Consider the following 56,757-nt stretch of genomic DNA (forward strand, 5'->3'; position numbering starts at 1 on the left):
AAGTAGGTATCGTTCGGCATTACGCCGAGTGCCAGCGAACGCTGCAACAGGCCGATCGCGCCCTTGAGGTCGCCATCGTTGTATTTCATGTTGGCCAGGCCTTGCAGCGCGAGCGCCTGGGCGTATTTGCTCTTGCTGCCATCGATGATCGCCTGCAGCAACGGCTCGGCTTTCGCCTTGTTGCCCTCGTTAAGGGCATCCAGACCTTCATTGAGGTTCTTCTGATCCTTCTCGCTGGTCAGGTCGAGCTTCGGCTCGGCACGGGTCGCGTTGGGATACTGCACTTCCTGCTTGGGCTTGGCGGGATCGCGCGCCAACACCGGGCTGCTGGCCACGGTGAGCAGCAAGGCTGCGCTCGCCAGCATGGTTAACCCTCGGGAATGCTTCATGGTGATCCTCTGTCTGTCTGCGCGTGGGAAGCCACGCGGGGGAACGCGGAGCGTAACCCGAGCCGGCAGGCGATAACAAGTCGCACCGCCGCATCAAAGATTGTTAAAAATCAATTACTTGGCGGTTTTCATTGATACGTGGCGCGATTATTCACGCCACTCCGTTTGGTCCTTCACGCGACGTTTGCGACCGGCAGTCCCGCAACCGCCTGAATTGCCAATACGTATCCAGTCGTTGCAGGCAACTCAGATGTCCAGATTGGCGACCTTCAGCGCGTTCGCCTCGATGAAATCGCGGCGCGGTTCGACTGCCTCGCCCATCAACATGGAGAACATCTGGTCGGCCGCGATCGCATCTTCGATGCCCACTTGAAGCATGCGGCGGGTTTCCGGATTCACCGTGGTATCCCACAACTGTTCCGGGTTCATTTCGCCGAGGCCCTTGAAGCGCTGGATGCTACGGCCCTTCTTGGCTTCCTCCAGCAACCAGTTGCGCGCCTCGACAAAACTGAGGACACCGCGCGAGGCATTGCCCCGGCGCGCCACCGCATCGGGCTGGATCATGCCGGCGATCTGCTGGCTGATCGCCAGGATCGGACGGTACTCGTTGCTGCTGAAGAACGGCTGCGGCAGGAACCAGGTGTGGCTGAGCCCGTGTTGTTCCTTCACCACTTCGATCGCGGCCGGCTGCTCGCCACTCGCCGGGCGCAGCAGCATCTTGTAGTGCGGCTTGCCCAGACCGCTGGCGGCCAGCCGCTGAGTGGCTGCATCCAGCCACGCCTGCATGACCGCTGAGTCCGCCCAGACCGCCGGCTCCAGCGGGGTGTGTTCGAGCAGCGAGTTCAACACCGCGGCATCGAAGCGATGCGACAGCTTGGCGATCTGATCCAGCGCGTGCTGATAGCTGCGCAGCAGCTTTTCGAGAGCCTCGCCGGTGATCGGCGGGGCATCTGGGCTATAGGTCAGCGCTGCGTTGTCGACGGCACTGGAAATCAGGTAATCGTTCAGCGCGGTATCGTCCTTGATGTACAGCTCCTGTTTGCCCTGCTTCACCTTGTACAGCGGCGGCAGGCCGATGTAGATGTGACCGCGCTCGATCAGCTCGGGCATCTGGCGATAGAAGAACGTCAGCAGCAAGGTGCGGATATGCGAGCCGTCGACGTCCGCGTCAGTCATCAGGATGATGCGGTGGTAGCGCAGCTTGTCCGGGTTGTACTCATCCTTGCCGATGCCTGTGCCCAGCGCGGTGATCAGCGTGCCGACCTCGGCCGAGGCCAGCATGCGGTCGAAACGCGCCTTCTCCACGTTGAGTATCTTGCCCTTCAGCGGCAGCACGGCCTGGGTCTTGCGGTTGCGGCCTTGCTTGGCCGAACCGCCGGCGGAATCACCCTCGACCAGAAACAGTTCGCACAGCGCCGGATCCTTCTCTTGGCAATCGGCCAGCTTGCCGGGTAGACCGGCGATATCCAGCGCGCCTTTGCGGCGAGTCATTTCGCGCGCCTTGCGCGCGGCCTCGCGCGCACGTGCGGCGTCGACCACCTTGGAGGCGATCGCCTTGGCCTCGTTCGGATGTTCCAGCAGGAACTCGCCGAGCTTCTCGTTGACGACCTGCTCGACCACCGTCTTGACCTCGGACGAGACCAGCTTGTCCTTGGTCTGCGAGGAGAACTTCGGATCGGGCACCTTGACCGACAACACAGCGATCATGCCTTCGCGCATGTCGTCGCCGGACAGTGCGACCTTGGCGGTCTTGGCCAAGCCGGACTTCTCGATATAGCTCTGCAACGAACGGGTCAATGCCGCGCGGAAACCGGTGAGATGGGTGCCGCCGTCGCGCTGCGGGATGTTGTTGGTGAAGCAGTACATCGATTCCTGGTAGGAGTCGGTCCACTGCATCGCCACCTCCACCGTGATGCCATCCTGCTCCGCGGTCAGGCTGATCACGTTCGGATGCAGGGCGGTCTTCAGCTGGGCCAGGTGCTGCACGAACGAGCGAATGCCGCCTTCGTAGGCGAACGTGTCGTGCCGGCCTTCACCACGTTCGTCGTACAGATCGATGGTGACGCCCGAATTGAGGAAGGCCAGTTCACGCAGGCGCTTGGCCAGGATGTCGTAATGGAATTCGATATTGCTGGTGAACGTTGCCGGGCTCGGCAGGAAGCGCACCAGGGTCCCGCGTTTACTCGACGGGCCCACCACTTTCAGCGGATACAGCGGCTCACCGAGCGCGTATTCCTGCTGGTGTTCCTGGCCGCCGCTGTAGATCGTCAGCCACAAATGGTCGCTGAGCGCGTTCACCACCGACACGCCCACACCGTGCAGGCCGCCGGAAACCTTGTACGAGTTGGCGTCGAACTTGCCGCCGGCGTGCAGCACGGTCATCACCACTTCGGCGGCAGAGCGGCCCTCTTCCGGATGGATGTCCACCGGGATGCCGCGGCCGTTATCGCTGACACTGACCGAGCCATCGTCGAGGATGGTGACCACCACCGTGTCGCAATAACCGGCCAGCGCCTCATCGATCGCGTTGTCGACAACTTCAAACACCATGTGATGCAGGCCGGTGCCGTCATCGGTATCGCCGATGTACATGCCGGGGCGCTTGCGTACCGCCTCCAGGCCTTTCAGGACCTTGATGTTGCTGGAGTCGTAGTGCGATTCGTTCGTGGATTCGTTCATGCGTTGACCGTTTCCTGGCGCCAGCGACCCCGCCCGACACGGCGCCGTGAAAGGCCGGACAAGGGTTATGCAATCTTGGGGTGAAACAACCCTTCGATTATAGCAGGCGCGCGAGCCGGCCCTGTTCCACGTGGAACACGAGGGAATTGATCGACCGCAGCGCCTCCGGCAGTTCGGTGCCGGTCAGCAGTACCTGCGCGTTCGCCACAGTCAATTGCGCGACCACGGCAGCTTGATGGGGTTGATCCAATTCGGACGCGAGGTCGTCCAGGCATACGATCGGCCACTCGCCCCGGTGCTCGGCATACAGTTCGGCCTGCGCCAACATGCATGCCAGCGCGGTGAGCTTCTCCTGGCCACGCGAAAGGTGTTCGCGCAAAGGCGCCCGTTCAAACGCAATCGACCAGTCAGCACGATGCGCGCCCAAGGTCGTGTGGCCCCGAGCCAAGTCCCTGCCCCGTTGCTCGCGCAGCTGTTCGGCTAGATCCTGCTCTTCAGACCAACCGCGGCGGTAACGCAGATCCAGCACGCCGAGTTCTGGCAGTAGGCCGGCCACGCTGGCCAGCAGCTTCGGCCGCAATAGATCCAGATACGCGCGACGTTGCCGGTCGATCTGATGCGCCGATTGCGCCAGCTCCGACTCCCACGGGGCGAACTCGGCGTCGGTGGCTGTCGATGCGGAGCGCAACAAGCTGTTTCGTTGTTTCAACGCGCGTTGATAGCGGCGCCAGCACGACAGAAAGTCATGTTCCACGTGAAACACACCCCAATCGAGATAGCGTCGGCGCTCTTCGGCTGCGCCCGCGATCAGCGCATGCGAACCCGGCTCGAAGCAGACCACGGCGCATTCGCGCACCAGCTGTCCGATCGCGACGTTCGCGCCATCCACTTTCGCTTCCCAGCGCACGCCTTCCCGGCCCAGACCTAGCCGACATACCCGTTCGTCGGCATGACGCAACTCGGCGAATACCGACAATTGCGATGCGCCCCGCTGCAATAGCGCCTCTTTCGCGCCGCTGCGAAACGAACGCGCATGCGATAGCAGGAAAACCGCTTCCAGCACGCTGGTCTTGCCGGCGCCGTTCGCGCCCACGAAAACATTGATACCGGGATCCGGCGCAATGCTCACGTCGGTGAGGCAGCGCAGGCCACGCATCCGCAATTGCTCGAGTTTCATCGGTCGACCGCCCACAAACAGGAACGCCGGAGTCCCTGAAGAGAACTCCGGCGTTGCCGGTTGCCGCCGTATATGGGCGAGACCATGCGGTGTGCGTCAGAGCCGCAACGGCATGATCACATGGCGGGCATGCTCGTTATCGTGTTCCTGCACCAGGCAGCTGGACTGGGCGTCGCGCAGGCTGAGTCGCGCCTTGTCGCCCCGCAGAGCCGCCAGCGCATCGAGCAGATAGCCTACGTTGAAGCCCACCGCCAGATCGGACACATGCGTTTCGGCTTCGACTTCCTCGACCGCTTCTTCCTGCTCCGGGTTATGCGCCACGATGCGTAGCTTGCCCGGTGATAGTTCCAGCCGCACACCGCGGTATTTCTCGTTCGAGAGGATCGCAGCGCGCTGCAATGCCCCGCGCAACACTTCGCGATCCAGCGTGGCGCTCTTGTCCGCGCCCAGTGGAATGACCGCCTCGTAATCCGGGAAACGGCCGTCAATCAGTTTTGACGTGAACACTACGTCGCCGCGGCGTACACGCAAGTGGTTGCGGCCAAACTCCAGCTCGACCTGGCCATCGCCGGTTTCCAACAGTCCGATCAGTTCGTTGACACCTTTGCGCGGAATGATGATCTGGCGGCGCGTGCTGACCGAACTCTGCAGCTCGGTTTCCTTCATCGCCAGCCGATGGCCGTCGGTGGCTACGCAGCGCAACGTGTGCTCCTGCAGATCCAGCAGCATGCCGTTCAAGTAGTAGCGCACGTCCTGGTTCGCCATCGCGAACGCAGTGCGTTCCATCAGATCACGCAGTGCTTCTTCGGGCAGGCTGACTTTTTCCACCAGTTCGATTTCGTCGACGGTGGGAAATTCGCTGGCCGGCAGCGTGGTCAGCGTGAAGCGGCTACGGCCCGCAGCGAGTGCCACACGGTCGCCGTTGAGCTTGAGATCAATCCGCGCGCCGTCAGGCAACGCCCGCACGATGTCGAACAGCTTGCGTGCCGGAATGGTGATTTCGCCATCAGAGAGCTTTTCGGCCTCGGTGGTGGCAACCATCTCCACTTCCAGGTCAGTACCGGTGAAAGAGAGTTTGCCGTCAGCCACCTTGACCAGCAGGTTGGCCAGTACGGGCAGCGTCTGGCGACGTTCAACCACGCCAACCACCTGCTGTAACGGCTTGAGCAGAGCTTCTCGTTGGATGCTGAATTGCATGGCTTTGCTTCCCCTATACCTGCTGTTCTGTCTTTAAAAGAAGTTTAGTGGTTGTTGTAGGCATTGTGGACAACTTTTATATCTCAATTATTTCTTAAAAATCAAAAACTTGAAACTTTATTTGGCTGTGCTCGCAGAGGCTGGCTGACTGTGCACCATTTGTGGATAACTTCAAACGTCAATCCATCCACCCATTATCCACAGCTTGGCTCTGCGCTTATCCATAATCTTTTGCGCATTTGCCGTTTCTGGGGACTCAACCCGTCAATGTGCGTATCAGTTGCTCCCAGTCCTGGCGCATCCGGGCGTCGGTTTCGACAAACTTCCGGATGGTCTTGCAAGCGTGCATCACGGTGGTGTGGTCGCGCCCGCCAAACGCCTCGCCGATCTCCGGCAGGCTGTGCTCGGTGAGCTCTTTCGACAGCGTCATCGCGATCTGACGGGGCCGCGCCAGTGAACGCACGCGGCGCTTGGACAGCAGATCCTGCAACCGCACGTTGAAATACTCAGCGGTGATCTTCTGGATGTTTGGAATGGTGATCGCCTGGGCATGCGTGGCCAGCAGGTCGCGCAGGGTTTCCTCGGCGAAATCAGTGGTGATCGGCTTGCCGTAGAAGTTCGCGCGGGCTGCCAGCGTATTCAATGCACCTTCGAGATCACGCACGTTGGAACGGATGCGCTTGGCCAGCAGCATCGCCACATTCTCATCGACCGCCACACCTTTCTCGTGTGCCTTGGCCAGCAGGATCGCCGCCCGCGTTTCGAAATCCGGCGGCTCGATCGCCACCGAGAGACCCCAGCCCAGGCGCGACTTCAGCCGTGGCTCGAGCTTGTCCACTTCCTTCGGATAGCGGTCGCAGGTAAGGATGATCTGCTGCTTGGATTCGAACAAGGCATTGAAAGTATGGAAGAATTCTTCCTGCGTCGTGTCCTTGCCGGCAAAGAACTGGATGTCGTCGATCAGCAGCGCATCGACCGAGCGGAAGCGCTGCTTGAACTGATCCATGCTCTTGGCGCGCAGCGCCTCGATCATCGAGCCGACGAACTGTTCCGAGCGCAGATACATCACCTTGAAGTCCGGATTGCGCTCAAGCATCAAGTTGCCGGCGGCATGCATCAGATGGGTCTTGCCCAGTCCGGTGCCGCCGTACAGCAGCAAGGGGTTGTAGGCCCGGCCCGGGTTCGTCGCCACCTGCATGGCCGCGGCCTTGCCCAACTGGTTCGACTTGCCCTCGACGAAAGTCTCGAAGGTGTAGTGCGGATCCAGGTTATGGTGGAAGACTGCTGCCGTTGGGGCGGCAGCCGTGGCTTTCGGCGCGGCCGCCGCTGGTTTGGCCGTGGCCGCTGCCCGGGTCGAGTTGGCCCGCGTCGAATTGGAGCCGACCTCCAGCCGTACCGGCCAGGGTTTTCCGATCAACAGCAGCAAAACCGCTTCGATCCGCGGCAAATAACGCTCGCGCACGGTATCCAAGGTGTAGGAATTGGGTGCGAACAGCTGCAGGCCGTCGGCATCGTCGCGCGCCTGCAGCGGCATCAGCCAAGTATGCAGGTCTTCGGCGCTCAAATCGCCTTCGAGGCGCTCAAGGCAGCGCCGCCACAGATCACTCATGAATAATTTCAGCCACAGCTTTGAAGCGCTAGCGCGCATGGAATGGACTAGTCTAGCAGCAGCCTCCGCGCCATCGCCGCCCACATATCCACACGGGTATCCACAGGTCGACGTCAGACGCCATTTGACAGCTGTGCCGAATACCCGACATACTTTCCAACCTTTTTATCCACATTCCCTTCGGAGTAAGCCATGAAGCGGACCTTCCAGCCCAGCAAGCTCAAGCGCGCCCGCACGCACGGTTTCCGTGCCCGTATGGCCACCGCCGACGGTCGCAAGATCCTCAATGCCCGTCGCGCCAAGGGCCGCAAGCGCCTGATCCCGTAAACACCGATCGAGCATCGGGGGCAGGAGTCATGTCTACCGCCGGGCTGCCGCGCGATGCGCGGCTACGTCGGCCAAGTGACTTCGCCGCCTTGCGGACAAGCAGCGGACGCGCAGGCGGCCGCTGTTTTCATATGCGTTATCGCGACAACGATCTAGGCCATGCGCGGCTCGGCCTGGCGATCTCCAAGCGCGTTTCCAAGCGCGCGGTCGAGCGAAACCGGATCAAACGGCTGCTGCGCGAATCGTTCCGCCGCGTTCGTCATCAATTGCCGCCGGTGGACTTGATGGTGATGGCGCGCGAACAGGCGGCTGGTGTGCCCGGTTCGCAATTGCTGGTCGAGATCGACGGGTTGTGGAAAAAGCTGCTCGCAAACCGCCCTGTAACGTCCGAACCATTGAAGCGGACTGACGACACCTCCACAATCGAGCGTTGACCCTTTCTTTTCTCTGTCTCCGCGGCGTTCAAAGTGTCGTGGCGTTACCTGGATTTGCTACGCGATGAATCAAACGCGCACCTTCCTCCTGTTCGCCCTGATGGCTGTGGCCTACCTGCTGTTCACCGCCTGGGAGAAGGACTACGCACCGCCCCCGCAGGTGACGACGACCAGTACCTCCAGCGCGTCCGCCTCGTCAGCCGATGGCAGTGTGCCGGGAGCGATCCCAGCCACCGCGAACTCGACAGCAACGCCCGCCGCGGCTGGGGCGATCGCCACCGACGTCACCCACGCGGGGCAGCCGCCGTCTCAGCTGATCAGCATTGACACCGACGTGCTGCACCTGAGTATCGATACTCGCGGCGGCAGCGTAGTGCATGCGGATCTGCTGGCTTATCCCAACGCACCGCGCACGCACAAGGCGCCGAATCCGCCGCCCACCGTGCTGCTGGCCAACGATGACGCGCACTACTTCGTGGCGCAGAGCGGCCTGGTCAGCAGCAGCGATACCGCGCCGCAGGACCAGCCCAATCATCTGGCTCAGTTCCAGAGCGCACAGACGGCTTACACGCTGGCCAATGGCCAGAACGAACTGAATGTCGAGCTGACCTGGCAGGATGCCGCAGGCCTCAAGGTCACCAAGACTTACAGTTTCAAGCGCGGCAGCTATGTGATCGGCGTGAGCCAGCGCATCGACAACGGCGCGGCGCAGGCCTGGCAGGGCAATGCCTACCAGCAGCTGCTGCGGGTCGAGCCGCCGCATACCGGCAACTGGCTGACCAACATGTCCAACCCGGAGTCGCGCAGCTTCCAGGGCGCCGCCTGGTACACCGGCGAGAAGTTCGAGAAGCTGTCGTTCGCGGATATCAAGAAAGACAAGAACCGGCTCGACAGCCAGATCAAGGGCGGCTGGGCCGCGATGCTGCGTCTGTACTTCGTCACCGCGTGGATTCCGCCGGCTGGCGAGACCGATCAATACACCACCCAGACGATCAACCCCGACAGCGCGCACCCACGTTACCTGATCCGTGCGGTCGGCCCCGCCTTGAGCGTGGCACCGGGCCAGAGCTTCACCAGCCAGTCGCACCTGTATCTCGGCCCGAACGTGCAGGGCACGCTGGACGCGGTCGCGCCGGGCCTCGACCTGACCATCGACTACGGCATGTTCAAGGTCATCGCCGTGCCGATGCACTGGGTGCTGTCGCAGTTCCACGCGATCAGCAAGAACTGGGGCCTCGCGATCATCCTGCTGGTGCTGCTGATCAAGGGTCTGACCTGGAAGCTGACGGCGGTGCAATACAAGTCCAGCGCGAAGATGCGCAAGCTGGCACCGCGGATCCAGGCGCTGAAGGAGCGTTACGGCGACGACAAGGTCAAAATGCAGCAGGCCACCATGGAGCTGTACAAGAAGGAGAAGGTCAACCCGATGGGCGGCTGCCTGCCGGTGCTGATCACCATGCCGGTGTTCTATGGCCTGTTCTACGTGCTGCAGTACAGCCTGGAACTGCGCCACGCCGCGTTCATGTGGATTCCCGACCTGAGCGCGCCCGACCCGTTCTACATCCTGCCGATTATCTATGCGGCGGTGATGCTGGGTACGCAGTGGCTCAACCCGGTCGCCGCCGGCATGGACCCGGCCCAGGCGAAGATGATGAAGGTGATGCCGCTGCTGTTCACGGTGATGTTTGCGTTCTTCCCCGCTGGCCTGTGTCTGTACTACGCGGTCAACGGACTGGTCGGTCTGGGCCAGCAGTGGTGGGTCACCCATCACGTCGATCGCGAGGAAGTGCTCAAGGCCGCTTGAGCGAGATCAGCTCGAATACAGAGCAACAGCCGCGATCGGGCAACCATCGCGGCTGTTTCGTTTAGAGTCCATGCTCATGACAGATCACCCCACCGACACGATTGCCGCGATTGCCAGTGCACCCGGTGCAGCCGGCGTTGGTGTGGTGCGTGTGTCCGGGCCAGCCGTACCGGCGATTGCGCAGAACCTGCTCGGCCGCAAGCCGAAAGCGCGCCACGCCCACTTCGCCGCGTTTCGCGATGCTGCCGGCGAGCTGATCGATCGCGGCCTGCTGCTGCATTTTCCGGCTCCCGCTTCGTATACGGGTGAACACGTGCTGGAGCTGCAAGGTCACGGCAGTGTGGTGCTGCTCGATCTGTTGCTGCGTCGCGTGTGCGAACTCGGTGCGCGGCTGGCGCGGCCCGGCGAATTTACCGAACGCGCCTTCCTCAACGGCAAGCTCGACCTCGCCCAGGCCGAAGCCGTCGCCGACCTGATCGCGGCGCGCTCGCAGGCCGGTGCCCGTGCGGCGCTGCAATCGATGGAAGGCGTGTTCTCGCGCAAGGTCGAAGCTTTGCTGCAGGCACTGATCGCGTTGCGCGTGCATATCGAGGCGGCCATCGATTTTCCCGAGGAGGAAATCGACTTCCTCGCCGACCCCGCGATCGGCCAGCAACTGCAAGCCGTGCGCACCGAACTGGCCGAGCTGCTGCGTGAGGCGCAGCGCGGGCTGCGCCTCAACGACGGCTTGCGTGTGGCGATCATCGGCCGTCCCAACGCCGGCAAGTCCAGCTTGTTGAATGCGCTGGCCGGCAGCGACCGCGCCATCGTCAATGCCGCCGCCGGCACCACCCGCGACGTATTGCGCGAAAGCCTCAGCCTCGATGGCATCGCACTGGAACTCGCGGACACCGCCGGCCTGCGCGAGACCGACGACGAGGTCGAACGCGAAGGCGTGCGCCGTGCCCATGGCGAACTGGCGCGCGCCGACGTAGCGCTGCTGGTGACCGATGCGCAGCACGTGCAAGACGACTTGTCGCTGCTCGCCGGACTGTCGACGAATGTCGAACGGCTGGTGCTGATCAACAAGATCGATCTCGATCACGCGAGCGCTCGTCACGAATCGCGTGACGGCATGATCTGGCTATGGGCATCCGTGAAAACCGGCGCCGGCCTGGACGCTTTGCGCGAACATCTCAAGCAGCTGGCAGGCGCCGGCGGCGGCGAGGGGAGCTTCAGTGCGCGCCGCCGCCACGTCATCGCGCTACAGCAAGTCGCCGCGCATCTCGATCGCACCGCTGCCGTACTCGCGACCAGCCGCGCCGGTGAACTCGCCGCCGAGGAACTTCGTCATGCCCAGCATGCACTCGGCGAAATCACCGGCAGCTACAGCAGCGACGATCTGCTCGGCGCCATCTTCGGCTCGTTCTGCATCGGCAAGTAGAAGTTCGTCCATCAAGCGCGATAGGCGTTCATGAAAATTATAAAATATAAGTAAATCAATATTTTAATATATCTCTTAGTCCATGATCGTCCATCGATGTGCGGAGGCTTCTCTAGTCTTTTGGGCTCACTATGGGGCACACTTGAGAGATTGGGCCCACAGCGAACGAGACGATCATGGCGTCGAAGAATATTTTCAGGGAAGAGAAGGATCGGGACGATGAGAATGCAGAAGGCCAAGAAAAGTCCAAGAGGCTCAACGTTGCGAGCTTAAGGAATGCCTACGGCAAGAAACGCGACAAGCGTGAAATCCTATGGGGTACCGATGGGCTCTACGCCGAAGTCCTTACTTCTGGAAGGATCACGTTCCGCTATAGGTACCGTCTACCTGGTACTGGCAAACGCGACAAGATCACTCTGGGCAGCTATCCCGCCTTGCCGCTTAAGGAGGCCTATAGGCTTCACGCAGAGAAACGGTCGGAGGTAGCGCTAGGCAAGTCGCCAGCTGAGGTGAAACGTGGTGTGAGGCTAGGATCTGCCCGCACATTCTCGGATCTGGCAGCGGATTGGGTCGAGAATGACCTTAAACCAGCGAACAAGAACTCCCTGCAGGACGAAACCTATCTTCGTAGAGACATTCTCCCCGTCATTGGGTCAATGGAGCTTACGGCCATCGACAAGGCGAGCCTTTGGCGGTGCATCGACCCCGTTCGATCAAGAGGGCATGGACAAGCGGCACGACGAGTGCAGAGCGTTCTCAAGAGAGTGTTCGACTACTGCGTGCGCCGGGGCAACGTCTCCAAGAATCCTGTTACCGGTATTGACCCTAGACACGTAGCACCAGCGCAAACGCGTGATCGCGTCCTTAGCCGAGAAGAAATTCCCGTCTGGCTACAAGCTGTCGAAACGAGCAGCTTGCCCCGTCCAATGAAGCTTGCTCTCAGGCTCTTGTTGCTCATCCCAGTAAGAAAGGGAGAGCTACTGGCCGCTCGTTGGACAGACATCAGCAATGGGGTGTGGGATATCCCCAAGGACAACAGCAAGAACGGAGCTCCGATCAGACACAAGTTGTCGGCGCAGGCCGTGGGCATTTTTAACGAACTTCATGAGCTCGCTGCAGGAAGTTGCTGGGTGCTTCCATCAAGCAGGGGATACGGCAAAATTCCTTTGTCGAAGTCTGGCATCAATACAGCGCTACGTAACATTACAGGGCTACCCAGCGGAGTGGTGATCCACGATCTAAGACGTACCGTCCGCACGCACTTGTCAGATCTTGGTGTGGCCACGAATGTTGCGGAGCTCTGTTTGAATCACAGACCGACAGGGATAAAAAAGGTCTATGACCGATCAGAGTTGCTTGATCAACGCTTCGCCGCGCTACTTAAGTGGGAAAGCTATCTACAAAGCTTGTCGACGAAACCCGCCTCGCCGGACAACGCAAGGGTAGTTCGTGAACTGGATACCCTACTTGAGAGAATTCGTGATGATGAATCTCTGCGTGCTTACGTGATCAAGAGATTGATGGCGACACCATAGGTGACAACCACTTACCACCCTGGAGGCATCCCAAGGCACGTAAACTGGGTGTGCATGAGACCGACAGCGCCCAGAAGTGGGAACGCTACCTCCAGACTCTGCTGCATGGAGGAGACGCTGACACCCATGCTCCCAAGATTCCGGCACAGTTTGGTGCGGTGCTCCAGCAGGTTCAGGCAGATCCTGCACTCAGACGATATCTGCTGAGCGCGTTGCTTGGGCAGTCTTAAGCTTAGATTTCCTTGAAAATGTCTCCAACAATCAGCGTTGATCGCGTCCATTGAGACTGACACGGTACAAATTTAGGGTTAGCTAGAAAGTCAGCCCGCACGTACCATAGTTAAGGCCAACAACTAAGCTGGCTGCTCCCAAAGAAGAACCAGACGGAAGATCGAAGACTATGGCATTTCATGCTAAGCAAATTGTCATAACTTCGGCGCAAGCAGACGCTGCCGAAGCCGAGATCGTAGAACAGTCTAAGAGAATAGACTTCTATATGACCGAGTACTCCGTCGAGATCTTGGCTCAAAAAATGCGTGACGGCGAGTTCGTGGTACCAGGTTACCAGCGGGCGTTTACGTGGGAACCAGAGCGAAAATCTCGATTCATTGAGTCAGTTCTCATGGGCCTTCCTATTCCCTTTCTGTTCTTTTGGGAGATGGAAAACGGCAAGTTAGAGATCGTCGACGGCTCGCAGCGCCTTCGTACACTCGAAGAATTCGTCCTTGGCGACTTGAGGCTCACCGAACTTGAATCTCTCGCTTCGCTATCGGGATTCCGCTTTGCTGATCTGCCGGAGTCGCGGCAGCGAAAGATCCGAAACAGGTCGATCAGAGGCATCGTTCTGAACGAACATGCGGATGAGCAAGCTCGATTCGACATGTTTGAACGCATCAATACTGGAAGCAAAGTTGCCAACAAAGCAGAGGTGCGCCGAGGCGCATTGACCGGACCGTTTATGCGGATGGTCATAGCACTCGCGGAGACATCCGAGATGAAGGACTTGGCACCAGTTTCGCCCAAGCAAGCAAAGGAGCGAGAACTCGAAGAACTCGTAACGCGCTTTTTTGCTTACGGTGATGGACTCGATGGATATCGAGATCGACCATCCGAGTTCATATTTCAGTACGTCAAGCGAATGAACCAAGAGTTCGATGCCAATCCTGAGAAGGAGGAAGGGTATCGGCAACGCTTCAATGATGTCATGGGCTTCGTGAAGGAAATTTTCCCGCACGGTTTCCGCCGAGCCGCTACGGGCAAGGCCACGCCACGAGCAAGGTTCGAAGCGATTTCCATTGGCTCTCTTCTGGCTCTCCAACAACAGCCGCAACTGAGAAACAATCATCCAGACGTTGAACGATGGCTTGGTAGTCAAGAATTTGCAGCCATCACTGGTTCTGACGGTGCTAACGCAGTGGCTCGTCTGAAAGCACGGACAGGTTACGTACGTGATCGATTGCTCGAGGGTTGATCATGGAAGATGTAAAGCAAGCATTTGAAGAGCGACGAAAAGAGATAGAGGCCTATCTTGAATTCTTGGAGTCGGTAGAAAAAGATGCTCAATCTGGCCCTCCCCGACTTAGTGGCGGAAACTTGATCACGGTCCAGCAGCAGAGAATTCTCTACTCAGGCGTTTACCTTCATCTCTATAACCTTGTGGAAGCGACCGTAGTCCGTTGTGTAAATGCGGTCACCGAAGCTGCACTTCTGGTAGGAAAATGGAATCCAGCCGACCTGACAATTGACTTGCGACGGGAATGGGTGCGGGTCATGGCTAGAACGCACGTGGATCTGAACTATGAACATCGCCTAGTAAGCGCGCTTGCTCTGTGTGAACACATGGTTGGTTCTCTGCCAGTCGAAGGCTTCAAGATGGAGGCCGGCGGTGGCGGCAACTGGGATGATTTTGCTATAGAGGGCATTGCTGTGAGGCTGGGATTCCAGCTGAAAGTCAGTAATCCGGTCTACCAAGCGATCAAGAGGAAGTTTCGCGACGACAAAGGACCGCTGGCTCTCGTTAAAGATCTTCGCAACTCTTTGGCACATGGAGGAATCTCCTTTGCCGAGTGTGGTGAAAACGTGACAGTAAGCGAGCTCAGAGATCTTGCGAATCGCACGGCGGCGTACCTAAGAGAGGTCGTTGATGCCTTTGACACATTCATCCAAGGACACGGGTTCTTACTCGAAGAAAAAAGGCCGGCACACGCTTGAAGACTAAAGAATCAAAGAAGAAGCGAACTGAAATTCAGGCTGTGGATTTGTTCTGTGGGGTTGGCGGGCTTACCCATGGGTTAATCCTAGGCGGGGTTAAGGTTGTTGCTGGTGTCGATTTGGATAGCATTTGCCGCTTCCCGTACGAAGCCAACAATGCCGCCGCATTCATTGAGCAGGACGTCAAGACTCTCTCCGGCAAGACTGTCCGCAAGTTGTTTAGCGAACGCGGACTCAAGCTTCTGGCCGGATGTGCTCCTTGCCAGCCGTTCTCCACCTATAGCCGTGGTGGCCGAAAGAGTGGGATCAACGAAGACTGGGAACTCGTCGCCAGTTTTGGACGGCTAGTCCGAGAGGTGCAGCCTGATCTTGTGACGATGGAAAATGTGCCTCAAGTCGAGCAGCATCCAGTTTTTCAAGAATTTCTGAGTGACTTGCATGGTTACCACGTCTCTTGGAGCGTAGTTGAGTGTTCGAGCATAGGTGTGCCGCAAACTCGTAAACGCTTGGTGTTGTTTGCTTCCAAGTTTGGGCCAGAAGGGTTGTCCATTTCGGAATCGAATCGGCGCAAAGTGACGGTTAAGGACGCTATTGCTCATCTACGACCCGTGGTAGCCGGGCAGGCTGATAAAAAAGATCCGCTACATATTGCTCCTCGTCTTAGCGACCTCAACATGAAGAGAATCAAAGCCTCGCGTCCGGGTGGAACATGGCGTGATTGGCATCCATCTATGCGTGCTGCGTGCCATAGGAAAGTCAGTGGAGACACCTATCCAAGTGTGTACGGCCGCATGGAGTGGAACCAGCCCGGTCCGACTATGACAACCCAGTGCTTTGGCTATGGCAACGGTAGGTTCGGCCACCCTGAGCAGGATCGAGCCATTACATTACGTGAAGCCGCAATGCTGCAGACTTTTCCCGTTGGCTACCGTTTCCTCAAGAAAGACGAGAAAGCAAAATTTAGCTTGCTTGGTCGATTGATTGGAAACGCAGTACCCGTTCGCCTTGGCGAAGTGATAGCGGAAACATTGAAAAGTCACGTGGCCTTCTACGCATCTGCTGAAAAGCGCGAATGTGCCTAGGCATTAAAGCTTAGCCACCTTGCTGCTGAAGCATGCGGTAGTAGTAGCGATATAGCTTTGTAAGCTTTACCTCAACATCAGAGTCACAAACGACTGTTAGGGAAGCGTACGAGTGATATTTCTTCCATGAGCCCGGGTTCATAGAGTCTGCCATGTAGCCGTGGACGCATGCCCCTGTGCTGCATTCCAGAATAGCTATCACGTCATGCTTTGATGGTGTATTGAAGTCGTCCAAATCAAATTCCAAGTACGACTGCGCTCCATTATTTTCGTAGATTCGGAAGGATGATCCTTCGCGCTGCACGTCAGTGACATCGGCACACGACTCATAGAAGGACGCAATCATTTGTAGGGTTTGACCTACATCTGGGTCTTGTGCGCGAATTGTAGTGGTTGTTAGCAAGCTGACAACGAAGAGCAAAACGCGACGTGATCGCATGGCCATTCTCCTAATGAGCGCCGCGTTGTCCGCCTCCAATGGTTATTGGATCAGACTGTCTCGCCTTAGGGAGTTGACTCTTGCCACTGTATCTCGGGCGGGAGTGCTCGCCGGGAAAATTTATTGTCACGGCACCGCCAACCACGGAGTTACTACTTGAACCCCAATTACCTGTTGGATACACCCCCGTAATTGCAGTCCCTCCCGTTACCGTCGTGGAGGAATAGGCACCCAGTGAAAATCCCTTTTGCTCATAGAGGTTCAGTGTTGTTGTCTGATTGACAACTTCGGAGCCTGAGGGGCCAGTAGCTCCTTGGTTCGTCGTTGTCGTCCTTGCATTAAGTAAGTCGGAGAGGCCTTGTTGGGCGCTGCAAATGGCCGGGACGATCGTGATCGCGGCTAAAGCGAAAACCATCTTAGTCATAATGCACCTCATCACTGATTGGAGGTGGTTAGATGCTCGGGCAACCAAGTGAGCCGGGTGCGGGCAATCTCCTAGACCCTTCCGCCACATCTGGTTTGGGCAATTGCGTGGGCCGAACTGCGTCAGACGATACACCCAATCGAAAGGTATACCTTTCGATACCGTGACTTAGGCCTATCAAAACTCATATCAAAATACTACAATCTCAACCTATAGGAGATTTGATATGGGTGAGATCGTCGGATATGCACGTGTTTCCAGTGCTGGTCAGTCTCTGGATTTGCAGCAGGACAAGCTGACGGAGTTTGGTTGCAAACGAGTCTTCGCGGAGAAGCGATCCGGCAGACAGGCGGAAGGTCGAGCAGAGCTGCAGGCATGCCTTCAGTTCCTACGTGATGGTGATGTTCTAGTGATCACCCGGCTTGATCGCATGGCACGGTCTGTTCTCGATCTTGCAAAGATTGCTGATCAGCTCAAGAGCAAGGGTGTAGTACTCAAGGTGCTCGATCAGGCTATCGACACAGCTACATCCGAGGGCAAGCTGATGTTCTCCCTGCTGGGAGCCTTTGCAGAATTCGAGTGCGATATCAGGGCGGAACGCCAAAACGATGGCATCCTGAAGGCCAAAAAGAAGGGCGTTGTCTTTGGCCGCAAGCGTGCTCTGACGCTTGAACAGTGTCAGCGGATTCGCACGCTGCGCGAGGAGGAGAACTTTTCCATGCCTCAGATTGCGGAGCGATTCAATGTGGGTGTCGCAACTGCCTACCGTGCGCTTAAGCATGAAAGCAGCGCGCCGGATAGTTTGATCTAACCGATAGCTAAAAGAGTGGATGCAACCTTGAAGCAAAAATACAAGACAATCTCACTTTTTTCGGGCGCGATGGGTCTAGACATTGGCATGCACCAGACCGGGAGGTTTGAGCTACTTGCGGCGGTGGAAAAGGTGCCCGCCTTTTGCGAAACCATAAGGAAGAACGTCGGATTGGGCCATCTCGGAGGAGAAACCATGGTCTTCGAGGGCGACATCGCGGACATTGATCCGTTCGAAGTGATGCGGGCAGTTGGCTTGAAACCCGGTCAACTCGACGTTCTTGTTGGTGGGCCGCCGTGCCAATCCTTCAGTACTGCCGGAAAGCGTGGCACTACCCAAGATTTGCGAGGCACGATGTTGTGGCAATTCCTGCGATTCGTCGAAGCAATGCGCCCGAAGGTCTTTGTGATGGAAAACGTTCGTGGATTGATTTCGGCAGCGCTCAAACACCGCCCGATTGATCAACGCCATCTGAGACCGCTCGATGCAGATGAGGAACCTGGATCCGTGGTTCAGAAATTTGCTAGCGACCTCCAGGAGCTACCAGGCGCTAGCTATCACATGGACGTGTTTGAAGTTAACTCGGTGAACTATGGCGCGCCTCAGATTCGTGAGCGCCTTCTATTCATAGGCAATCGCTACAACGCGCAGGTAGATTTTCCGCAACCTACTCACCGAAATCCCGCTGACCTCACATCATCCGAGGAACCGGAACAATCGACTCTTTTCGCAGCGGAGCCCAATGGCTTTCAGCCATGGCGAACCCTTGCCGATGCACTTTCAGGGTTGCGTGATCGCACTCCCGAAGTACTCGACTTCAGCGAACGCAAGAAGACTTTTCTTGCACATGTTCCGCCAGGCTCGAACTGGCGGAGTCTGCCCGTGGACATGCAAAAGGAGTCCATGGGGAAAGCCTGGGTCGCTAAAGGTGGTCGATCTGGATGGTGGCGACGCCTTACTATGAATCTTCCATGCCCTACGCTAGTGACACTGCCAAATCACGCAAGCACATCGCTTTGTCATCCGACTCAAACACGTGCCCTGAGCGTACGCGAATACGCTCGGATCCAGGAGTTTCCCGATGATTGGGTGTTTTGCGGCAAGCTTGCCGACAAATATACGCAGATCGGCAACGCCGTTCCCACGCGTTTAGGAAGCATTGCCGGGCTCGTAGTTGCTGAAACCCTCGACACTCTCAAAGCGCGAAGCTGGCACCGATTTACGACGGTGCGAGAGGGTTACAGACTGGTGTACCTCCAGTCTCATATACGCACCAGGAAATGGTTTAAGGATGGTAAGGCGGTTGTTTGGGATGACATAGGCGACGAAGACTCTCGTTACAGCGAGCCTAAAACCAAGCAGCGAGTTCGCACGCTACGCAACGCGGTAACTCTCTAGGAATATTGATGGCTCCCAGGAATCCCCATTTACCGGCGAACGTCCCAGCTACCGTCTTCTCGAAGGTGAGCATCCTTAAAGCTTTGGCGACTGTTGACCATGATCCTCTCAGTCGTGGCCGAATTTTAGCGCTGGAAAGCGGGTTTCGCCGGCGGGTTACTAACCATATCGAATCTCTTCCGTTTGCGAACGCTCCGCTTAGGACTTTCAGCACGAATCCATTTGTACTGATGGTATACGCACAGGCCAAGGGCTATACGCGACTCAGTCAGATTGAGGGTGACATTCTCCCAGCGAAGCTCTTTTCTTCCATGGAAACGTCCGCCGGACGCATGATTGAGGATGTAGCTCTTCCAATATATGGATGGAGCGCAGTGCCAAGTGGGATGCATACGGCCAACTCTGCGCTAGATGGCCTACAGCTCGCCTTACCTGTGCTTAGAGCTGCGACTCTAAAGAGTGGACCACGCTGCCTTAACGACGAAATGAGCGAAAATTTCGCCGACAATGTTCTGAGCTACGGTCCTTCATGGCTGAGTACCAATGGCGCAACGGTGCTCGATTTCAGCTATGGCGTACTCTACGGAACACGGGCGCAGTCCAACAAAAAAGACTGGCACATTCTTCGTAAGATCGTTGAGAAGCTGCCGCCTGAGAAAGTTCTATCTCCACCTTGGCAACGTTGGGAGTGCGAATTTCTTCTGGGGAATGCCAGAGCTAGAGCTTCTGTTCGTATCGGAGCAGATTGGTGGAGTTATCTAGGCGGCCCACCATGCCTTATGGAGGTATGTGTCGCGCTCATTCGAGCATGTGTAATGCCTGGGTACGCTGACCCGGCTGATACGAACTATGTGATCGGCGACCTTTACGAAATCGTGTCCTTGCCGCTTGGGTATTCTTCGCCATCCTTCAATGTCGGGATTTTGCAAGCTAGCCAGATACCTTGGCTTCTGTTCCTTATGAGACACTTTTGCGATGCCTATGAAAATTGACTGTGCCCGAAGGCGTTAGATGTTGTAGAAAATGCTGCAAAAAGCAGTAGCCGAAATTCTCAAGCAAGGATTTGGGATGCGGGAATCGCAGGTCGCTATCCTAGATGGCGAGCCGCTTACAGGAAAATGCTATGTCCGATGAATGGAGTGACCAAGAGCTATCGGCATCTGTCATGGCCTACAAAAAGATGATGCTGCTTGAAGCCGAGTCGAAGTCATACTCGAAACGTCAGGTCTATCAGGATCTATCGAAACAATTCGGTCGATCAGCGAAAGCGTTTGAGTACCGGATGCAAAACATTTCTGCCGTCTTGGATGAGATGGGTAGACGCTGGCTTCCCGGCCTGAAGCCTGCCGCGAATGTTGGTGAAAACGTCAAGCGCCGACTCATGGTATTGCTGGAAAAGCCCTCGAAGAGTAAACCTTCAAGTCAAAAGGACGATGCCGCTTACAAGCTAAAATTACCCGCTATCCGGGATTGGCTGATCGAGGTAGCACGTGGCTATGGCAAGGTTACTTACGGGCAAATCATGGATGCCTTTAGCATCGACCGATTCAGCCTGCGACACGCCATGGATTTCCTTGGACATCAAGCAGACAACCGTGATGAGCCAATCATTACAGCCTTGATCGTTGGCAAAACGACACAGCGCTGTTCATCGGGCATAGTCAAGGAGTTCGGTGTTAACGACGATGAGGCAGAACGCCAACGCTTGTATGAGTTTTGGAAGTCCAAAGATAACGATAGCGTAGAGGCGCAACAGACATCCTCCAGCCTTGAAGTGAGAGCTGCTAGGTTTGTCAGCGTAGAGGCGCGACCGGATCAAGCAGCATTCCGAAATCTCGTTTTTCGAGCCTTCAACGGACGCTGCATTATCAGCGGCTGCGATGTTGTCAAAGCCTTGGACGCGGCACATCTGAAAGGCCGTGATTGGCGCCTTGGCCACAACCGCGCCGAGGATGGATACCTACTAAGAAAAGACCTGCATGCTCTATACGATGGTGGGTTGCTTCACATCAACACTGAAGGTGTCGTGGAGCTTGATCTCACCGTTGTAGCGCATTATCAGCATTTCGCAGGTGTCAAAGTCGCCCAAAGATGATGATCCATGTGATGTAGCTGTACCGGTCACATCTGTACTGCCATTCTGAGACGTTCGTATCCGGCGATGGCGTGCCAGCTTGCAATCCAACTCGTACCTTCAAACCCTTGCAAGGTGTGCCAGAGGCCTGCCAAAGTCATCTTGGATGGCCGAGTAGCACCCGCGCAGAGAATGGCTTTAGACGCTGTCCTACGAACTTTAAAAATGTAGTCGATAAAAAGACCAAACTTGTAACGCGATTTCACAGATCGCGCTCAAGATATCATTCCACTGAGGCGCAGTGAGCGTACGTGCGCCGGCAACGCCATGAACTCTGCATGATCGATGAGAAGGCGTGTGAGGATCAGATCCTCCGCTACGTGAACTTCGAACGCGCGCTTAAGCTGAGCTTCCGTTAGCGGCCGATCTACAGACTCTCCAGCAGCTATCGCAAGGCTTACAGCAGTCTCAACGACTCGTGCGGATAGAGCCATCGCATGGACACGAAACGTCAGCGATTCATCGGTAAGTTCTGACATGCGAATCTCGTTCTGGTTGTGGTAGAGGCATCGCCAAAGCTTTCGGGTGCTCCACGGCGCTCGATCAGTAACCGTGCCGCGTTGCTCTGACCTTCTCTTTCTTCTCGCGAACCTCAGGCTCCAGCGGCTTGTTACCGTAGTACGGCGAATTCTTGTTGATCCAGTTCGCGATGGCCCTAATGAGGCATTCGAAGAGGATCCACCACACGACAAGGTAGACACCCAGAGCTATCCACCCGTAGTTGCCTTGGACGTACCAGCAAGACCCAGCGAAGAAGATAACCAGCAAACCTGCACCGTTCAGGGTGTAGAACGCGTAGGCAGTCAGCAACTTTCCGAAGATCGATCCCATGAGTCAGATCCTTAAAATTGTGAGGAACACGTCCTGCGGAGCAAGGAGTCCTGTGGTGAGTTCAATCTGACTTCGGACGGATGGTGCAGACGTAATTTTGGGCGGCAGCAAATACCTGCGTGCTCACGTAGTAGCCATGGAAATCCACTAGCCCGTAGGACATTGGCGCGGTTTGCATGTCGCTTACAGCCTGCCTCACGACGGCTACGGCATCGTCCAGCGGGATTCCCAGCGATGCTTCCGTGGTCTGGACACATAGCGAGGCAAACATGTCTTGGTTGTGCGTCGTGAGCGTAAAGGTCTGGTCGTACTGGAGGATTGTTCCACCCAGAAAGTCGCCGGCGTTATAGCCCAGACGGGTCTTGTGGAAGTCACTAATTCGATACGCGGCTTCAACTTCGCTGTTCCAGCGCTCCATAAAGATGCCAGTCGAGCTGGCCCAACCTGAGGTGTTTGCTTCGGATGCTATAGCTGTACCGTCGCTTGTCGTACTTGCCTCACCTTGCTGCTGAGTAAAACTGGAGAAGGCTACGAAACCGACTATGCCGATGATGAAAACCCACATAACTTTGAACGGTGTACGCACGTGATGTCCTCCCCCTAGGATGCCTTGAGCCCTGATCGACGTTTTTCCGAGCGAATTTTTTGGCAGCTCAATAAGCAAATTGTACCGTGTAGTGCCGCCAGAGGGAATGCCGCCAGAGGTAGAAAACACCGCCATTGCCTAGTGTTTGGGCATGGCAACCAAGCACGCTCCCAAGGGTACTAATCCCCCTTCCAAGAACAGATCTGGACCACCTTCTGAACTGCTTTGCGCAGTGGGAGCGCGAGTCCGCGAGATACGGCAAGCCAAAGGATTCAGCCAAGACAAGCTGGCTTACAGCATTCCTCTCGACCGCGCCCACATTGGAATGATCGAGAATGGTAAGCGTGCAGCAACCATCCCAACACTGGTCAAGCTTGCCGTTGCTCTTCAATGTGAGGTCGGCGAGTTCTTTCCGCCCGCAAAGGAACTTGCCAGGCTGAGCAAATTGGATGATGTAGATGCGTGACAGACGAACGCTGTCCAAGTTCGCATATGGATTGCAGCACTATCGGCACGCCATCACGGCGAGAAATTTCGCTCTAGCAACATGCGCAAGGTATGCCCCAGCTGACCGTAACCTATAGAAATGATCGCCAGCAGAACGGTCCGGAACCCTTGCTGTGTAAGGGTTGCCGAAACTTGGGAATTTCTACGTTACAGGGTACGGATTCCCATTGAGCTCCTTTAGATCACCGATGCATCTATGTAGAGCAGTCCCTTCCCATCCACATAGAAAAGACGTTCCTGACGTTCCCAGCCGGGTGTCTTAGCCTCTTTCAAAATGTATCCGTAGACACCTGTGGTCTCGAACAGCTGCACATTCGTTCCACGCGCGCTGACAAGCTTTCTGGTGACTTTATAATTTAGTGATCGAGCCGATGCTTGCCATGCTTTGGTTAGCTGATGCAAGGCGACATCTGGATTCTTGTCGAAGCAGGGATGGTCGTGCAGCAAGAAGTGGAAATGGCACGATCCCCTGTCCTTGATCACATGGTCATCATGGCTACGCTTAAGAATGCTTGCGTGCTCAAGCGTGGCTGCACCGGTCAAGCATTGAAGGCCTTGCTTCGACCAAGAACGGCCCAGCAATCTCCTGTTCAATCGCTTGATGTGTTCGGATGCAAACGCTATTCCTTGGGTGTCCGTAAGCTTGTATTGAAATGTCAGAGTGGCGAAAAATCTGTAGGGCCAATTTTGATCTATAAAGTCTATATATTTCTGTACCTTAGCATATTGATGCTCAAATATTTCGTAATTTTTATACATGTTGATTCCTATAATTTAGATAAATATTTTCCAATCTGATCCGACATTTCTGTCGTCAGTGAGGTGTTGATAAGCGTTGGTTGTAGGTTGCTAGGTCGACCAGCGTGAAGCGTTGTTGACCCGTAGCAACCGTATTTAGAGATTTTTGCGAATCGTGTCGAAAATTTGTTCCAGCTCATCGACCGGGCATGGATAGCACCGGTCGACAACCACGAGTCAGTCGAGGTTAGGAGAGCAAGTTCGTCTTTCCAGCGTATTCACCATCCGACAAGAACCTTTCGAAATTCTTGATCATGTTTCTGGTGATTTGCTTTTTAGCCCAAACCACAAACCTTTGCGCTGACAGCAACTCTTTTTCGTAAGGCGAGATGTAAATGAGCTCGGATAACGTTTCCGCTACCATGTAGCGTGAACCACCGACATCAAGATCAAGGCATCGGTGATCCTTCCACAAAACTATGGCGGTGGCGATTCCGGATTCCGGGTTGGTCTGAAAAAGTGCCGAACCACGAAAACTACCGAACTCCGTGTCACTGCCTTGTTGAAGCCACTGCTGTATATCCACCATCGTTTGACACACTAGGTATTCGGCAAAGTCTGGTTCCATGTCAGCATCGAACTTGAAGCCAACCGCGGCACGATATTTTCCGGGCGGGATGGATGTATCAGTCGGTGCGTTTGTGATGATTGATGTCTTCTTCAGTAAAGCTCTTTCATATGTTGCATTCATTTTTAAGTCCTCATTTGGTAATTTTTGGCGATAGTTGTCCCTGCTGAAGAAATCTCAGCTGCAGATGTTCTGATCGGAAGGTAAGCGCTCTCAGGAGCCTGAGCAGCGGTGTTGCTTAGTAAGTTGCTGGCGTCAATGAGCGGTTCTGACCCTCTCAGCCATCCACGTCGCCACCTCAGACTCGAGCCATGCCACTGTTCTGCCGTGTAGGCGGAAGGATCGTGGGAAGTGGCCACTCTTCATGAGTGTGTAGATGTGCGTTTGAGAGATCCCCACACGATGCATCACGTGTGGAAGTCGAAGGAATCGTGGTTCAGGGCAGTTTTCGTAGTTCATAGATCACCTTTTCTGTTTATCGAATTTTTCCTCCTTGGCGTTATTGCCTGCGGCTGGTCGTGTTCGATGGCCGCACTATACGTGTTACTTTTACCTTTGCAAGCATTTGATTAATATAATAAAAAGTATTTTTCAACCTCATAAAAATCCCTGCGCGCTTATAAATTTCAGCCGCCAAATCACAGCTGGGTACCCTGCTTGAAGGGCACCGAAGAGCGTAAACATGAAGATGAGCCGTCATCGCTACCTATGTTTTATTAGAGCGATTGAGGGTCAGACAGCGACAAAAAAAGACCACCGTGTAGGGGTGGTCTTCGATGCTTACTATTACGATGCTTCGGTCCTGCAAGCCATCCATTGTCGAACTTCCCGATCGGACCACGCGACGGCTCTCCTTGAAAGCGCGATCGAGCGAGGAAAGGTTCCCTCTCCTTGCATCTTGTAGATCTGTGAACGCGATAGGCCGATGAGGCACATCACTTCAGGGAGACGGAGGAAGCGGGTCGTAAGGGCGTGTTCGAAAGACATGGATCACCTAGTGGGTTCCAGAAAGGCGGGTGCCAATCTGAGCTGTTGGTCAGCTCAACCATCGTAGGAGACGAACGGAACTAGTCCAGAAGTCCGTCAAGACGCACCCAACAATATTTAGCAATTCAGAATCATTTTTATAGTGAGTTGGTAGGCAGCGTGTCGCTGCCATGGCAGATGGCTCGCGACAAATATAAGAATTGTTGTGGACGGCCCAATGGGTAGTTCGTCGCGCGGTCTAGGTCAGATTTTCAATCTGAATAGAAGCCAAATGAGATAAGTGACGTCGGGCCTGAACGGTGAGGTTCACGCCATGGGATCTCGTGATCGACGCATGCACGTCGCTTCGGGAAGATCGCCTGTATGACCGCCCAGAAAGCTGGAAAAGGCTACGTCGCCTGAGTGAGCTTGATGTGGGCCCACCAGTGGGGCCACCAACTGTACACTACTCAGAACAATGGCTAAATTTAAGCATCATTGTGCATGTAGCAACGTTCTGCATCGGCAAGTAATCAGCTGGCTTGCAGGGCAAGCAGCGTTTCTACTTCATGCAAGGTAGGCATGCCGCCTTGTGCGCCAAGTTTGGCTACCGATAGTGCGGCGGCGGCGCATGCCTTGCGCACGGCCTGCGGCAGGCCTTCATGCAGGAAAACGGCGAGTGCGGCGTTGAAGGTGTCGCCGGCCCCGGTGCTGTCGATGACATCGACCTTGAAGCCAGCCTGATGCTGCGGTTCGCCACTTTCGCGATACCACGCGCCTTCGGCGCCACGGGTGAGTACCACGGGGCAAGGCGTGCGCTGCATCAGGTCGCGGAAGTCTTTAGTGGAATCGGTCTCGGTAGGATCGGCATCGAGCAGGATCGCGAGTTCATGCTGGTTCGGGGTAACGTAGCGGGCGAGTTTCAGCCAGTCGGTGGGCAGCTTCTGTGCGGGCGCGGGGTTGAGAATCACCGGCACGCCGAGCCGTTGGCCGAGTCGCAATGTCGCTGCCACGGTTTCCAGCGGAATTTCCATTTGCACCAGGACCGCGTCGGCGAGGGCCACCATCGCCTGTGCCTGCTCGACTTGGGCCGGAGTGACACGAGCATTGGCGGCAGGTATCACGATGATCTGGTTTTCGCCGCCGGCGACGGTGATCGAAGCTGTGCCGCTGGCGCAGCCGTCGAGCTGGACGGTATGCGTGAGGTCGATCCCTTCGGCGGCAAGACCTTGGCGCAGTTGCCGGCCGAACGCGTCAGCGCCGATGGCGCCGACCAGTGCCACCTCGGCGCCTAGCCGTGCCGCAGCTACCGCCTGGTTCGCGCCCTTGCCGCCCGGCACTGTCAGAAAGCGTTCGCCCAGGATGGTTTCGCCGGGGCCGGCGAAACGCGGCGCCTGGGTCACCAGATCCATGTTGATGCTGCCGACGACGACGATGCGTGTCATGTCTTGCTCCCGGGTGCTGGGCCGCTGATTTCGCGGCTATCGGGGAGCTTAGCTGTTGCGGCGATGAGGCTGAAACCACGCACCCCCGCTCTACATCCGCGGCGCGATCAATGCGCGCGACCGATCCCGGAGTCGTCGCCCTGCTCCAGCGCCGGTGCGGCGCCGGCCACCGCCAGCAGCGATTGCGCGTAGCTGTCCTCGATGCTGACGGTGGATACCTCGTCCCACGAGAAGAACGAGGCCTCGCGCATCCACTCCGCATCGGGGCTGAGTTCCTGCATGTGGAAGCCGTCTTCCTCGACGCTGACCAGCCGGCCGATGTAGCAGACCTCGGCTTCGTCCTCGCTGTCCACATGCACGCCGATCACCGGTGCCTGCGCGCCGGCGGCCTGGATCACTTCGCGGATGTTGTCCAGCGGAAAGCCGCGTGGCGGCCGCGGCAGGATGTGCTTAAGCGCCAGCGCCTTCTCGAAAAACACATGGTGCTTGTCCGGCGCTTCCAGTTCGGAGATGTCGCGATGGCGCATCACGTACATGCCGTCGTAGGTGATGCCGTCGCCGACCACCCAGAGCAGGAAGAATTCCCGCCCGACGCCGCCCACGTATCCGCAGAAGCTGCCGTGCTCGAGATCCTCGCGCCACAACCGTACCAGCGTCTGCTTCTGCTGCGCTTCGCGCAACTGGGCGCGCTGGCCGGTATTTTTCAGTTCAATGATGTTGCTCACGGCTTCCATTTTAACAGGTCGAGGTAATTGGCTTGTTAGCATCCTGGAAAGCTAGAGGATGTAGCGGCTGAGATCTTCGTCCTGAACCAGACTGCCAAGCGTTTTATCCACATGTTCGCCGTCGATCTTGTAGTTTTCGCCGGATTTGTCTGCGGCTTCGTAGGAGATTTTCTCCAGCAGCCGTTCCATCACCGTATGTAGTCGGCGCGCGCCTATATTCTCAGTGCGCTCATTCACCTGGAACGCCACCTCAGCCAGCCGGTCGATGCCGCTGTCGACGAACTCCAGGCCCACGCCTTCGGTGGCGAGCAGCGCTGTGTACTGCTTGGTCAGCGCGTTGTGCGGTTCGCGCAGGATGCGCTTGAAGTCGTCCACGCTGAGCGCGGACAGCTCCACGCGGATCGGCAGGCGGCCTTGCAGTTCCGGGATCAGGTCGGACGGTTTCGCCAGCGAAAACGCGCCGGAGGCGATGAACAACATGTGGTCGGTCTTGATCGGACCGTACTTGGTCGACACCGTGGAACCTTCGACCAGCGGCAGCAGGTCGCGCTGCACGCCTTCGCGGCTGACGCCGGCGTGGCCGTGGTCGCCCCGCTGAGCCACCTTGTCGATCTCGTCGATGAAGACGATGCCGTTCTGTTCGGCCGCCTCCATCGCTTGCGCGCGGATCTCCTCGTCATTGAGCAGTTTGCCGGCCTCCTCGTCGATCAGCAGCGGTCGCGCCAGCTTGATCGCCAGCTTCCGCTGCTGTGTCTTGGCGCCACCGAGGTTCTGGAACATCTGGCGCAATTGCTGGCCCATTTCTTCCATGCCCGGCGGCGACATGATTTCCACGCCCACGTTCATGGCGAAATCCAGTTCGATCTCACGCTCATCCAGCGCGCCCTCGCGCAGCTGCTTGCGCAATTTCTGGCGGGTGTCGTTGTGCTCGGTGCCGGCCGGCGCCGCATCGTGGGTCCAGTCGGTCGGTGTCTGCCGGCGCGGCAGCAAGGCATCGAGGATGCGATCCTCCGCGCGATCCTCGGCCTGCGTGCGCACGCGCTTGATCGCCTGCTCGCGGGTCAGCTTGTAGGCCACATCGGCGAGGTCGCGGATGATCGACTCCACATCTTTGCCGACATAGCCGACCTCGGTGAACTTGGTCGCCTCCACCTTCACGAACGGCGCGTTCGCCAGCGTGGCGAGTCGGCGGGCGATCTCGGTCTTGCCCACGCCGGTGGGGCCTATCATCAAGATATTCTTCGGAGTCACTTCCTCGCGCATGCCCGGTTCCAGCTGCATGCGACGCCAGCGGCTGCGCAGAGCCACCGCCACAGCGCGCTTGGCGTCATGCTGGCCGATGATGTAGCGGTCGAGTTCGTTGACGATTTCGCGGGGAGTCAGTTCGGACATGAAGTCACCGAGGATGTTCGTGCGTGGGGAAGCGCAGCGGAGTGCGCGAACCGTGTGCGATCAAGCCGTAGCGCGCCGCGCCTACAGCTCTTCGATCGACACGTTGTGATTGGTGTAGATGCAGATGTCGCCGGCGATCTTCAGCGCCTTCTCGACGACGGTTCGCGCATCCAGCTCGGTGTTTTCGAGCAGCGCCATCGCCGCGGACTGGGCGAATGGACCGCCGGAACCGATGGCGATCAGGCCGTGTTCGGGTTCGACCACATCGCCGTTGCCGGAGATCAGTAGCGACACTTCTTTGTCGGCCACCGCGAGCATCGCCTCGAGCCGACCGAAGCGGCGGTCGGTGCGCCATTCCTTGGCCATTTCCACAGCGGCGCGGGTCAGGTTGCTGTTGTGCTTCTCGAGCTTCTGCTCGAACAATTCGAACAGCGTGAACGCATCGGCAGTGGCACCGGCGAAACCGGCCACGACGTCGCCGCTCTTGCCCAGCCGGCGCACCTTGCGCGCATTGCCCTTCATGACCGTATTGCCAAGCGTGACCTGGCCGTCGCTGCCGATCACGACGCGGCCTTCGCGGCGCACGCAGACGATGGTGGTGGCGTGGAAGGATTCCATGATGGTGCCTAGCTCCGGGAGGGAGCTGACTAGATATGGATCGGCCAGGCCGATTGCAAGCGATGCCCGCTAGCCTCAGCCTCAGCGCGGCAAGGCGTGCAGGAACGGTGCAGCTGCAGCAGCCACCTCGGCCGGCGCGCAATCCGCCACGCACAGGGCTTCGTCATGCGGGCCACGGGGGCGATAGCGGGTCAGGTTGTCCCGCGTGAACAGTCCCAGCGTAGGTACGCCGGCGGCGCAGGCCAGATGCATCACGCCGCAGTCGGCGCTGATGTAGCCATGGCACTGCGCGAGCACGGCCGCCATCCGACGCACGTTGCTGGAGTAGAAGGCGGGAAAGCGGAGCTGCAGCTGCGACTGGCCATGCGCAGGAAGCATCTCGATGAAGCTCAAGCGCGGATTCGCCGCCTTCAGTGCGTCGGCCAACGCCAGCCACCACTCACCGCCAAGGCGTTTGTTGCCGGTGGCATTGGGGAATAGCGCGATGACCTGGTGATCACCGTCGGGTGCATGCCCGAGCAGGTCGGTCAGTAGTGCGCGGCCGCACACCTGTTCTTCCGCACGCAGGTGAATGCGCATGGGTGGCCAGATGGCGTCCTGAGCCATGAAAGGCAGCCCCATCGCGCAACGCAATGCGTATACGCCATCCAGCGAAAAGTGGCTGGGCGCGTGAGCCAGGGCGGTTTGCCAGGCCGAGCCGCCTTCGCGCAGTTCGCGCTTGCTGGAAGGCAGCCCCAGCAGATGGCGGGCGCCACTGAGGAACAGCAGCAGCCGGCCCGAACGCGAGCCGCGGGTGCTGTCGATGGCCAGGTCATAACGGTTCCGCCGCAGCAGCAGCAGCGTGCGCAACAGGTGCACGGGATGGTGACCGGGCCGCCGGGTCAGTTGATGGATATGGCGAACTTGGCGAAATCCGGCGAACACGTCATCGGCTGCTTCGCAGCCGGTGACCAGATCGATCTCGGCACCGGGATAGCGCCGTTCCAGCTCGGTCAGCAGCGGGGTCAGCAGCAGCGTATTGCCAAGCCGATGATTGGGACGCAGCAACAGGATGCGGAAAATGTCGCGAGGTGGCAGCTCACCCACGCCCAGCAGGTGCCGATGCGTCGGCCGCACGTCGTGATCGATCACGATGGGAACTGTGACCGAGAGTGGAATTTCCGAGCGGGTCACGGTGGCTGATGCCTGGAGGGTTGTCGGATGGCATTGTCGCGGGAGGAGTCTTTCCGCAGGCTTATGGCGGCTTCGTCCGAGGCTTGTCGTTCAGCGCAGAGTAGCAGTTTCGTATTTATTTGCGACGCGCGCGCGGGTGCGCGGCATCGTAGACCTTGGCCAGATGCTGGAAATCCAGATGCGTATAGATCTGCGTGGTGGCGATGTCGGCGTGGCCGAGCAGCTCCTGCACGGCGCGCAGGTCGCCGGAGGACTCCAGCATGTGACTGGCGAAGGTGTGCCGCAGCAGGTGCGGATGAATGTTCTTGGGGAGGCCTTGTTGCAGCGCCAGGGTTTTCAGGCGCAGCTGGATCGTGCGCGGGCTGATCAGCGCGCCACCACGACCGCGGAAGATGGGGCTGTCGGCCTGCATACCCTCTTCGGTGCCGAGTGCGCGCAGCGCGACGATAGCGTGGCGCCCGACCGGCACGATGCGGGTTTTGCTGCCCTTGCCGAGCACACGCACTTCGCCGCCGTCGAGATCCAGATCGATCCAACGCAGGCCCACCAGTTCGGACAGACGAAGGCCGCTGGAATAGAACAGCTCCAGCATCGCACGGTCGCGCACGGCAAGCTTGCCGCCGCTGTCGGTTTCGACCAGCGCGCTGGCCTCGTCGACATCGAGTACCTGCGGCAGCTTGCGACGCACCTTGGGGCCGCGCACGCCGAGCAGCGGATCGACGGCCAGCAGGCCTTCGCGGTTGAGCTGGCGGAACAGGCTGCGGCAGGACGACAACAGGCGCTGCAGGCTTTTCGGCGCCAGGCCGGCGCGATGTTCGCCAGCGACAAACGTCCGCATCCGGTTCGCATCCAGTGCGTCGAACGAGGTCAGCTGTTGCGTTTGCATGAAACGCAACAACTTGGCCAGGTCGCGGCGATAACCGGCCACCGTGTGCGGCGAAGCGTGCCGCTCCCCGGCGAGGCGGGCGAGCCAGCCGTCGACTTCTTGTTCAGGCGTCATCGCCGGACCATGGGCAGGCCCTCAGGACACGTCTCGCGAACGCGCCAAAGCGGCGGTGATGGTGGCCGAGATCATCTTCAGGAACAGCGTGCCCATGCCGGGCTGGAAACGGTCGGGATCATGGCTGCCGATCGCCAGCATGCCGGAGTCGCCCAGCCGCATCATCGCGACTGAGCGGATCTCGGTGGCGACCACGCCAAACAGCCGGCCGAGCTTCTCGGCCGACAGTCGCCCGGAGACGGGTTCGTTCTGATCCAGGAACTCGGCGAACTCCGGCAGGGCTTCGGGTCCGGCTACCTGCTGCAGCCAGGTGGCGCGCGGCAGGTGCGCCTCGTTGCCGAACAGCACCAGACGCACGTGCTCGGTGTGGAAATCCGCGCTGAGCTTGGCGACCACGCTGCGTGCGGTCACCTCCATCGTGTTCGCGCGCAGCAGCGCCACGGTGAGCGCGTGCACGCGCTCCATCAGCTTCTCGTTCTCGGCGGCGATCTCGATTAGCTCGGCCAGCCGGCGTTCCAGCTCGGCGTTCTTGTCGCGCAGGCTCTGCAGCTGATAGACCGCCAGTGAGGATACGGCGCCCTGCTCGCGCGGCATCGTCAGTTTCGCGGCCAAGTCGGGATATTCGCTGAGGAACTCCGGGTGGCGTTTCAGATAGGCGGCGACCACGCGGGCCTGGGTGGCGTCGTCGAGCAGGGTTGCGCTCATGCGGAGGTATCCTCGAACCGTTACGGGGCGTGCGGAAAGAGCGCGCCGTCTGGCTGGAGTGTGCGATGGACGCGGTCGCGCTTCAACCGCCGTGTCAGGCTTTGTGCGCCGGAACCGTCCATTCGCCCTCGAACGCGAACGCCGCCGGCCCAGTCATCCACAGCGGGTGGCCAGGGCCGGCCCAGTCGATCCGCAGCGTGCCGCCGGGCAGTTCCACCTGCACGCGGTCATCGACCTCGCCTCGCTGATGCAGCACGGCCATGGCCGCGCAGGCCCCGGTGCCGCAGGCCAGCGTCCAGCCAACGCCGCGCTCGTGCACGCGCAGGCGCAGGCGGCCGCGATCGAGTTGCTGCACGAAGCCGGTGTTGGCGCTCTGCGCAAAGCGCTCATGGCCCGACAGCAGCGGGCCCAGCTGCTCCAGAGCCGGATCGGTCAGATCACCCACGACCACCACCGCATGAGGATTGCCCATCGACACCGCGCCGATCTGCAGCGTGTCGGCGCCCACGCGGATTTCATAGCGATCCGCCGCCTGTTCAGCTGCGAACGGAATGCGCGCCGGCTCGAAGATCGGTTCGCCCATGTCCACGGTGACTTCGTTCGTGCCCAGCAGGCGTACCGTCACCGGCCCGGACGGGCTCTCGATCCTGATGTTGTCGCCAAGCGCCAGCTCGCCGGCTCGATGCAGCCACGCCGCCACACAGCGCACACCATTGCCGCACTGGCCCGACGGCGATCCATCGGCGTTCCATATGCCGTAGTAGAACGCACATGTCGGATCGCGCGCGGGCTCCACGCTCAGCAGCTGGTCGAAGCCCACGCCGGTGTGACGATCGGCTAGCGCGCGGATCTGCGCCGCATTCAGCGGCATGCCATCGAGCCGACCATCCAGCACGACGAAGTCATTGCCGATGCCGTGCATCTTGGAAAAGCGCAGCTGCATGATCGCGCCGTCGCTCAGGGCTGCTGGGCCGCCGGCATGGCGCTGCTGGCGGCAGGGGCCGGCGCTGCCGGTGCCGGAGCGGTTGCCGCCGGCTTGGTCGGCGGCAACGTCAGCGGGCCCTTGTTGCCGCAACCGGCAAGCGTGGCGACAACGAGACAGAACGGCAGCAGCAGAAGGGATCGGCGCATGGTGAGGGTTCCTTGAGACGACCGCAGTATAACGATGCCTGCGGCGTCGACCGTTATGATGCCGGTACTAATCGCCCACCAAGGCGATGAGGGATTCACGATGGACTGGAGCAAACTGCTACGCCTGCCGGCAACCGTGCTGCTGTTGCTGGCAACGGTCTTCGCGCTGATCACGCTGGTACAGCTGGTGGTATTGCGCCGGCACCTGCATCACCGCCGCCGGCTGGCGGCCAGCGGACGTGCGCTGCTGTGTCTGGGTGCTTTTGCGCTCACCTTGCTGCTGGCCGGTGCCGGTTTCGCGCTGCGCGGCTACCGGCTGCTCGGCGAGGAGGCGCCGATAGTCGATATCGACGCCCGCATCCTGTCGCCGCAACGCTGGGCGCTGGTTCTGACCTGGCCCGACGGCAGCTTTCGGCAAGTCCAGCTGGCCGGCGATGACTGGCGTGTGGAAGCTGTGGTGCTGAAGTGGAAACTGCCTGCACTGCTGGCCGGCATGCCGCCGCTGTACCGGCTAGATCGTTTGTCCGGCCGCTACGACGATGCCGCACAGGAAGCCAGCGCGGCACGCACCGTGATCGATTTCGGCGAAGCCGGAGCGTTCGATCTGCGCACCCTCAGCAAGCAATATCCGCAATGGCTACCCGAGGTCGATACGGTCTACGGCAGCGGGGCCTTCCTGCCCCTGGTCGATCAAGGCCACTACAGCGTCAGCCTGATGCGTACCGGTGCATTGGTGGCGCGGCCGGACGAGGCGACCGCACGGCGGATCGGGCAACCGCTGGGCGATTGAGCCGCTGGGCCGACGCCTGTCTCCGGCCGCGACGGGTTCATGCAAGCAGTTTCTCGTAGCGCCAACCATCTGCGCCGTCCTGGTAGTAGCCCGCCAGTGCGCCGATACGTCGATAGCCGAGGCGTTCGTAGAGTTTGATCGCACTGTGGTTGTCGGTGCGCACTTCCAACCGCAGCGCGCGGCAGCGACGCTGCCGGGCGGCGGCTTCGGTGGCTTCGAGCAGTGCGGAGCCAACACCTTTGCCGCGTGCCTCGGGCTGGGTGGCCAGCGAGTACAGCCGCGCCACGCCGCTGCCTTTGCGGAAGAACAGCACGGCGGTGCCGAGAAAGTTGCGGTGATTCGCGCTGGCCACCAGTACCAGCGCGGAGTCGCTGTCGAGATGGCGACGGTACTGCTCGCGGCTCATGCGGTCGCTGTCGAAGGTGCGGTCCTCCAGAGTCACCAGGTCATCGAGGTCGGATGTTTCAGCGCGGCGGACGCGCACGCTGGCGGTAGCGGGAAGTGGGTGCATGCCGGACTTGGGAATCCTGCGCTGCGCATCGCGCGGCGTCGTGGGGCAGAGGGGTGGGGTGATCGACACGCGCGGACTCTAGCAGCCGTTGCCGGCAAGAGCCCGTAGTTTTTGATACGGTCGGATGTCGTTTAGTCGAGCTTCAGCGCTTTCGCTTGTGCAACGGCGGCCCTGTGCCAAACTGCGCGACTCGTGTATTCCGCTCTGCCGCCGCAGGGCCTTCCCGCCGCAGCTGCATCGCCTGAGTGGTGTCATGACCCGTCTGGTCATCGTTGTCGAAAAAGCCTCCGACTGGAGTTCGTACTACCCGTCCGTCGACGTGATGAGCGCGATGGATTACCTGCGCGAGCCGGTTGGCGGCGACGACGAACGCACCCACGTCATCAATCTGTGCCGCAGCTACAAGTATCTGGGCACCGGTTACTACGTGTCGTTGCTGGCCGAAGCGCGCGGGCACAAGGTGATGCCGTCGGTACGCACGGTGAACGACCTGCGCCGGCGCTCGCTGTACGGCGTCGACATCGATGACCTCAACCAGAAGCTGACTCATTTCCTGCCGGCCGGCGGCCGTGACACCACCGACTTCGGCATCCTTGTCTACTTCGGCGAGACCGCCTACCCGGCGCTGCAGGATCTGGCGCGGCAGGTGTTCGAATCTTTCCCTTGCCCGCTGCTGCGCATCGAGTTCGAGCGCGACCGCGTGTGGCAGGTCAGCGCGATCAAGCCGGTCGGCCTGCAGACGCTGGACGACGCACAGGAAGATGCGTTCGCAGAGGAGCTCGACCGCTTTTCCAAGAAGCTGTGGCGCAAGCCGCGCGCGCGCAAGCTATACCGCTACGACATCGCCATGCTGGTCGATCCGGCCGAGCAGATGCCGCCGTCGAACAAGAAAGCGCTGAAGGCGTTCGTCGCGGCCGGCAAGGAGCTCGGCATCGAGGTCGATCCGATCGGCAAGAACGACTACCAGCGCCTGGCCGAGTACGACGGCCTGTTCATCCGCGAGACCACCGCCAGCGACAACCACACCTACCGCTTCGCGCATCGCGCGGAGAAGGAAGGCATGGTGGTGATCGACGATCCGACTTCGATCCTGCGCTGTACCAACAAGATCTTCCTCAACGATTTGATGGTGTCGCGCAAGCTCGCGGTGCCGCGTACGGAGATCCTCTACCGCGACGACAGCAAGGGTATGAAGGACGTTGTTGCCAAGCTTGGCTTTCCGCTAGTGCTGAAGATCCCCGACGGCTCGTTCTCGCGCGGCGTTGTCAAGGTGGAAGACGAAGAAGCGCTGGCGCAGGCGGCCAGCAGCCTGTTCCAGCACAGCGCGCTGCTATTGGCACAGGAATACGTCTACACCGAATTCGACTGGCGCATCGGTGTGCTCAATCGCGAACCGTTGTATGCGTGCAAGTACTACATGTCGCGCGGCCACTGGCAGATCTACAACCACGGCGCCAAAGGCACCGCGAAATCCGGTGGTTTCGAAACGATCGCGGTGAACGATGCGCCAGCTGAAGTGGTCAAGCTGGCACTGAAGGCGACCCAGCCGATTGGCGATGGGCTGTACGGTGTCGACCTGAAGCAGGTCGGCAATAAGCCGCCGGTGGTGATCGAGGTGAACGACAACCCGTCGATCGATGCCGGCGTCGAGGACGCTCATCTGGGCAATGAACTGTATCTGCGCGTCATGCAGGAGTTCCTGCGGCGGATGGAGCGCAAGCGGCAAGGCGTCGCGGGCTGATCGCCCCGTTCCCCTTCTCGCCGGCAAGTGACGGGGGCTCGCTTTGCCGAAAGCTCAATGCCAGATCGCGGAATGCGGTGCACGTCGCCGCAACCGGCACAACGCCAGCAGTCGGCGCGGCAGCGCCGGCTCCAGCACCAGCAATACGGCCAGCGGTGCGCCTATCAGCCAGAAGGCCGGCGTCCAACCGAGCAGTTCGGTGCGTGGCGGAACCACGGTGGTCAACAGCAACGCACCGCCACCCAGCAGCCACAGCATGGCAGCGCCGAGCAAGCGTTGGTGATGCGGGGAAGATAGGGTTGGTGTGTGCATGGCAGTGTCCTTGCGATGGCGATGGCCGTAAATTGCGCGGTTGTCATCTCACAGGCTGCGACTTGTTTGCTGTTGTCTGTGTGGGAGCGACTCAGTCGCGACGCCCCTGCTGTTCTCGCGGCGAGAACTGTCGCGGCTGAAGCCGCTCCCACAGAGAGCCGGCTTTCCTTGTGCGACGAATCTCGCAAAAGCTTCGGCCTGTAGAATGCATGCCAGCACGCCCGTCGCGGCGCCAGTCATCCTGCAGGGAATCCCGCATGCAACCCGCCCAGTTCGCCGTATTCGGCCATCCGATCGGCCACAGCTTGTCGCCGCAAATCCACCGCGCCTTCGCGCAGCAGTTTGGTATCGAGCTCGACTACCGCACGATCGATGCGATGCCGGCCGACTTTGCCGCGGCGGTACAGCGCTTCTTCGTGGAGGGTGGCCGCGGCGCGAATGTGACGTTGCCGCACAAGGCCGCTGCTTTTGCATTGGCGGATACGCGCAGCGAAGCGGCCACTCGTGCCGGCAGCGCAAACGTACTGACGCGGCTGACCGATGGTCGGCTGGCTGCGCACAACACCGATGGTGCAGGCATGGTGCGCGATCTGACCGAGCGTCACGACATGGACCTGCGCGGTCACACCGCATTGCTGCTCGGTGCCGGCGGTGCCGCGCATGGCGTGGCGTGGAACCTGCTGGATGCCGGCGTGGAGACGCTGACCATCGTCAACCGCTCGCCGGAAGCAGCCGATGCGCTGGCCGACGCAATCGGCGAACCGGCGCGCGCGCATACCCGCTACTGGGAAGATCTGGCCAACATCGGCAGCTACGACCTGATCGTCAACGCGACCTCGGCCGGCGTGCTGGGCGTGTCGCTGCAACTGCCGTTCTCGCTGATCGGCGCCCGCGCGCTGTGCTACGACCTGTCCTACGGCGCAGCGGCCGGCAGTTTCCTGGCGTGGGCGAAAACGGCCGGCGCGCGCTACGCGTTCGACGGCCTGGGCATGCTGGTGGAAACCGCCGCCGATGCGTTCGAGCTCTGGCATGGCCGGCGGCCGGATACCGAGCCGGTCTATCAATCGCTGCGACGCCAGCCCGCTTGAGCGGGCTGGCCTGCCGGGCCGGCTGCGGCGCCTGCTGCATCGCGCCGTCGATCAGTTCGCCGATCCCGGGCATGCCGAACGGCAAGCCCGCCGGCGTGCGTTGTGTACAGCTGACCGAGGACAACCGCTGCGCGATCTTCGGCGATCCGCGCCGGCCGGCAGTATGCGCGAGCTTGCAGCCCGAACCGGCAATGTGCGGCACCGATCGAGTGCATGCGCTGGCATGGCTCGCGCGGCTGGAGACGGCGACTTCCGGCGCCTGAATCGGGGCCCCGTGCCGAAGGTGCGCATTTGGACGGCTGTTTACCCCACGCGAAACGGAGGCGTGCTAGCGTCGAACGACAGGGGGCACCATCACTTGGGGATTTGCGTATGTTGCCGAAAAGGTTCACTCGTCGTGGCCTGGTTTTCGCCGGGCTGTCTTTCGTGTTTGCCGGCAGCGCGTTCAACGCAGCTGCGGTAACTGATCCGATAGGTTCCACCAACGTCACCGTGGCCGACCCCACCGTGCCGCGGCCGCCAGGCACACCTTGCGTGGTGCAATTGTTCAGCGGTCTGACCTTCACCGATTTCAACACGCGCCCGTATACCTATACGCCGCCCACCGGCTGTGGCACGCATTGGGCCAAGGTGGTGCTGGAGGCGGATTTCTCGGTCACTGCCGGACGCCAGTTCGACCGTACCGCCACGTTGTGGCTGGGCGGGGTCAACCTGTATTTCGGCACCACCCAGGAGCCCTCGGCAGCAGTCGCGCCGAGCTGGCACGTCGAACGCGATCTTACCGACTACAGCGCCTTGCTGCGGCAGGCCGGCAACGGTCAGGCGGTCATAGGCAATATCGTCAACGGCACCTATACCGGCGTGATCGGTGGCAGCGCGCGGTTGCTGTTCTATCCCGCTTCGCCCAGCGCACCCGCGGCGAAAGCGCCCGATGCGATCTATCCGCTGGGCAGCGATGCGGTGGGCAATACCGTCGCGCTGGGCAACTCCGACAGCCAGCTGGTGAAGGCGCTCAGCTTGCCGCGCAATGTCGAGCGCGCCTATCTCGACGTGTTCGTGCAGAGCCAGAACGCCGATGAGTTCTGGTACACCTGCGTGCCCGATCAATATGCCGCCCAGGTACAGGAATGCGGCGGCGGCAATTTCCGCGAGGCCGAGGTCAGCATCGACGGTCAGCCGGCCGGCGTGGCACCGGTGTATCCGTGGATCTACACCGGCGGCATCGATCCTTATCTGTGGCGGCCGACCCCCGGCGTGCAGACGCTGAATTTCATGCCGTACCGGGTCGATCTCTCGCCGTTCGCGGGAGTGCTCAGCGACGGTGCGCCGCATCAGGTCGCGGTGAACGTCGCGGGCGCCAACAACTACTTCTCCGCCACGGCCAGTCTGCTGGTGTATCTGGATCCGCACGTGAAGCAGGTCAGCGGACAGATCGAGCGCAATACGCTGGTCGATCAACCGCCGACACCGACGATCAGCGATACCTTGGTTACCGATGCCTCCGGCAATATCACCGGCGACATCAACACCAACCTCAGCCGCCATTTCATCATCCAGGGCTATGCCAACACGTCGCACGGCCGCGTGCACAACAAGGTCGAACAGACGGTGGGCTTTGCCGATACTCAGGGCTTCACCATCAATGCCACCACCTACCGGCAGGTGAGCGATCAGCTCACCTCGGTCAGCAGCAGCAGCCAGAGCAGCGTCGGTGCTTTCGTCATCAGCAAATATAGCGAGCAGCTGAGCTACCCGCTGCACGTGGACTTCACCCAGCAGGTGGCTGCCGACGGCAGCTTCGCGCTGGCCACCGTGGTGCACCAGAATTACGCGAAGCACGGTGAGCATCAGTTGTTCGGCATCACGCTGTACTCGGCCAATGTGAACGACACGGTGGACAGTGGCGATACGCTGAACTTCGATGCCAGCGGACACCTGACCAGCCATACCGGCCAGCACAGCACGCAGGCGTTCGCATTCGGCGATTCGCTGGGTGGTTGCTACCGCCGCAACGTAGGCACGCTGAGCGGCGTGGTGACCAGCTACGACAGCGGCAACGGTTGCCCCAACAACCAGAACAGCGTGCTCTGGTTCAGCCATCCGGACGGCTCGCCCGACGGCGGCAATGCCGTGCTGGGTTGGTGAGTTGAGTGGATGAATGTCGCCGTCGTCACCTTGGCCGGTGGCGACGTCGACGTCGTGCAACATGATTGACACATGGCGTGGCTACCGTGGCGGCATCCGCTGGGGGCGTGCCGAGGGCGGCAACTTCCGCGCGCGGCCGAACGCCATGCAGCAGGTGCCATGTTTCGTTTTCTCTCCGTTGCGCCGCGTCGCAGCGCGCTTGTTCTCGTTTCGCTGCTGATACTGGTCGCCGCCGGCGGCATCTTCTGGTACAGCCACGCCACCGCAACCGCATCGTCGAACGACTCCCTGTCATCACTCGATCACGCGGCAGGTGGGTCCGCTGACGACGCGCAGAGCGGCACCCACATTCTGCTGGGACTGGCACGCGACGCGATGCACGACAACCGCCTGATCGCACCGGCTGGCAGCAATGCGTGGGAGTTCTACCTCAGCGTGCTGCAGCTGGAACCGAACGACCCGACGGCCCGGGATGCGCTGCGCGAATCCTTTCCGCGTGCCGCAGTGGAAATCGAGCGCAGCATCAATCAGAACGAGCTGGACGAAGCGCGTCGCGAAATCGACCTGCTGCGCGAGTTCGACCGCGACAACTTCACGCTGGCCCTGCTTGGCGGCAAACTTTCCGCCGCACGCAACATCGAAACGAAGCGGCATGAAGCGGAAGCCGAGCGCATCCAGCAAGAGGCCATCGCGGGTGCGTCGGGCAAATGATGGCGCGAAGGTAGCAGCAGCGCGCGGAGCGCGGAGCTACGCCATCAGACGGCTGCCAGGTACTCATCCTTCAAGCGCACGTAGTGATCGGCCGAGTAGTGCAGCTGCTCGATCTGGCGGTCGCTGAGCAGGCGCACGAACTTCGCCGGGTTGCCCAGCCACAGCTCGCGCTCGCCGACCACCTTGCCCGGCGGGATCAGCGCACCGGCGCCCACGAAGCCGTACTTCCGCACCACCGCGCCGTCCAGCACGCTGGCGTGCATGCCGATCAGGCAGTAATCGCCGATGCTGCACGCGTGCACCACCGCGGCGTGGCCAATGGTGACGCCTTCGCCGATCAGGCAGGGGAAGCCCGGGCCATAGGGGCCGGCATGGGCTACGTGCACGATGCTGCCATCCTGGATGCTGGTGCGGGCGCCGACGCGAATGTGGTTGACGTCACCACGCAGCACCGTGCCGGGCCAGATCGACACGTCGTCGCCAAGTACCACATCGCCGATCACGCTGGCGGCGGGGTCGATATAGACGCGTTCGCCGAGAGTGGGCGCAATGCCCTTGTAGCTGCGCAGGGGATTCATCCGCGCATGGTAGCGGCCGCCGCGCCGCCTGTGGGGGCGGCTCTGAGCGAAGGGTCGAAATGAAGCCCGTCATCGCCATCACATGGTGGTGCTTGATTTCGTCCCGCGCGGTCGCCACGCTGGCAGCCTGAAAAGGAGCGTTCATGAGTCACGACAACCCCCTGCTGGCCGACGACACCTTGCCGGCATTCACGCAAATCCGTCCCGAACATGTCGAACCGGCGGTCGACACGATTCTTGCGGACTACCGCGCCAGCATCGATGCGCTCACGGCGCCTGATGCGCCGCGCGATTTCGCCACGGTGATGCTGACGCAGGAACGGCTGGAACAGCGGCTTGCGCGGGCTTGGGCACCGGTCAGCCACCTGCATTCGGTGGCTGACAACGAAGCGCTGCGCAAGGCCTACGGCCCGGCCGAGGAAAAACTGACCGATCATGCGATCGAGCTGGGCCAGAACCGTGCGCTGTACGCCGCGGTGCAGGCGCTGGCCGATGCGCCGGAATTCGCCGCATTGCCACGCCCCGAACGCGCGCTGGTCGAGCATGCGCTGCGCGACTTCAGACTGTCCGGCGTGGCACTGGAAGAGCCGGCGCGTTCGCGCTTTCGCGAAATCGGGGTGGAGCTGTCGAAACTCTCCACCGAGTTTTCCAATGCCGTGCTCGATGCCAGCGAGGCCTGGCACGAGCACATCAGCGACGAACGCGATCTCGCCGGCATCCCTGAATCCGGTCGCGCAGTGCTGCGCCAGTACGCCGAGGATCAGGGTCTGGACGGCTATCTGGTGACCCTGAAACAACCCAGCGTGCAAGCCGTGCTCAGCTATGCCGACAACCGTGGTCTGCGCGAGCGGGTGTACTGGGCATACCAGACCCGCGCCTCCGACCAGGGCCCGAACGCCGGCAAGTTCGACAATAGCGCGCGTATCGAGAAAATCATGGCGCTGCGCCACGAGGCCGCGCAGCTGCTCGGCTTCGCCAACGCGGCGGAGGAATCGCTGGCGACCAAGATGGCTACCTCGCCGACCGAGGTGATGGAGTTCCTGCACGACCTGGCCAAGCGGGCGAAGCCGGTGGCGCAGCGGGAGCTGGCCACTCTGCGCGAATTCGCCAGCACCGAGTTGAAGCTCGACAACCTGGAATCGTGGGACGTCGGTTACGCCTCGGAAAAGCTGCGCCAGCAGCAGTACGCGCTGGACGAGGAACAGCTCAAGCCGTACTTCCCGCTGCCTGCGGTGATCGACGGCCTGTTCGGACTCACCGAAAAACTCTATGGCATCACGCTGGCCGAGCGCGACGGCGTCGATGTGTGGCATCCGGACGTGCGCTACTACGACGTGCGCGATGCAAATGGCCGCGTGTTCGCCGGTGCCTATGTCGATCTGTATGCGCGCAACGGCAAGCGCGGCGGCGCGTGGATGGATGTCTGCCGTGCCCGTTTCGACGACGGCGAGCATCGGCAGCTGCCGGTGGCCTTCCTCACCTGCAACTTCGCGCCACCGACCGAGGGCAAGCCCGCCTTGCTCACCCACGACGACGTGCTGACCTTGTTTCATGAGTTCGGTCACGGCCTGCATCACCTGCTTACCGAGATCGCGCTGCCCTCGATCGGCGGCATCGACGGCGTCGAATGGGACGCCGTGGAACTGCCCAGCCAGTTCATGGAAAATTTCGGCTGGAACCGCCAGGCGCTGGATCTGTTTGCCCGCCACTACGAAACCGGCGAGCGGCTGCCGGACGAGCTGTTCGAACGCATGCTCGCCGCGCGCCATTTCCACGCCGGTTTGTTCCTGGTGCGCCAGCTGGAATTCGCGCTGTTCGATTTCCTGCTGCACCTCGACTACGACCCCGCGCAGGGTGCCCGCGCGCTGGCCGTGCTGGAGAATGTGCGCAAACAGGTCGCGGTGCTGCATCCTCCGGCATGGCAGCGTTTTCCGCACGGATTCAGCCATATTTTCGCCGGTGGCTACGCGGCCGGTTATTACAGCTACCTGTGGGCCGAACTGCTCAGTGCCGATGCGTTCGGCGAGTTCGAGGAACGCGCCGGAGAAAACGGGAGTGTGATCGATCGCGCTACGGGCGACCGCTTCCGCCGCGAGTTCCTCGCGGTCGGTGCCAGCCGCCCCGCGCTGGAAAGCTTCACCGCGTTCCGCGGGAGGAAGCCGGAACCGGAAGCGCTGCTGCGCAGTCACGGCTTGGCCTGATGCGATCGACCGTGTCACGCCGTCCCGTTCGACGGCGCGACACGGCAAGTCCCCCCGCGCAAAAGAAAATCGGGGCAAAAGAAAAGCCCGCCGAAGCGGGCTTTTCAAGATCGCTCAAATCCCGAAGGATTTAGGCAACCTGGACTTCCTCAGCCTGCAGGCCCTTCTGGCCCTTGGTGACGACGAACGTGACGCGCTGGCCTTCCTGCAGGGACTTGAAGCCCGTGCCCTGGATCGCGCGGAAATGCACGAACAGGTCGTCACCGCTTTCCGGGGTGATGAAGCCAAAACCTTTGGCGTCGTTGAACCACTTGACTGTACCGCTCTGACGATCCGACATGTAACATTACCTTTGAAGCATGGATGATTTGCGGCTTGGAGCGTGATGCACTTGACCGCAATAGAAGCAGGAAATCGGAGTTGCCTCGGACTCTTGCTTTCCCAGCATACACCGGAATGCAAGGTTTCGGTGGGTTTTCCACGCAAATTCCTGTATATCGGCCCTCCCCGCCCTCCCAACCCGGCTTTCTGCCGAGGCAAACGGCACCGCAGCGCCGTTTCAGCCGGTACGACTCGCAGTTACTCTTCGCTTGAAGCAACCCGCCTGGACGCTTCCCTTACAATGGCGTCATGAAAATTGCCTCATGGAACGTCAATTCGCTGAAGGTGCGCCTGCCGCATCTTGCCCAGTGGCTGGCCGACGCACAGCCGGACATCGTGGCGCTGCAGGAAACCAAGCTGGAAGATGCGAAATTCCCGGTCGACGAGCTGGCCGCGGCCGGCTACCGCGCGGTGTATTCGGGACAAAAGACCTACAACGGCGTGGCGATCCTGGCTCGCGACGAACCGCGCGACGTCGTCACCGACATTCCCGGGCTGGCTGACCCGCAGCGGCGGATTCTCGCCGCCAGCATCGGCGACCTGCGCGTGGTGGACCTGTACGTGGTCAACGGCAAGGCTATCGGCGACGAGAAATATGCCTACAAGCTGGACTGGCTGGCCAAGGTGCGCGAATTCCTGGCCCGCGAGCTGGAGCGTTACCCCAACCTGGTGGTGCTGGGTGATTTCAACATCTGCCCGGACGATCGTGATGTGTATGACCCGGTCGCCTGGGGCGAGGACATTCTGTGTTCGCCGCCGGAACGCGCCGGGCTCAAGGCAATCACCGACCTCGGCCTGCATGACAGCTTCCGACTGTTCGAAGCCGGGGCTGAACACTACAGCTGGTGGGACTACCGGCAGGCTGCGTTCCGTCGCAACATGGGCTTGCGCATCGATCTGATCCTGATCGGCGAAGCATTGAAATCCGCCGCCACGGCGGCGGCGATCGACCGCGAACCGCGTCGCTGGGAGCGACCTTCCGACCACACGCCGGTGACGCTGGAACTGGATATCTGAATGACTTCAAAAACCGAATGGCCCAGCTCGCTGGACGACAACGAGCTGGATGAACTGGATCGCTACCTGCGCGCGCATACCGGCGAAGGCGACCTGCTGCTGGATGGCGTGCATGGCTTGCTCAGTGCGTTGGCCGTAGGCCCGCTGCTGGTGCTGCCGGACGAATGGCTGCCCGAGGTGTTGCACGAACCGTTCGCCGACGAGGACGAAGGCAATCGCGTGCTGGCGCTGCTCGCCAAGCTCAACGACTCGATCAGCGCCGAACTCGACGTCGAGGCCTACGAACCGATCCTGGGCGAAATCGAGATGGAAACCGGTCCGATGCTGTCCGCCGCTGGTTGGTGCGAAGGCTTCAGTCGCGGCATCGACCTGCGCGCCGCGTTGTGGGAGAACCGCCTGGCCGAGGATCCGCAGCTGATGGAGCTGCTGGGCCCGGTGATGGCGCTGGCGGTGGACGAAGGCATCCTCAGCGCGGATACCGAGTTCGAAAAGCTCAGCGACGAGGAATACGACGAATGCTTGGCGCAGGTGCCGGCCGTGCTCGGCGCGGTCAACCAGTACTGGCAGGCCAAGCCGGCCACCGAGGCGGAAGTGGAAACGATGGTGCTGCAGCAGCGCCCCGACAAGGAAGACGACGGCAACGCGCCGCCGCGTCAGCGCAGTGGCCACTGGGTGCATTGAGATCGCCGGGCCGGTGCGTCACGTCTGCCCGGCGTTGCCGGAATGAAACGATCCGTTCCCGCGCCGGTGCTTGGATAAGCGCGGGAAGAGGGCCATCTTGCCGGTCAGTCATTCCTTACCGGAGCAAGCCATGAGCGACCGCCACATCACCCGCCGCATCCGCGGCACCGACACGTCCGACGGCGCCGGCGTGAAGCTCAAGCGCGTCATCGGCCAACCGGCGCTGGATATGCTGGATCCGTTCCTGCTGCTGGACGAATTTCGTTCCGACGACGCGGGCGACTACATCGCCGGCTTCCCGGAGCACCCGCATCGCGGTTTCGAGACGGTCACCTACATGCTGGCCGGCCGCATGCAGCATCACGACAACCACGGCAACCGCGGCGATCTCACTCCCGGCAGCGTGCAGTGGATGACGGCCGGCCGCGGCATCCTGCATTCGGAAATGCCGCAGCAGGAAAACGGCTTGATGTGGGGCTTCCAGCTGTGGGTGAACCTGCCGGCGAAAGACAAGATGACCGCGCCGCGCTATCAGGACATCGGCCCGGAGCGGATTCCGGTGGTGCATCCGGCCGATGGTGTCGAGGTAAAGGTGATTGCCGGCGAACTGGCCGGCGCGACCGGTCCGGTCGAGGGCATCGTTACCGCGCCTGTCTACCTGGACATCAGCTTGCAGCCGGGCGCCACGCTGACGCTGGACTTGCCGGTCGGGCACCACGGCTTTGCCTACGTGTTCGAAGGCGACGCGGCGCTGGTCGGTGGCGAACAGTTGCGTCGCAGCGAATTGGGCGTGCTGTCCGAAGGCGGGCAACTGCAGCTGGCCGGCGGCGACGCGCCGTCACGTCTGCTGGTGGTCGCTGGCAAGCCGCTGAACGAAAGCGTGACGCGCTACGGGCCGTTCGTGATGAACACACCCGAGCAGATTCACGAAGCGATCGCCGACTTCCGCGCCGGCAAGTTCTGAGGTCGCTGACCCTACCTTGTAGGAGCCCGCTCGCGGGCGACGCTGTTGTTTTGATACTGGGACTGGGAAGACCTGGAGCAACAGCATCGCCCGCAAGCGGGCTCCTACAGGGCGATGCGCCGGAGAACAGTCGGCGAAGAAGAAGTCCAGAACGTGGTGCATAGCTCAGCCCTTCACACTGCCGAGCAGCAACCCTTCCAGGTAGTAGCGCTGCATCGCCAGGAACAGCGCCAGCACCGGCAGTACGGTGATCACCGAGCCGGCCATCATCAGTTCGCTGTCCTGCGCGTGCTCGCGCGCCAGCGAAGCCAGTCCGATCGGCAGCGTGTAGTGTTCCTGCCCTGTCAGCACGATCAGCGGCCACATGAAATCGTTCCACGCGGCAAGGAAACTGAAGATCGCCAGCGTCACCATGATCGGTTTCAGCAGCGGCAGCACGATCTGCCCGAAGATGCGCCATTCGCCGGCACCATCGATGCGTGCGGCCTCCAGCAATTCGTCGGGAATGCCGCGTGCGTACTGGCGAACCAGGAAGATGCCGAACACGGTAGCCATGCCGGGCACGATCACGCCGGCGTAGCTGTTGACCAGGCCGATGTATTTCAGCAGCAGGAACAGCGGCAGCATCGCCACCTGCGCCGGAATCACCAGCGCGCCGATCAGCGCCTGGAACAGCCGCTCGCGCCCTGCGAAACGCAGTTTGGCGAACGCGTAGCCGGCCATCAGATTGAATCCCAGCGACAGCGCGGTGATCACGCTGGATACGGCGAGGCTGTTGAGCAGGTAGCGCCCCATGCCGGCGTGCACGAACAGCTCGCGATAGTTGTCCATCGTGGGATGCGCGGGCAGCAGCGGCGGCGGCAGCGAGCTGGCCTCGCCCGGCGCCATGAACGATACCGACAGCATCCACAGCAGCGGGAACAGTGCCACGATCGCCGTACCGATCAACAGGCCGTTGATCATGGCCTTCGCCAGCCGCGGATTCACGATTCGCCTCCGCGCCGCGAGAATCTCAGCATCAGCGCGGTCACCGCGAACATGATGATGAACAGCAGGAACGCGACCGCTGAAGCGGAGCCGAGGTTCCACCACTTGAAGCCTTCTTCGTACATCAGGTACAGCACGCTGGTGGTGCTTTGCAGCGGGCCGCCCTCGGTCATCACATAAGGCTCGGCGAACAGCTGGAAATAGCCGGACACGGTGAGGATAGCCACCATCAGCATCGTCGGTGCCAGCATCGGCAAGGTGATGTGGCGGAACTGCCGCCACGGCGACGCGCCGTCGATGCGTGCGGCCTCGTACAGATCCGGCGGGATCGCCTGAAGGCCGGCGAGGAAGATGATCATGTTGTAGCCGAAGTTCTTCCACACCGCGAACGCGATGATCGTGGGCATCGCCCAGTGCGGATCGCCCAGCCAGTCGATCGGGTGGATGCCCAGATGGCCGAGCGCGAAATTCGCCATGCCGTACTTGGTGTTGAACAGATAGCGCCAGATCACCGCCACCGCCACCACCGTGGTCACCACCGGCGCGAACAGTGCCGTGCGGAAGAACGGCTTGGCCCGCGCCAGCGGCGAGTTCAGCAACAGTGCCGCACCCAGCGAAGCGGCCATCGACAGCGGCACGCCGACCGCCACGAAATACACGGTGTGCCCGAGCGCCGACCAGAACAGCGGCCGCTGCAGCAGTGCCCAATAGTTGCCTAGCGCCACGAAGCGCAGGTTGCGGATGTCGGCCAATGTGTAGAGGTCGTAGTCGGTGAGGCTGAGCGCCAGCGCGGCGATCACCGGCAGCAGGAAGAACACCCCCAGCACCAGCAGCGCCGGTGCGAGGAACAGCCAGGCCGCGTGTTGCCGATTCATCTTCTGCCCTCCGCCGATGGCTGCGGATGATCGAGCACCCAGCGGCGCTTCTCCAGGATGAGGTCGGTGCGGCGGTCGATCTCGGTGGCGGCCTGGTCGATGGTCAGCTGGCCGGCGATCGCCTGCGCGGCAACCAGCTGCATCTCGTTGGCGATGCGTTCCCATTCGGGCACCGGTGGCGTCGGCTTGACGCGCTCCAGCTGATCGCGGAAGGCGCGCGCCTTGGGATCGTCGCGCAGTGCGCCACCTGTCCACGAAGCACGCCGTGGCGGCATGTCACCGAGCAGGTCGTAGAAGCGCTGTTGCACCGCCGGTTGCGACAGGTACTCGATCAGGGTCCACGCGGCCTGCTGATGCGGTGAGTTGCGAAAAATCACCAGGCTGGAACCGCCGGCCACCGCCGCACCGGGACCCTCGGGCCCGGGCAGCGGCGCGGTGGCCCAGTCGTCCTGCTGCGCCGCCGACAGACGCGAGCGGAACTCGCCGATGTTCCATGGGCCGGACAGGTAGAACGCGTAGACGCCGCGGCCGAATTCCAACCATGGATTGCCGGCTTCCACATTGGTGATCGCCGGGGCTTCATGCAACCGGAACGTATCGACATAGAACGCCAGCGCGCGCTTGAAGCCGGCGCTGCGGAAATTGCCGTAGCGGCCGCCATCGCGCAGCAGCGGGTCGGGTTGTTGCAGCGCCAGCGACATCAGCTGCTCGTACTCGTTGGTCGGCAGCAGAACGCCGTACGTATGGCGTTGCAGATCGCTCAGCGCGGCGAGCATGCGCCGCCACTCGGCCCAGTCGCGCGGTGGTGCATCGAAGCCGGCGGACTTGAGCAGGTCCTTGCGGTAGAACAGTAATCGCGTATCGACATACCACGGGACGCCATAAAGCGTGCCGTCGATGACATTGGTCGCCCAGATGCTGGCGAAGTAATCGTCCGGCTCGATCACGGTGGAACGGTCGACGCGCGCTTGCAATGGTTGCAGCGCATGCAGCGCCACCATCTCCGGCAACCAGGTGTTGCCGAGTTGGGTCATGTCCGGCGTGGAGCCGCCGGCGAACGCGGTCAGCAGCTTCTGGTGCGCCGCGGTCAGCGGCAGCTGCTGCACCTTCACGTGAATGTCCGGATGGGCGCGCTCGAAGTCCGGCAGCAGCTTCACGATGGCCTCGCCTTCACGGCCGAAGGTCCAGAACGTGAGTGGCTGCTCGGCCGCCGGTGTCCGTCCGCACGCACTGCTCAGCGCGGCGCACAGGAGGACACCTGCCAGCACCAGGCTGCGTCGCATCGAAGGCGCGCGTAGCGACCGATGCGAGCGGCCAGCATGCTTCATGGTGTCGGCGTGTCCGCCCGCAGCCAGCCGCCTTCGAAGCCGGCGCGATCGAGTCCCTTGCGGATGTACGGATTCTTCTTCATCACGTTCCATACGAAGCCGCTGCGCCAGTTCTCTATCATCAGCACGATCGGACCCTGGTCGATGCCCAGTTGCACGCTATCGACCCAGCCCATCGGCCGCAACTTGCCGGTGCGCAATGGCGTATGCACGTGGAAGCTGGGATTGAACGCGTCGACGAAGCCGTGCCTGTTGTAGATGTCGGCACCGTAGCGGCGCTTCATCTCCTCCAGCGCGGGCACCACGATCTCCGGCGCGAATGCGATCGAGCCGGCGGCCGCGGTGGGTGCGATGGTGCCATCGTCGGAGATGTAGTCGAGCCCGGTGCCGCGCGCGGTATAGCCGTAGAACGTGCGATCGCCCTCGGTGCTTTTCACAACCAAGTCGCCGGGGCCATTGCTGGCGGTGAGGCCCCACATATTGGCGCCATAACCGGTCCAATGGCCGGGGTTGGCGATCGCGTAGCTGCGCTGCGCGTAGGTGGCGCGGCGGCTGTTCTCGAAATAATCGAGATCGTGCTCGCGGCTCCAGGCATCGCGGATGCCACGGAATTCGATCCAGCTCTCGCTGTACTGATGACCCAACAGCGGCGCGAAATTGAGGAAGGTCTGGCCCTGGAAGGTGCCCCAGGTCAGGTGATTCGTGGAAAGCCACGCCGTCCAGGCCTCCGGTCCGACCGGATGGGTCGGCGAGCCGAGTGCGAGAATGTAGAGCAGCATGCCTTCGTTGTAGCCCTTCCAGTCGGCCGGGATGAACTTGCCGCCCGGCGTCCAGCCCATGCTGATCAGCGGCTTTCGCGGCTGCATCCACGGCCAGTCGACGCGGCGGTAGATCGTGTCCGCCAGCTGCCGGATTTCGGCTTCCTGCGGCGTGTCGCGGTCGTAATACGACTGCGCGAACAACACGCCGCCGAGCAGCAGCGTAGTGTCCACGCTGGACAGCTCGACGTAGCGCATCGCGCGCTTGCCGGTCTTCATGTCGATAAAGTGGTAGAAGAAGCCATGGTAGCCAGCGGCATCGTCCTCGCTGTCGTTCTGCGGCGCAGCGGCGAAGAAACGCAGTGTCGCCAGCGTGCGCTCCGCCGCTTGCGCGCGGGTGACGTAGCCGCGCTCGACGCCGATACCGTAAGCGGTCAACCCGAAGCCGACCGCCGCGATCGAGGAAAACGACTGGCCCGGATACGAGTCGGGCACCAACCCGGTCTTCGGATCGGCACTTTGCCAGAACCAGTCGAAGGTACGCCGCTCAAGGTCGTCGACCAGCGCCTGTTGCCGTGCAGGCAGAGCGGTGTAGCTGAGGGCCGGCGACCGCGCAGCGATCGGCGTTTGCCAGCCGGCGCCGAACGCTAGCAGAGCGGTGAAGGTGACGGTACGCAGGATCCGGGAAAACTTGGGCATGCTGGGGCACTCTTAAATCTTGCTGGAGAAGCTTTTTGCGCAGCCGTGGCGGCGGGTGCCGGCCCGGCCCGATGTAATAAGAACGATCAGGCGACCAACGCGGACGCCCTGCAGCAGCGGTCGATGAACGCCTGGTGCGGTGGCATCGCATCGACGCAGCTCGTCACCACATGGCCGACGCTGGCCATGAACTCGGCCAGCTCGGCATCCGGCATCTGGTCGACCAGGGGATGGTAGTTCTGCGGCACGATGTGCTGGCCCAGCATCACCTGCACCCAGCTGACCACTGCGAACATCTCCTCGCCGTCGCGGAAGAACCGGCCGCTGTCGCGGAACAGGCGAATGTTGTCTATGAGCTGCGGTGGGATCGACATCGTGCGGCACTGATTCCAGAACGGCGTGTCATCGCGCTCGGTCGCGTGATAATGCAAGATCAGGAAGTCGCGGATGTGCTCGTACTCGAAGCGCGATTGGGCGTTGTAGCGTTCGATCAGCACCGGGCTGAAATCGCGTTGCGGGAATAGATTGAGCAGGCGCGCGATACCGGACTGGATCATGTAGATGCTGGTCGACTCCAGCGGTTCCATGAAGCCGCCCGCCAGACCCAGAGCGACCACGTTTCGGTTCCAGGCTTGCCGGCGCACGCCGGTGGTGAAGCGCAGCAGCCGCGGCTCGCCGATCGGCTTGCCGTCCAGATGACCGAGCAAAGTGGCGGTCGCCTCGTCGTCGCTGACGTGCGCGCTGGAATAGACATATCCGTTGCCGGTGCGGTGCTGTAACGGAATGCGCCACTGCCAGCCTGCCGGTCGCGCCGATGCACGGGTGTAAGGTGTTGGCGGACCCACTTTCTCGCAGGCCACCGCGAGCGCGCGATCGCACGGAAGCCAGTGACTGAAGTCGAGATAGCCGGTGTGCAGCGCTTGCTCGATCAGCAGACCGCGGAAGCCGGAGCAGTCGATGAACAGTTCGCCGTCGATCTGCTCGCCGCTCTCCAGCACGATCGCTTCGACGAAGCCGCTGTCGGGATGCAGCACGGTCTGCGCGACCTTGCCTTCGGTGCGGCACACGCCGCGCTGCTCGGCATAGCCGCGCAGGTAGCGCGCATACCTGCCCGCATCGAAGTGATATGCATAGGCGACGTTTGCCAGCGGCGAGCCCGGCGGCGCATCGGTGGCCGAAGGCATGAAACGGCCACGCGGCGCGGCCACCGTGTTCAGCGAGTACGCGCCGATGTCGGCAGCCCTGCCCATCTGCCGTGCCTTGATCCAGTACTGGTGGAACGGCAGTAGGCCGACGTCGTGGCCGATCGTCCCGAAGCCGTGAACGTAGCTATCGCCGAGCCGGCCCCAGTCGTTGAATTGCACGCCGAGCTTGAACGTGCCTTGGGTGTTTTTCACGAACTCGACATCGTCGATTCCGAGCAGATTGTTGAACAGCTTGAGGTGCGGCACCGTGCCTTCGCCGACGCCGACGGTGCCGATCTCCTCCGACTCGACCAGTCGGATCGAATAGTCGGCGCCGAGGACCTTGGCGAAGGCGGCGGCCGCCATCCAGCCGGCGGTGCCGCCGCCGACGATGACGATGTTTCTTATGCGGGAATCAATCATGGAAAACACGGATCTGCATGAGTGGATGGTCCGCAACGAAAACAAAGCCCGCGGTTAAAGCGGGCTCTGTGGTGACGTGTCGACCGCATGGCGAGCTTCATCGGCGCCGAAGCGTCAGAATTTCATACCCACGGTGAACTTGATTGTGCGCGGCACGAAGGTGATGTTGCCGGTCGGGTTGTACATCGCCGGATTCGTGTTCGGCACGCCACCGGAACCCCAATTGACGAGGACGTCCGTGTAGTTCCTGAAGTTGAAGGCGTTGAGCAGGTCGAAGCGGCCATAGATGGTCATGCCATGGCCGAGGTCGAAGTCCTTGGTCGCCTGGAAGTCGACATCGCGATAGCCGAAGACCTTGCCGCCGACGAGGAACTTGCCGTTGCCGCCCGGTGTGGCCGCCGCCGGCGTGCAGCCGCTGCCGTTCGCAAAGGTCGCGCCGTAGCAGGCGATCCCATTGAACGGGATCGGCGTGGCCAGGGTCAGCTTGGCCGAAAGCGTGATACCCCACGGAATGTCGATCACGCCGGTGGCGACGAAACGGTGTCTGGCGGCAGCATTGGAGTCGATGAACGGGTATTGGTGGATCGTGGCCTCGTCGAACGAGTAGTGCTCGTTGACGTCGCGGTTCTGCGTCGCCCGCGTATAGGTGTAGGCGAACGTGGCACTCCAGCCGGATTCCTTCGTATACGGCTTCTCCGCCGATAGCAGCAGCTGGGTGGTGCGCGTCTCGATCCCGTTATTGCCGATGATCAGGCCGCCGAAACCTGGCACGCCGTTGCCCCAGGGCTGGCTGCCGTTCTTGAAGAACGAACCGTCCGGATAGCGGTTGCCCAGCGTGAACGCAAAACCGTCATGACTGAGAATGCGCGCGATCGCGGCGCTGGTGTTCCAGTCGCCGATCTTGTTGCGCATGCCGAGGCTGAACTGGTCGGAGTACGGCGCCTTCAGGTGGTTGTTGATCGCGTCGACTTCCTGCCCGGTGTTGCTGGCGGCGACCAGCGCCTGCAACGCGGAAAGGTTGTTCTGATACTTCGGATCCCAGGCGAAGCATGGCGAGCCGTTGTTATGGCACAGCCCGGTGGCGGGATCCTGGAAATACACGGTCAGTTGCGGCAGCGAGGCCTTGGTCTGCTCCACCTGCAGGTAGTCATACAGGTCGCGGTCGTAGGCACGGCCGGCACCGCCGAAGATCACGTGTGACTCGTCTGCGTTGAGGTCGTAGGAGAAGCCCAGTCGCGGCTGTATCTCGCCCTTGTACGCCTTGCGGTTGTGGCCGGTGCTGATGTAGTCGTTGACGTTGATGCCGCCCAGCGCGAGAGCCTGCGCGTAGGTCTGTCCCGCTGGTGCGGTGGAGTCGGGGTTCGGGCTGTTGAGTGCGGCCACCACGTTGGCCGGTGTGACGTAGTTGAGGTACGAAGGGTTCTTTTCGTAGTCCCAGCGCACGCCGAGGTTCAGCGTCAGCTTGTCGTTGACCGCCCAATCGTCCTGGATGTAAGTGCCGAACTGCTTGTCGCTGGACCTCGCCACCGGGCTCAAACCCGGAACCGGAGCGGGGAAGAACACTTTGTACGGCGTTGCTCCGGTGCCCGTCGGGTCGACGTTGTAGGTGAACTGCGGATTGCTGTTGCCGGCGTCCTGCGCATTCAGGTCCACTTTCTTGTACTTCACGCCCATCTTGATGACGTGGTCGCCATGCCATTCAAAATCATTGAAGGTGAGGTCATCCTGGATCGCCGGTCCCTTCTGGCCCTTCTTCTGCGTCGCCAGCGCGTTGGCCGAACCGGTGATCAGGATCGTCGCATCTTGCTGCGGGCCATAGGTATAGGCCGCGCCGTCGCCAAACCGCAACGGTGTCGGGTTGTTGTACGCGTTCTCATGGGTGAACAGCAGTTCGTTGAAGTACGAATCGCCGCTGTGCTGCCAACGGGCCGCGATGCGGGTGTCGCGGTTGATCACGTCGATGCCGGCGGAGGCAGCGGTCTGGTTGCCGATGTTGTCGTACTGGCCTTCCTTGCGAAGTTGGCCGCTCAGCTCGAAGCGGTCGCGATCGGTCGGCTCCCAGTCGATCTTGCCGAAGTAGAGGTCCTCATTGAACGGCAGGTCGGCCGGGCCCAATTGCGTGGAGGCGCTGGCCGGCAGAAATGCGGCGGTACCGGTGACACCCGGAGTCACCGTGATCGGCGTGTCGAACTTCTTCGCCTCATAGGTGAAGAAGAAATGCATCTTGTCCTGGATGATGGGTCCGCCGATGGCGAAGCCGTATTCCTTCTCATGCGATTTGGTCTTCTTGCCCGAGGCATCCTCGGCCGGCGTCCGCGCGCGCAGCGAGTCGTTGGTGTACGTGCCGAATACCTCGCCGTGGAACTCGTTGGTGCCGGACTTGGTGTCTGCGGTTACCGCCGCACTGGAGATCTGGTCGTACTCGGCCTTGTAGTTCGAGGTGATCACCTTGTATTCGCCGATCGCCAGCTGCGGGAACGGATTGCCCTGGCTGGAGAACTGGCCGCTGACGCCGCCTTCCTTGACGTAGCTCTTCTGGCCGACGCCGTCGATGAAGACGTTGACGGAACTGTTGTTCTGCGCGCCGCCGCGCAGCGAAGTGTGGCCAGAGGAGTCGACGTTGAACACCATGCCGGGGACGGTGTCGGCGAATTCCAGGAAGTTGCGCGAGACCTGCGGGATCGTGTTGATCTGGTGCAGCGAGATCGTCGAGCCGATTTCGGACGTCTTTACTTCCGTCAGCGTGGCGGCGCTGACCGTCACACCGGAGAGAGTGGTCGCATTTGCCGTCGACGGAGCCGCCGCCCCGGGCGCCGTCAGGTCGAGGGTTGCAGTCGAGGCCACCGTGAGCGTAACCGTGCGTTCGGTGCCGGGTCCGGCATCGACCTGGTAGGTGCCCGGCGGCAGACCGACCAGCGTGTAGCTGCCATCCGCACCTACGCTGGCGCGTCGGGTGCTGCCGGTGGCGACGTTGCGCGCGGTGACCGTGGTACTGGCCGGCGCTTTTCCGCGCAGGTTCGCATTGGCAGTCTGTGCCCACGAGACCACCGGGGCGCAGGCCACCGAGATCACCGCAGCGTTGATGAGGCTTGCGAGCAGTTTTTTTCTGAGTTGCATTGGTGCTTTCATGACTTCCCTCCCGTGTCGGATGGCCGACGCCCCGAATCGAAAACCTTGCCTGTTGTTGTCGTAGGCTGCCGCGCCGCGCCGCAGGTCTCGCGGGTGACGATCTCGCAGTCGAGTGTGTGTATGGACGCTGCATCCTGGCGTGGCTCTTCCAGCATTGCCGCCAGTTGTTCGAGCGCGCTGCGGCCCAGATCGACGATGCGTACCCGCACCGTGCTGAGCGGTGGTGTGACGTAACGCGCGATGGGGATGTCGTCGAAGCCGGCCAGCGCGATCTCGCGCGGCACGTCTACGCCGGCATCCTTGAATGCGTACAGGCAGCCCACGGCCATCATGTCGTTGGCGGCGAACACGGCACTCGGCCGCTGCTTGCGCGCTACCAATTGCTGTCCCGCGAGGTAGCCGGACTCCTCGTTGAAATCGCCGGCCACCACATCCAGCGGTGCGTGAGGCGCATATTTGGCCATGGCCGCGCGATAGCCGAGTTCGCGCTGCTGCGCGTCGAAGTTGCCGGCGGGGCCTGCAATGAAGGTCACGTCGGCGCGCCCGGCCTCCAGCAGATGACGCACCATGGCGTACGCGCCGCCGTAGTTGTCGATGTTGAGTACCGCGTACGACGCGCTCTTTACTCCGCTGTTGAGCAGCACGGCCGGCACGCTGGCGGGGAGGTTGGCGTGCAGGAACGCGGTGTCGAGATGCGCGGACATGATCAGCAACCCGTCGACCCGACCCTGCATCG

General features: G+C 60.8%; 53 protein-coding genes (2 of these 53 running past the window's edge). 23 read left to right on the top strand and 30 right to left on the bottom strand.

The window, feature by feature from the left end; translation table 11 throughout:
* From BUA26_RS09010 to dnaA, 5 genes are all read right to left on the bottom strand, one after another.
* On the bottom strand, window positions 1–389 hold the beginning of the coding sequence (locus tag BUA26_RS09010; protein WP_255368218.1) for a tetratricopeptide repeat protein. The gene continues 895 nt to the left of window position 1, outside the view; 389 of the gene's 1,284 nt are visible here — the first part of the coding sequence; its start codon is at window positions 387–389; its stop codon lies beyond the left edge, outside the window.
* 246 nt (window positions 390–635) lie between these two features.
* Window positions 636–3,068, bottom strand: a complete 2,433-nt coding sequence (gene gyrB, locus BUA26_RS09015; RefSeq protein WP_072759681.1) for a DNA topoisomerase (ATP-hydrolyzing) subunit B — start codon at window positions 3,066–3,068, stop codon at window positions 636–638.
* Between the two features lie 97 nt (window positions 3,069–3,165).
* Entirely contained in the window at window positions 3,166–4,245 is a 1,080-nt protein-coding gene (gene recF, locus BUA26_RS09020; RefSeq protein ID WP_072759683.1) for a DNA replication/repair protein RecF, read from the bottom strand.
* 96 nt (window positions 4,246–4,341) lie between these two features.
* A complete protein-coding gene (dnaN, locus tag BUA26_RS09025; protein ID WP_072759685.1) occupies window positions 4,342–5,442 on the bottom strand; it encodes a DNA polymerase III subunit beta in 1,101 nt (366 codons plus the stop codon).
* A gap of 256 nt (window positions 5,443–5,698) precedes the next feature.
* Window positions 5,699–7,051: a chromosomal replication initiator protein DnaA gene (dnaA, locus tag BUA26_RS09030; protein ID WP_072759687.1), complete on the bottom strand. Its 1,353-nt coding sequence runs from the start codon at window positions 7,049–7,051 to the stop codon at window positions 5,699–5,701.
* Between the two features lie 192 nt (window positions 7,052–7,243).
* Here dnaA and rpmH point away from each other — a divergent pair, with 192 nt between their 5' ends.
* The 8 genes from rpmH (at window position 7,244) to BUA26_RS09075 (ending at window position 15,867) form a co-directional block, all read left to right on the top strand.
* Entirely contained in the window at window positions 7,244–7,378 is a 135-nt protein-coding gene (gene rpmH / locus BUA26_RS09035; protein WP_008211413.1) for a 50S ribosomal protein L34, read from the top strand.
* A gap of 29 nt (window positions 7,379–7,407) precedes the next feature.
* Window positions 7,408–7,812 carry a ribonuclease P protein component gene (gene rnpA / locus BUA26_RS09040; protein WP_072759689.1) on the top strand — a complete coding sequence of 135 codons (405 nt, stop codon included), beginning with the start codon at window positions 7,408–7,410 and terminating at the stop codon, window positions 7,810–7,812.
* A 64-nt stretch (window positions 7,813–7,876) separates the two neighbouring features.
* A complete protein-coding gene (gene yidC, locus BUA26_RS09045; protein ID WP_072759691.1) occupies window positions 7,877–9,616 on the top strand; it encodes a membrane protein insertase YidC in 1,740 nt (579 codons plus the stop codon).
* Between the two features lie 76 nt (window positions 9,617–9,692).
* The gene (gene mnmE / locus BUA26_RS09050; RefSeq protein ID WP_072759693.1) at window positions 9,693–11,039 is read left to right on the top strand and encodes a tRNA uridine-5-carboxymethylaminomethyl(34) synthesis GTPase MnmE; all 1,347 of its coding nucleotides are present in this window, start codon (window positions 9,693–9,695) and stop codon (window positions 11,037–11,039) included.
* A 176-nt stretch (window positions 11,040–11,215) separates the two neighbouring features.
* Window positions 11,216–12,574 carry a tyrosine-type recombinase/integrase gene (locus BUA26_RS09055; protein ID WP_072759695.1) on the top strand — a complete coding sequence of 453 codons (1,359 nt, stop codon included), beginning with the start codon at window positions 11,216–11,218 and terminating at the stop codon, window positions 12,572–12,574.
* A 400-nt stretch (window positions 12,575–12,974) separates the two neighbouring features.
* Window positions 12,975–14,045 (top strand): DUF262 domain-containing protein, encoded by a 1,071-nt coding sequence (locus tag BUA26_RS09065; protein WP_072759699.1) that lies wholly within the window; start codon window positions 12,975–12,977, stop codon window positions 14,043–14,045.
* Window positions 14,046–14,047: 2 nt separating this feature from the next.
* Window positions 14,048–14,785 (top strand): MAE_28990/MAE_18760 family HEPN-like nuclease, encoded by a 738-nt coding sequence (locus BUA26_RS09070; protein ID WP_072759701.1) that lies wholly within the window; start codon window positions 14,048–14,050, stop codon window positions 14,783–14,785.
* Entirely contained in the window at window positions 14,782–15,867 is a 1,086-nt protein-coding gene (locus BUA26_RS09075) for a DNA cytosine methyltransferase (RefSeq protein WP_072759703.1), read from the top strand. The genes BUA26_RS09070 and BUA26_RS09075 overlap by 4 nt, the downstream gene beginning before the upstream one ends.
* A gap of 10 nt (window positions 15,868–15,877) precedes the next feature.
* Here BUA26_RS09075 and BUA26_RS20595 read toward each other — a convergent pair whose 3' ends face one another.
* A complete protein-coding gene (locus BUA26_RS20595) occupies window positions 15,878–16,306 on the bottom strand; it encodes a hypothetical protein (RefSeq protein WP_218587791.1) in 429 nt (142 codons plus the stop codon).
* A gap of 650 nt (window positions 16,307–16,956) precedes the next feature.
* Here BUA26_RS20595 and BUA26_RS09085 point away from each other — a divergent pair.
* The 4 genes from BUA26_RS09085 to BUA26_RS09095 all read left to right on the top strand — a co-directional run bounded on the left by BUA26_RS09085 (window position 16,957) and on the right by BUA26_RS09095 (window position 21,034).
* A complete protein-coding gene (locus tag BUA26_RS09085) occupies window positions 16,957–17,541 on the top strand; it encodes a recombinase family protein (protein WP_072759707.1) in 585 nt (194 codons plus the stop codon).
* 27 nt (window positions 17,542–17,568) lie between these two features.
* Window positions 17,569–18,939 (top strand): DNA cytosine methyltransferase, encoded by a 1,371-nt coding sequence (locus tag BUA26_RS09090; protein WP_218587792.1) that lies wholly within the window; start codon window positions 17,569–17,571, stop codon window positions 18,937–18,939.
* 8 nt (window positions 18,940–18,947) lie between these two features.
* Entirely contained in the window at window positions 18,948–19,931 is a 984-nt protein-coding gene (locus BUA26_RS20725) for a PDDEXK family nuclease (RefSeq protein ID WP_255368219.1), read from the top strand.
* Between the two features lie 131 nt (window positions 19,932–20,062).
* A complete protein-coding gene (locus BUA26_RS09095; RefSeq protein WP_143154214.1) occupies window positions 20,063–21,034 on the top strand; it encodes an HNH endonuclease signature motif containing protein in 972 nt (323 codons plus the stop codon).
* A gap of 582 nt (window positions 21,035–21,616) precedes the next feature.
* On the opposite strand, the gene BUA26_RS09100 is transcribed toward BUA26_RS09095, so the two are convergent.
* Both BUA26_RS09100 and BUA26_RS09105 read right to left on the bottom strand, forming a co-directional pair.
* Complete coding sequence (locus tag BUA26_RS09100; RefSeq protein ID WP_072759712.1) at window positions 21,617–21,904, bottom strand: hypothetical protein; 288 nt, start codon at window positions 21,902–21,904, stop codon at window positions 21,617–21,619.
* A gap of 61 nt (window positions 21,905–21,965) precedes the next feature.
* On the bottom strand, window positions 21,966–22,490 hold the full coding sequence (locus BUA26_RS09105) for a hypothetical protein (protein ID WP_143154215.1): 525 nt from the start codon (window positions 22,488–22,490) through the stop codon (window positions 21,966–21,968).
* Window positions 22,491–22,641: 151 nt separating this feature from the next.
* On the opposite strand from BUA26_RS09105, the gene BUA26_RS09110 reads away from it, so the two are divergent.
* A complete protein-coding gene (locus BUA26_RS09110; RefSeq protein ID WP_083572934.1) occupies window positions 22,642–22,956 on the top strand; it encodes a helix-turn-helix domain-containing protein in 315 nt (104 codons plus the stop codon).
* Between the two features lie 218 nt (window positions 22,957–23,174).
* On the opposite strand, the gene BUA26_RS09115 is transcribed toward BUA26_RS09110, so the two are convergent.
* From BUA26_RS09115 to BUA26_RS09175, 11 genes are all read right to left on the bottom strand, one after another.
* Window positions 23,175–23,756, bottom strand: a complete 582-nt coding sequence (locus BUA26_RS09115) for a hypothetical protein (RefSeq protein WP_072759716.1) — start codon at window positions 23,754–23,756, stop codon at window positions 23,175–23,177.
* A 226-nt stretch (window positions 23,757–23,982) separates the two neighbouring features.
* Window positions 23,983–24,486 carry a hypothetical protein gene (locus BUA26_RS09120; protein ID WP_143154216.1) on the bottom strand — a complete coding sequence of 168 codons (504 nt, stop codon included), beginning with the start codon at window positions 24,484–24,486 and terminating at the stop codon, window positions 23,983–23,985.
* Window positions 24,487–25,862: 1,376 nt separating this feature from the next.
* Complete coding sequence (gene rbsK, locus BUA26_RS09135) at window positions 25,863–26,774, bottom strand: ribokinase (protein WP_072759724.1); 912 nt, start codon at window positions 26,772–26,774, stop codon at window positions 25,863–25,865.
* Window positions 26,775–26,881: 107 nt separating this feature from the next.
* On the bottom strand, window positions 26,882–27,508 hold the full coding sequence (locus BUA26_RS09140; RefSeq protein WP_178368561.1) for a hypothetical protein: 627 nt from the start codon (window positions 27,506–27,508) through the stop codon (window positions 26,882–26,884).
* Between the two features lie 42 nt (window positions 27,509–27,550).
* Window positions 27,551–28,891 carry an ATP-dependent protease ATPase subunit HslU gene (gene hslU / locus BUA26_RS09145; RefSeq protein WP_072759726.1) on the bottom strand — a complete coding sequence of 447 codons (1,341 nt, stop codon included), beginning with the start codon at window positions 28,889–28,891 and terminating at the stop codon, window positions 27,551–27,553.
* Window positions 28,892–28,972: 81 nt separating this feature from the next.
* Window positions 28,973–29,509: an ATP-dependent protease subunit HslV gene (gene hslV, locus BUA26_RS09150; protein WP_072759729.1), complete on the bottom strand. Its 537-nt coding sequence runs from the start codon at window positions 29,507–29,509 to the stop codon at window positions 28,973–28,975.
* 81 nt (window positions 29,510–29,590) lie between these two features.
* Window positions 29,591–30,640, bottom strand: coding sequence for a glycosyltransferase family 9 protein (locus BUA26_RS09155; RefSeq protein WP_255368220.1), 1,050 nt, complete (start codon window positions 30,638–30,640; stop codon window positions 29,591–29,593).
* Between the two features lie 157 nt (window positions 30,641–30,797).
* Complete coding sequence (xerC, locus tag BUA26_RS09160; RefSeq protein WP_072759731.1) at window positions 30,798–31,682, bottom strand: tyrosine recombinase XerC; 885 nt, start codon at window positions 31,680–31,682, stop codon at window positions 30,798–30,800.
* 21 nt (window positions 31,683–31,703) lie between these two features.
* Window positions 31,704–32,387, bottom strand: a complete 684-nt coding sequence (locus BUA26_RS09165; RefSeq protein ID WP_072759733.1) for a DUF484 family protein — start codon at window positions 32,385–32,387, stop codon at window positions 31,704–31,706.
* Window positions 32,388–32,481: 94 nt separating this feature from the next.
* Window positions 32,482–33,330, bottom strand: coding sequence for a diaminopimelate epimerase (dapF, locus tag BUA26_RS09170; RefSeq protein WP_072759735.1), 849 nt, complete (start codon window positions 33,328–33,330; stop codon window positions 32,482–32,484).
* Window positions 33,331–33,344: 14 nt separating this feature from the next.
* Complete coding sequence (locus BUA26_RS09175; protein WP_072759737.1) at window positions 33,345–33,518, bottom strand: LPS translocon maturation chaperone LptM; 174 nt, start codon at window positions 33,516–33,518, stop codon at window positions 33,345–33,347.
* A 100-nt stretch (window positions 33,519–33,618) separates the two neighbouring features.
* Here BUA26_RS09175 and BUA26_RS09180 point away from each other — a divergent pair, with 100 nt between their 5' ends.
* Window positions 33,619–34,308, top strand: coding sequence for a hypothetical protein (locus BUA26_RS09180; RefSeq protein WP_072760230.1), 690 nt, complete (start codon window positions 33,619–33,621; stop codon window positions 34,306–34,308).
* Between the two features lie 37 nt (window positions 34,309–34,345).
* Here BUA26_RS09180 and BUA26_RS09185 read toward each other — a convergent pair whose 3' ends face one another.
* Window positions 34,346–34,819, bottom strand: coding sequence for a GNAT family N-acetyltransferase (locus BUA26_RS09185; protein WP_072759739.1), 474 nt, complete (start codon window positions 34,817–34,819; stop codon window positions 34,346–34,348).
* 253 nt (window positions 34,820–35,072) lie between these two features.
* Between BUA26_RS09185 and BUA26_RS09190 the strand changes: the two genes are divergently transcribed.
* Window positions 35,073–36,560 (top strand): RimK family protein, encoded by a 1,488-nt coding sequence (locus BUA26_RS09190; protein ID WP_072759741.1) that lies wholly within the window; start codon window positions 35,073–35,075, stop codon window positions 36,558–36,560.
* Between the two features lie 54 nt (window positions 36,561–36,614).
* On the opposite strand, the gene BUA26_RS09195 is transcribed toward BUA26_RS09190, so the two are convergent.
* Window positions 36,615–36,872: a hypothetical protein gene (locus BUA26_RS09195; RefSeq protein WP_072759743.1), complete on the bottom strand. Its 258-nt coding sequence runs from the start codon at window positions 36,870–36,872 to the stop codon at window positions 36,615–36,617.
* A gap of 257 nt (window positions 36,873–37,129) precedes the next feature.
* Here BUA26_RS09195 and aroE point away from each other — a divergent pair, with 257 nt between their 5' ends.
* From aroE to BUA26_RS09215, 4 genes are all read left to right on the top strand, one after another.
* Window positions 37,130–37,960: a shikimate dehydrogenase gene (gene aroE / locus BUA26_RS09200; protein WP_072759745.1), complete on the top strand. Its 831-nt coding sequence runs from the start codon at window positions 37,130–37,132 to the stop codon at window positions 37,958–37,960.
* Window positions 37,957–38,223: a YkgJ family cysteine cluster protein gene (locus BUA26_RS09205; RefSeq protein ID WP_143154217.1), complete on the top strand. Its 267-nt coding sequence runs from the start codon at window positions 37,957–37,959 to the stop codon at window positions 38,221–38,223. Before aroE ends, BUA26_RS09205 begins: the two co-directional genes overlap by 4 nt.
* 109 nt (window positions 38,224–38,332) lie before the next feature.
* On the top strand, window positions 38,333–40,105 hold the full coding sequence (locus BUA26_RS09210) for a peptide-N4-asparagine amidase (RefSeq protein ID WP_072759747.1): 1,773 nt from the start codon (window positions 38,333–38,335) through the stop codon (window positions 40,103–40,105).
* A gap of 159 nt (window positions 40,106–40,264) precedes the next feature.
* Window positions 40,265–40,816 carry an energy transducer TonB gene (locus BUA26_RS09215; RefSeq protein WP_072759749.1) on the top strand — a complete coding sequence of 184 codons (552 nt, stop codon included), beginning with the start codon at window positions 40,265–40,267 and terminating at the stop codon, window positions 40,814–40,816.
* A 44-nt stretch (window positions 40,817–40,860) separates the two neighbouring features.
* Here the strand turns inward: BUA26_RS09215 and BUA26_RS09220 are convergent, their stop codons facing one another.
* On the bottom strand, window positions 40,861–41,394 hold the full coding sequence (locus BUA26_RS09220; protein WP_072759751.1) for a gamma carbonic anhydrase family protein: 534 nt from the start codon (window positions 41,392–41,394) through the stop codon (window positions 40,861–40,863).
* Window positions 41,395–41,537: 143 nt separating this feature from the next.
* Between BUA26_RS09220 and BUA26_RS09225 the strand changes: the two genes are divergently transcribed.
* The gene (locus BUA26_RS09225; protein ID WP_072759753.1) at window positions 41,538–43,595 is read left to right on the top strand and encodes a M3 family metallopeptidase; all 2,058 of its coding nucleotides are present in this window, start codon (window positions 41,538–41,540) and stop codon (window positions 43,593–43,595) included.
* Window positions 43,596–43,725: 130 nt separating this feature from the next.
* Here the strand turns inward: BUA26_RS09225 and BUA26_RS09230 are convergent, their stop codons facing one another.
* Window positions 43,726–43,935: a cold-shock protein gene (locus tag BUA26_RS09230; RefSeq protein WP_007809889.1), complete on the bottom strand. Its 210-nt coding sequence runs from the start codon at window positions 43,933–43,935 to the stop codon at window positions 43,726–43,728.
* A gap of 290 nt (window positions 43,936–44,225) precedes the next feature.
* On the opposite strand from BUA26_RS09230, the gene xth reads away from it, so the two are divergent.
* From xth to BUA26_RS09245, 3 genes are all read left to right on the top strand, one after another.
* Window positions 44,226–44,993, top strand: a complete 768-nt coding sequence (gene xth / locus BUA26_RS09235; protein ID WP_072759755.1) for an exodeoxyribonuclease III — start codon at window positions 44,226–44,228, stop codon at window positions 44,991–44,993.
* Entirely contained in the window at window positions 44,994–45,674 is a 681-nt protein-coding gene (locus BUA26_RS09240) for a YecA/YgfB family protein (RefSeq protein WP_072759757.1), read from the top strand.
* Between the two features lie 130 nt (window positions 45,675–45,804).
* Window positions 45,805–46,638, top strand: a complete 834-nt coding sequence (locus tag BUA26_RS09245; RefSeq protein ID WP_072759758.1) for a pirin family protein — start codon at window positions 45,805–45,807, stop codon at window positions 46,636–46,638.
* A 165-nt stretch (window positions 46,639–46,803) separates the two neighbouring features.
* Here the strand turns inward: BUA26_RS09245 and BUA26_RS09250 are convergent, their stop codons facing one another.
* The 7 genes from BUA26_RS09250 to BUA26_RS09280 form a co-directional block, all read right to left on the bottom strand.
* Window positions 46,804–47,601 carry a carbohydrate ABC transporter permease gene (locus tag BUA26_RS09250; RefSeq protein ID WP_072760234.1) on the bottom strand — a complete coding sequence of 266 codons (798 nt, stop codon included), beginning with the start codon at window positions 47,599–47,601 and terminating at the stop codon, window positions 46,804–46,806.
* Between the two features lie 20 nt (window positions 47,602–47,621).
* On the bottom strand, window positions 47,622–48,500 hold the full coding sequence (locus tag BUA26_RS09255; RefSeq protein WP_072759760.1) for a carbohydrate ABC transporter permease: 879 nt from the start codon (window positions 48,498–48,500) through the stop codon (window positions 47,622–47,624).
* Entirely contained in the window at window positions 48,497–49,783 is a 1,287-nt protein-coding gene (locus BUA26_RS09260) for a sugar ABC transporter substrate-binding protein (protein WP_072759761.1), read from the bottom strand. Before BUA26_RS09260 ends, BUA26_RS09255 begins: the two co-directional genes overlap by 4 nt.
* Window positions 49,784–49,824: 41 nt before the next feature.
* On the bottom strand, window positions 49,825–51,285 hold the full coding sequence (locus BUA26_RS09265) for a glucoamylase family protein (protein WP_072759763.1): 1,461 nt from the start codon (window positions 51,283–51,285) through the stop codon (window positions 49,825–49,827).
* An 86-nt stretch (window positions 51,286–51,371) separates the two neighbouring features.
* Window positions 51,372–52,892, bottom strand: a complete 1,521-nt coding sequence (locus BUA26_RS09270; protein WP_072759765.1) for a tryptophan halogenase family protein — start codon at window positions 52,890–52,892, stop codon at window positions 51,372–51,374.
* Window positions 52,893–53,006: 114 nt separating this feature from the next.
* Entirely contained in the window at window positions 53,007–56,021 is a 3,015-nt protein-coding gene (locus BUA26_RS09275; protein WP_072759767.1) for a TonB-dependent receptor, read from the bottom strand.
* On the bottom strand, window positions 56,018–56,757 hold the 3' portion of the coding sequence (locus BUA26_RS09280) for a LacI family DNA-binding transcriptional regulator (protein WP_072759769.1). The gene runs 334 nt beyond the window's last position; 740 of the gene's 1,074 nt are visible here — the last part of the coding sequence; its start codon lies off the right edge, out of view; its stop codon occupies window positions 56,018–56,020. The genes BUA26_RS09275 and BUA26_RS09280 overlap by 4 nt, the downstream gene beginning before the upstream one ends.

The sequence above is a fragment of the Rhodanobacter sp. OK091 genome (genome assembly GCF_900142825.1).
In the GTDB taxonomy this organism is placed as follows: domain Bacteria; phylum Pseudomonadota; class Gammaproteobacteria; order Xanthomonadales; family Rhodanobacteraceae; genus Rhodanobacter.

Excerpts from the sequence above, each read along its gene's own strand:
- BUA26_RS09225 (WP_072759753.1), top strand. The coding sequence starts at position 41,538 with ATGAGTCACGACAACCCCCTGCTGGCCGACGACACCTTGCCGGCATTC.
- BUA26_RS09070 (WP_072759701.1), top strand. The coding sequence starts at position 14,048 with ATGGAAGATGTAAAGCAAGCATTTGAAGAGCGACGAAAAGAGATAGAG.
- rnpA (WP_072759689.1), top strand. The coding sequence starts at position 7,408 with ATGTCTACCGCCGGGCTGCCGCGCGATGCGCGGCTACGTCGGCCAAGT.
- BUA26_RS09215 (WP_072759749.1), top strand. The coding sequence starts at position 40,265 with ATGTTTCGTTTTCTCTCCGTTGCGCCGCGTCGCAGCGCGCTTGTTCTC.
- gyrB (WP_072759681.1), bottom strand. The coding sequence starts at position 3,068 with ATGAACGAATCCACGAACGAATCGCACTACGACTCCAGCAACATCAAG.
- BUA26_RS09260 (WP_072759761.1), bottom strand. The coding sequence starts at position 49,783 with ATGCGACGCAGCCTGGTGCTGGCAGGTGTCCTCCTGTGCGCCGCGCTG.
- xth (WP_072759755.1), top strand. The coding sequence starts at position 44,226 with ATGAAAATTGCCTCATGGAACGTCAATTCGCTGAAGGTGCGCCTGCCG.
- xerC (WP_072759731.1), bottom strand. The coding sequence starts at position 31,682 with ATGACGCCTGAACAAGAAGTCGACGGCTGGCTCGCCCGCCTCGCCGGG.
- BUA26_RS09190 (WP_072759741.1), top strand. The coding sequence starts at position 35,073 with ATGACCCGTCTGGTCATCGTTGTCGAAAAAGCCTCCGACTGGAGTTCG.
- BUA26_RS09180 (WP_072760230.1), top strand. The coding sequence starts at position 33,619 with ATGGACTGGAGCAAACTGCTACGCCTGCCGGCAACCGTGCTGCTGTTG.
- BUA26_RS09210 (WP_072759747.1), top strand. The coding sequence starts at position 38,333 with ATGTTGCCGAAAAGGTTCACTCGTCGTGGCCTGGTTTTCGCCGGGCTG.
- BUA26_RS09165 (WP_072759733.1), bottom strand. The coding sequence starts at position 32,387 with ATGAGCGCAACCCTGCTCGACGACGCCACCCAGGCCCGCGTGGTCGCC.
- BUA26_RS09185 (WP_072759739.1), bottom strand. The coding sequence starts at position 34,819 with ATGCACCCACTTCCCGCTACCGCCAGCGTGCGCGTCCGCCGCGCTGAA.
- BUA26_RS20595 (WP_218587791.1), bottom strand. The coding sequence starts at position 16,306 with ATGCGATCACGTCGCGTTTTGCTCTTCGTTGTCAGCTTGCTAACAACC.
- BUA26_RS09250 (WP_072760234.1), bottom strand. The coding sequence starts at position 47,601 with ATGATCAACGGCCTGTTGATCGGTACGGCGATCGTGGCACTGTTCCCG.
- rbsK (WP_072759724.1), bottom strand. The coding sequence starts at position 26,774 with ATGACACGCATCGTCGTCGTCGGCAGCATCAACATGGATCTGGTGACC.
- hslV (WP_072759729.1), bottom strand. The coding sequence starts at position 29,509 with ATGGAATCCTTCCACGCCACCACCATCGTCTGCGTGCGCCGCGAAGGC.
- BUA26_RS09240 (WP_072759757.1), top strand. The coding sequence starts at position 44,994 with ATGACTTCAAAAACCGAATGGCCCAGCTCGCTGGACGACAACGAGCTG.
- BUA26_RS09095 (WP_143154214.1), top strand. The coding sequence starts at position 20,063 with ATGTCCGATGAATGGAGTGACCAAGAGCTATCGGCATCTGTCATGGCC.
- BUA26_RS09275 (WP_072759767.1), bottom strand. The coding sequence starts at position 56,021 with ATGAAAGCACCAATGCAACTCAGAAAAAAACTGCTCGCAAGCCTCATC.
- BUA26_RS09230 (WP_007809889.1), bottom strand. The coding sequence starts at position 43,935 with ATGTCGGATCGTCAGAGCGGTACAGTCAAGTGGTTCAACGACGCCAAA.
- dapF (WP_072759735.1), bottom strand. The coding sequence starts at position 33,330 with ATGCAGCTGCGCTTTTCCAAGATGCACGGCATCGGCAATGACTTCGTC.
- BUA26_RS09115 (WP_072759716.1), bottom strand. The coding sequence starts at position 23,756 with ATGTATAAAAATTACGAAATATTTGAGCATCAATATGCTAAGGTACAG.
- BUA26_RS09270 (WP_072759765.1), bottom strand. The coding sequence starts at position 52,892 with ATGATTGATTCCCGCATAAGAAACATCGTCATCGTCGGCGGCGGCACC.
- BUA26_RS09220 (WP_072759751.1), bottom strand. The coding sequence starts at position 41,394 with ATGAATCCCCTGCGCAGCTACAAGGGCATTGCGCCCACTCTCGGCGAA.
- BUA26_RS09175 (WP_072759737.1), bottom strand. The coding sequence starts at position 33,518 with ATGCGCCGATCCCTTCTGCTGCTGCCGTTCTGTCTCGTTGTCGCCACG.
- BUA26_RS09140 (WP_178368561.1), bottom strand. The coding sequence starts at position 27,508 with ATGGAAGCCGTGAGCAACATCATTGAACTGAAAAATACCGGCCAGCGC.
- BUA26_RS09065 (WP_072759699.1), top strand. The coding sequence starts at position 12,975 with ATGGCATTTCATGCTAAGCAAATTGTCATAACTTCGGCGCAAGCAGAC.
- BUA26_RS09255 (WP_072759760.1), bottom strand. The coding sequence starts at position 48,500 with ATGAATCGGCAACACGCGGCCTGGCTGTTCCTCGCACCGGCGCTGCTG.
- BUA26_RS09195 (WP_072759743.1), bottom strand. The coding sequence starts at position 36,872 with ATGCACACACCAACCCTATCTTCCCCGCATCACCAACGCTTGCTCGGC.
- BUA26_RS09110 (WP_083572934.1), top strand. The coding sequence starts at position 22,642 with ATGGCAACCAAGCACGCTCCCAAGGGTACTAATCCCCCTTCCAAGAAC.
- mnmE (WP_072759693.1), top strand. The coding sequence starts at position 9,693 with ATGACAGATCACCCCACCGACACGATTGCCGCGATTGCCAGTGCACCC.
- BUA26_RS20725 (WP_255368219.1), top strand. The coding sequence starts at position 18,948 with ATGGCTCCCAGGAATCCCCATTTACCGGCGAACGTCCCAGCTACCGTC.
- hslU (WP_072759726.1), bottom strand. The coding sequence starts at position 28,891 with ATGTCCGAACTGACTCCCCGCGAAATCGTCAACGAACTCGACCGCTAC.
- yidC (WP_072759691.1), top strand. The coding sequence starts at position 7,877 with ATGAATCAAACGCGCACCTTCCTCCTGTTCGCCCTGATGGCTGTGGCC.
- BUA26_RS09055 (WP_072759695.1), top strand. The coding sequence starts at position 11,216 with ATGGCGTCGAAGAATATTTTCAGGGAAGAGAAGGATCGGGACGATGAG.
- BUA26_RS09120 (WP_143154216.1), bottom strand. The coding sequence starts at position 24,486 with ATGAATGCAACATATGAAAGAGCTTTACTGAAGAAGACATCAATCATC.
- rpmH (WP_008211413.1), top strand. The coding sequence starts at position 7,244 with ATGAAGCGGACCTTCCAGCCCAGCAAGCTCAAGCGCGCCCGCACGCAC.
- BUA26_RS09100 (WP_072759712.1), bottom strand. The coding sequence starts at position 21,904 with ATGGGATCGATCTTCGGAAAGTTGCTGACTGCCTACGCGTTCTACACC.
- recF (WP_072759683.1), bottom strand. The coding sequence starts at position 4,245 with ATGAAACTCGAGCAATTGCGGATGCGTGGCCTGCGCTGCCTCACCGAC.
- BUA26_RS09265 (WP_072759763.1), bottom strand. The coding sequence starts at position 51,285 with ATGCCCAAGTTTTCCCGGATCCTGCGTACCGTCACCTTCACCGCTCTG.
- BUA26_RS09085 (WP_072759707.1), top strand. The coding sequence starts at position 16,957 with ATGGGTGAGATCGTCGGATATGCACGTGTTTCCAGTGCTGGTCAGTCT.
- BUA26_RS09245 (WP_072759758.1), top strand. The coding sequence starts at position 45,805 with ATGAGCGACCGCCACATCACCCGCCGCATCCGCGGCACCGACACGTCC.
- dnaA (WP_072759687.1), bottom strand. The coding sequence starts at position 7,051 with ATGAGTGATCTGTGGCGGCGCTGCCTTGAGCGCCTCGAAGGCGATTTG.
- dnaN (WP_072759685.1), bottom strand. The coding sequence starts at position 5,442 with ATGCAATTCAGCATCCAACGAGAAGCTCTGCTCAAGCCGTTACAGCAG.
- aroE (WP_072759745.1), top strand. The coding sequence starts at position 37,130 with ATGCAACCCGCCCAGTTCGCCGTATTCGGCCATCCGATCGGCCACAGC.